Source organism: Bradyrhizobium sp. LA2.1, from assembly GCF_040547725.1.
GTDB classification, from domain to species: domain Bacteria; phylum Pseudomonadota; class Alphaproteobacteria; order Rhizobiales; family Xanthobacteraceae; genus Bradyrhizobium; species Bradyrhizobium barranii.
This window is the reverse complement of record NZ_JBEPQI010000038.1, coordinates 1-55528: the sequence shown is the minus strand read 5'-3', so window position 1 is coordinate 55528 and position 55528 is coordinate 1. Positions and strand designations below refer to the sequence as shown.

Genomic DNA, 55528 nt, shown 5'->3' with positions numbered 1-55528 from the left:
GCGCACTCATAAGCAAACAGCTGATTAGGGCGATCGGCTGTCTCACGCCCGCTCCGCCTTCGCACGTTCAGCTTGCGCCAGGGCTCTTGCTGCCACTCCCGTACTTTGTAATCGCTCCGAGCAGTGTGCCTGCCGTAACTGTTTTCCCGTCCATCAAAAGAATCTCGGACAGCACTCCGGTAGCTGGCGCTGTCACCTCTACAGTCGTGCCGTCGGTTTCAATCTCAACTAGCGGTTCGTCGATGCTGACTGGGTCTCCGACGCGCATTAGTCTATGCGTCCAGCATGATACGCAGCGCGTTACATCGGAAGCTGACAATTAAGAGCTTGGGAAAAGCGACGAGCCGCGATTTACAGCGCCGCGACGACAAGAGTCGTGACCAACGTGCCGAGGAAAAGGAGCTCCACGGCTGTATCCATGATCGGACGAGTTCCCGCCAAAAATCGGGACATACGAGCCCGAACTTCGAAATCTCTCTCCATGTCCGGTGGTCAGCACGCCGACCGCCATTCAAACAATCGCATACGCCGTGAACAGAAGGCAAGTCAGGTATACGCACGCGAGACAAATGCCCGCGGTTCTCGCCGTGCGGTCATCTCGCCGCGAGCTTGTCCCAGCCGCGAGCCCAGCCAGTTTTTCATACTGTGCAAAGAGTTGGCAACCGGCACGTCCTCGGAAAAGTACATTTCTCATATATGTCTCCAAACAAGCTGATCCGTTCCTGGGAGGTGCGGAGTGCAGAAGCCTGGAAGAAGCACGTCCCGGCCGGTGATTCGCTTTCGTTCTCGCATCCGCTTCACGGAAGATAGTTTACGGCGTCCCATTGGGCAGTCGGGAGATGAGCGCGGCTTGTCGGGACAATCCTGACGTCTGAGTGCCGTGCGGCCAGGGCCGCTTCGCCCACTAAATTCTAATTCCAGGTCAAACTTGATCGGGACTCTTTGCCAGATGGTCCAACCAGCCAAGGGTCACGCCGTAGCGCACTATGTCAGCACGCGTAAACAGTCCGAGCTTTTCCACCGCCCTGGCCTTGTAAGTTTCGACGGTCTTGATGCTGATGTTTAGTTGATTGGCAATTTCCTTGTTGCTGAAGCCTTGTGCGATGAGTCTGAGAACCTCACTCTCGCGCGGTGTCAGCTCGCTGGCTGTGGAAGCGCCAGAAGACGAATGTGCGCCATGCGTGGACGGAAGTGCTTTCTCCGCTATTGCGGGATCCAGATACAATCCACCTCCAGCAATCGCGCGAACTGCGCGCTCGAGCTCGTCGGCCGCAGAGCGCTTCAGCAGATAGCCGCGAGCTCCCGCCTGCAGCATGGGCTGAACGTAGGCGTGGTCCTCGTGCACGGTCAGCGCCAGCAGACGAACCTGAGGCAGCTGCGTCGCTAGGGTGCGAGCGACTTCAAGGCCACTGATACCGGGAAGTGAAATGTCCAGGATGGCAATGTCTGGCGTGGCCTGGCGAATGATATCAAGGGCGGTCTGTCCATCCGTTGCTTCCCCGACGATCTCGATGTCCTGTACGTCCTGGAGCAAAGACTTCATTCCGGCCAGAACAAGCGGATGATCGTCAGTCAACGTGATCCGGATCGGGCACATAGCCCATCTCCTCTATTGGCACCGGTATTCTCATGAAGAGAGAGGTGCCGTGGCCGGGTTCAGATTCAATCGCCAAAGATCCGCCCAGCAGCGTGAGGCGCTCCTCGATTACCGACAGGCCCAATTTTGCGTGGCGGCTCTCACCCTGCGAGAATTCCTGAAAGTCGAAACCGTTCCCGTCGTCTTCGACGACTATCCTCAGCTCTGCTGTACGTCGGTCGATTACCACGCTGACGTTTCGCGCTTGCGCGTGTTTGACGACGTTATTCACGGCCTCCTGAACGGCGCGGTAGGCCGCGATTTCGACATCCTGGCCGAGACGATCTCTTCTGCCCAGAGGTTGAAAATCAACGCTGATCCCGAACCGCCGCTGGATCTCCGCGCAGAACGCCTCCAGCGCCTTGTAAAGGCCCAGGTCATCAAGGGCAGTCGGGCGCAGATCAGAGGCGATTTGATGGATATCGCGCCCAATCCCTCTTGCGAGTCCTTGCAGCCAATTGAGCCTCTCCAATCCGAGCTTGCGTTTGGGGCTCGTGCCGAGAAGCGGCTCCAGGTTCTTTAGACCGAGAAGGAGACCTGTAACCGTCTGGCCGATTTGATCGTGAAGCTCCCTTGCGATTCGACGGCGTTCGTTTTCTTCTGCCTCCGAAAGACGTCGAAGCAGTTGCTGTCGTTCCAGCTCGGCTCGCTTGGTCTCATCGATATCCTGAATGACCCCATATACCACGTCCAAGTTTTTGTCATCGAGTCGAGATAGCCTTCCGCTGGCCCGCAGCCACCGGCTGTGAGGGGGAGCGGACCGGAAATCGGCTATCGCGACGATTCCCGAACGGCAACTCAGCAAGGAAGCCTCAAATTTCTGCTGGTCGGCGGGATCAATACTGCTCAGCATCTGATCTATCGGAAGGCTCGTATCTCCTTCGGAGCGCGAACCTTCTATCTGGAGCATCTCCCGTGCGCGGGGCGATACAATCGCTTCTCTGGCGGCAAAGTCACAGCTGAATACGCCGAGATCTGCGGCATCGATCGTCAGCCTGCGTCGCTCTTCACTTGCGTTGAGTGCCAATGCCGCCTGCGCCTCTTGCTCGCGCCGACGCAGCGAAATGTCGCGTATCGTGTACCAGGCCAAAGTCAAAGCCAGGACGAAGCTCAGGACTCCACCCCCGGCAAGAAAAATGGCTGAGCGCTGGACGGGCCCGTTGAGTTCCTGCGTCGGTATTCCGAAATGGACCGACCATCCGCTGGTTCCGGGAATGAGTTTATAGATCGAGTCGACTTGGTCGCCGACAGGCGTGGTTTTGACGTAGCTTCCTTCTGGCGCAGAGGCAATCGCTTCGCGGACTGTGGCGCTGGCAGATTGTCCGAGCTCGGATTGCTCACCGAAGGTGCGGGCGACGATGTTACCCTTGGCATCGACCACAAACCCCACCCAGCCTGCCGGGGCACCTGCGCTCTTCAAAATCTGGCTTATTGCATCGGGCACCAGGGCCACCGTGAGCACAAACTTCAATTGCCCATCGCGCTCAACGGGCGCCCTGACGGCTACCACGCGTTTGCCGGTGACAGGACCGCGTGGCCCTATTCCGCCGATCGCCGGCTTTCTCGTCCTCAGGATTTGTTCGAAATTCTCGCGGTCGACGGTGGCGCGCATCCCATCTCCGAGCGGGCGGCTAACGTCCAGCACCTGATTTCCATCGGGATCGACAAGCTGTATCGTTTGCCAAAGGGGACGTGCTTCGTTGACGCGCGTCGCTTCTCGATAGAATGCGTCAAGGTCCGGCTTATCGAGCGTGGCCGAAGCCGCGACAGTCTCGGCGATCTCGAGCTGGAGGCTGATCTCCGAGGCAAGTCGGTTGACGACGCTATCAAGTGTCTCCACCGCGGCCGCCTGAGAATCCCTGCGCTGTTGCTGCGCATTCAGGAAAACGACCCACCCCGCGAAAAGCGCAAGAGGCATCGCTGCCGCTATGAAGACGAGGATAAGGGGGCGGCGCGCTGCGCGCCGGGAGATCAAGGTGGGCGCCTCCATGCGGGTAGGTATCAAATGAGACAGCAAAACGCCCACGTCTCAGCACTTCCTCGATGTTCTGGTTTTTGTCGGGCTTTTCCCGACAGTACTAATGGTCACCCTGACTCCCAGGATCGCTCGATCCATCCCATCGTACAGGCAATCAGTGTTGCGGTCTAGAATTGGGCTTGACATGGAACATTCATCATCGCTGTCGCTGTTGACGGAAAACGAATTCAACCCAGCGCCCCCACCGCCCAGCATCAGATACTTCACCCCATCTACTTCGTAGATTTCCGTGGTGTGGACGTGCCCGTTCAACACGACCACCTCCATGTCCTTGGCATACGACGCAATCACCTTGTGCGGGTTGTCGGGAGCCGGGATAGGACCTAGGCCGGAGCGCGCAAAAACCGGATAATGGAAGACGATAAAGGCCTTCCGAATGCCATTCGCCTTCGCCTCGTCCATCCACTTCTGCAGTTGCGTCATCTGCTCGGCGTACTTCGGCCGATCAGCGTCCCATTGTGAGGGCGACCGGTAGTCGTACTTGCCGCTCCACAGATATATGAAACGGGTGCCCTTGAAGTCGAATTTGTAGATGAGGTTTTCCGGCGTGACGCCGAATTTCTTTAGATACGGCACCGCCGAAAGAACGCCTTCGATCTTCGGATCGGCCCATACCTCATGATTACCCACGCTCATGAAAAACCGCCCATCCAGACCGGCTGCACGCATCTCGTCATCTGGCGCGGGCAGCTTCTTCAACATGGTGTCGTTCACGCGTTTCCAGTATGGGCTGTCGCTGACGGTTAAGCCCTGATTGCCCCACCATACGGCGTCGCCGCTATTGACAACGAATTTGGCGCGACTGGATTGGACGTCTTTCACGATTTCACGCGTCACCCATTCGCCGCCCTGGAGCCGAAACATCGTCCGATGCACGCCGGGAAGCAGCTTTACGTCCTCAACGGATGCCTCTGTCACCCACCCTTTATCGACCGTCAGCGTCATGACTTCCGTCTTGACGCGAATGGCATGATTACCTTAATCAGGTCTTTTGTGACCGGATCGAAGATCATCTTTACATCCTTCGCCACAACGGCTTCAGCGACCTTCTCCGGCATGACCAACCCGAACATTTCGACGAAGAACTTGTTGAGGTCCGGCTGCCCCTCCTTCAACGGGAGGTACATCATCGGACGGGTATCGCCGACCGCCGCGAACGAAAAACCGGCCCCGGTGGGAAGCGGCCCCGGGGGCGTTGTCTGCGCCTGCGCAATGGCGACGAACGGTATGGGGAGGGTTGGCAGTGCCGCGAGCGCGCCGAGAACAAGGCGACGGCTCGGGTTGCTGGGGTTGTATGATGACTGCATCATCATTGATCCTCTGGAGGAGAATGGGGCGGCGCGCCATCATTTGGTTGCCTGAGTGACGCCTCGTCGCTTTGCGAAATTGACCCAGATCACTGGCAGTGAGCTATGCAGCTTTGGCAACGAAACAATACACCCGTCGAAGACGCGTTAATCCAAATCAAGACAACATCAATGCAGCTTCAACACCGATGGGGGCGTGGCTGCCCCGCGTAAAACTCGCCCCTGCGCAGTCGTTGATATAGATCAATACCCACGACCCGAACTACTGAGATACGGCAGCTGCCGAAGCAGTCCCGGCCTCCTTTCCGTGGCACGGCCGAGAAGCTACCAGGAGTGGACGGCGGCAATAGAGGCAGCCCTGGTCAATCCCACTTATCAGAACTTCAGCCGCTTCTGCATAGTCGCGGCCTGATAGCGGGGGTACCGTAATAGGACTGCTTTGGATTGGGTTCGAACTGCTGACCTTTTTAGTACCGTGTGAGGCCGCCTTTGATCGCTTTCCTGAGCGATGCGAATCCGGTGAACCTTGCGGACAGGGCATCGATGAAGCTCGCGGGCGGCTTGGCACGCTTGCTCGTTGCTGCCGCGCTTTGCATCATGGCGGCGCCGCTGCGCGCGGTCGAACCGGAAACTCGGATTCTAGTCCTCATTGCTACCCACCCGTATGTCCCAGGATTGCTAGCCCTCGACAATGCCATGCGCGAGGAATTGGCCAAAGATACAACGCAGCGATTCCAGTTCTTCTCCGAGTCGCTCGATGCTCAGCGGTTTGCGTTCGGCGATTTTGATCAGGAGTTTCGGGCTCTGCTGGCCAAAAAATACACGGGACTGAAAATCGACTTTATCGTTGCGGTGACGAAGCCCGCTCTCGACTTTGCTAACAGGTACGGCAATGACCTATGGCCTGGCGCCCAGATCCTGTTTCATAGCGTTCCCACCTACTTGCTTGATGGTCTCGCGCTCTCGGCACGAACGAAGGGCGTGAGAGAGGGGCGGGATATCGGCAGGACCGTCGATCTGGCTCGCCGACTGCAGCCTGGTGCGCAACGCATCCTCGTGGTCGCAGGTGTATCCGACTACGACAAAGACTTTGCTGACGAGGTCCGCAGGGTGTTCGCCGCGCGGAATGAGACTGCAGAGACACGCTATTTGATCGGCCTGCCGCAGCCCGAACTCGTGGAGATAGTAGCACGAGAGCCGGCGAGTACCATCGTGCTGTATCTCACCCAATTCCGTGATCGCGAGGGCCGGCCGTATACGCCACGTGAGGTGCTTCGCACGATTAGCGCCGAATCGACCGCGCCGACCTATGGCGTCTTCGAAACCTACTTGGGCTACGGCATCGCGGCCGGAATCGTGCAATCCTACGACGATCTTGGCCGCACGGTCGCCAAACTGCTGATTCAAATGAGGGCGGGTGCCTCGGTCCCGGCCCTTTCCGATGTCCCCGCTGAATGCGTGGCGGATGTATACGCGTTAAACAAATGGTCGTTGGACGAGCACAGCTTGCCCCCCGGATGCGAAATCCGCGTCGCCGAGCGGCATTTGTGGCGCGAATATCCCTTGCAGATCCTCAGTGCTCTGGCTGTTGTGCTGCTTCAGGCTGCTCTGATCGCTTGGTTGCTATTGGAACGCCAACGACGAAAGCGAGCCGCGGAGCAAATGGGACGGGCCCAGGTAGAAACAGGACAGTATCGCGAAAGTCTCGCGCATTTGGTGCGTGTCCATGCGGTCGGCGAAATGTCGGCGGCGATCATACACGAGATCAATCAGCCGCTTGTCGCTATCAAGAACTATGCGCTCGCGGCGCGCAGACGGCTCGCTGGCACCGTGGACGCAGCCAAGGTTGAAGATTTGCTGGACAAAATCGGAGAGCAAGCCTCGCGCGCAGGCGATGTGCTGCGGTCGCTTCGAACCATGGTGAAGAAGCATGAATCGGAGACGACTAGAATCGAAGTCGGGCAACTGGTCGCCGATACCTTGAAGCTGGTGGAGATGGAAAGCCGCAGCGCGAGTATCAGGTTCGAGTCCGTGATCTCGATGGATCTTCCACCGCTCTTCGTCGATGGGGTTCAGATCCAACAGGTGGTCCTGAATCTAATCCGCAATGCCATTGAGGCGGTAGAGGAAGCTGGAATTGCCACCAGCCTCATCAAAATTAGAGTTTCGGGCACCGCAGAAAACGAAATCGCCGTGAGCGTCACCGATTACGGACCGGGAATTGGCCCCGACGATGCCAAGCATATTTTTGAACCGTTCTATTCAACGAAGGGAGGGGGATTGGGCGTCGGGCTTTCGATCTCCCGCGCTATCATCGAAGCGCATGGCGGCCACATATCGCTGGCCCCGAACGTGGATAGTGGATGCGTTTTTCAATTCACACTGCCTATCTCTCGTGAAGGGAAACTGACGGCATGAGTGAGCCCACCGTGTTTATTGTTGACGACGATGCTGCAGTACTGGATTCGATTGCGGAGCTGGTGATGTCGGTCGGACTGCAAGCGGCCACGTTTCGTTCCGCGCGGGAGTTTCTTGACGGGTTCGATCCCGAGCTGCCGGGGTGTCTCGTGCTTGACGTCCGCATGGCACATATCAGCGGGCCCGCGCTCCAGGACGAGTTAAACGCGATTGGTGCACGCATTCCGATCGTGTTCATCAGCGGCCATGGAGACATCGCGGTCGCCATCAAGACCATCAAAGCGGGCGCCGTTGATTTCGTTCAAAAACCATATCGTGAACAGCAACTGCTTGACAGCATCAACGATGCCCTGCGTCGTGATGCGGAGTCTCGACTAGTCACCAATACTGGCGAGGGCTTCGCCGAACGCCTGGCAACACTTACCGAACGTGAGCACCATGTGCTCGAGCAGGTAGCTAAGGGTCTGTCCAGCAAGTCGATCGCCAGGTTGCTCGACATCAGCTACCGGACCGTAGAACTGCACCGCGGTCACATCATGGAAAAGCTGCGGGTCCGTTCGGCCGCGGAACTGATCCGGCTCGTGATCGAGCGACGCAATAGCTGAGCGGTCGGCGGACGATGCCCGGCTACTATAAGGGTCGCAAGTATTTATTCATATTGTTCGGCGGCTGGACAGAGCCCACCCTCAATAAGTGTCCTTTGACGTTCGGCCAGGCCTGACGCGGCGGTCAGCACGTCACTCGACCGCCGTTAGCAGGGCCAGAGGCTCATGGCCGAAACCATCTATGTCGTCGACCCGCTTCCCGATGAGTGCCGCCGCATCGTTAACGCACTCGCGGGCGAGCCTGTCGTCGTAAAGAGTTACGACGACGCCGCACAATTCCTCGACGAAGTTGCCGCAACCGCCTCGGGATGCGTTCTCGCGCCCCTCGACCTTCCGGGCGTTGGACTGCGAGGGCTGATCGACGAGATCAATCGCCGGCAACTTCCACTCGCGGTCGTGGTGATCGGACGTGATTCGGAGTTCGCGATTGCTGTCGAATTGGTGCGGTCCGGCGCTTTCGACTTTCTCGAACACCCGTTTTCGGATGGGCGGCTGCGATCGGTCATACGTCAGGCGATCGGCGTCGCGCATGACTGAACTCGCTGCGATGCGATTCAAATGCGGCGCGCATCTTCGATGCGCCTGCACGTGAAGTTGGTAGCTCTCGTGCACATGGGCAACAGGTATTTCCACCTACTCCGGCACGTATTCCCTGCGATGGTCCAATTCCATTCTCTACTTTAGTGTAGTGTTGCATTGCCACGCTGCCTTGGCGTGTAGCATTTGTCTCTTCATTTCGCGACCGCCCAACGAGGGTTGGCTCATGAGTATTTCGACCGATACTCTCGTAAAGGCCGAAAACCGGCAGTGTTCATCCGCGCCGATGGTATTCATTCCGGGCGGCACGTTTCGGATGGGATCAGACAAGCATTATCCAGAAGAAGCGCCCGTGCATCGCGTTACGGTCGATGGTTTTTGGATGGATCCAACCCCTGTAACGAACCGCCAATTTCGGCAGTTCGTCGAGGCGACTGGGCACATTACCTTTGCTGAGATTGCCCCCGACCCGAAGGATTATCCGGGGGCTCTGCCGCACATGCTGAGGGCGGGCTCTCTGGTCTTCAGTCCACCGGATCATCCGGTCGACCTCCGCAATTTCGCGAATTGGTGGAGCTTCACGTTCGGTGCCAATTGGCGTCGCCCGTACGGCAAGGGCAGTTCGATCCGCGGCCTCGACGATCATCCGGTCGTACATATCGCGTACTCCGATGCGCTGGCGTATGCGACGTGGGCCGGCAAGGAATTGCCGACCGAGGCGGAATGGGAATTTGCCGCGCGCGGCGGGCTCGACGGCGCCCAATATGCTTGGGGTGGCGAGCTCACGCCCGGCGGCAGGCACATGGCCAATACCTGGCAGGGCGAGTTTCCGCGCCAAAACCTGAATCAGGACGGATTCGAGCGCACGTCGCCGGTCACCGCTTTTCCGGCCAATGGCTACGGCGTGCACGATATGATCGGCAATGTCTGGGAATGGACCACTGACTGGTACTCGCCGAGGCACGAAGCGGATGCATTGAAAGCTTGCTGCATTCCCGAAAATCCGCGGGGTGCTCGTGAAGATGCGAGCTACGACCCGCGCCTGTCCAACATCAGGATCCCCCGCAAGGTCATCAAGGGCGGCTCGCACCTTTGCGCGCCGAACTATTGTCGCCGTTATCGCCCGGCCGCCCGTCATGCAGAACCGATCGATACCTCCACCAGTCATGTGGGGTTCCGCTGCATCATCAGACAGGCGGGAGCAGCGCGATGAGCGATGCCACTCCGCAGGAACTGGGCGTCCTGGCCAAGCTGGTCATCGTGCTCGCTATCGTGCTGATCGTCGCCGGCGTGCTGTGGCACGGCGTTACGGTCGATGCCTTCCGACGATTCTGGCATGACCTGGTCGAACGGCCGGACGAGCCGATGAGGTTCCGCTTCATCCTGCAGCCGCTGATGGCTGCGTTCGCCGCTATCCACGATGGACGTGAGGACGCGCGGGCCGGACGCTCTCCGTATTTCATGACGGTGCTGCGCAATCCGCAGGAGCGCGTTGGACGGCTGCGCGAGGGATTAAACGCGACCGCCAGAATCATCCTTCTGGGGCTGGTGATGGACGTGATCTATCAGCTCATCGTGCTCAAGACATTCTATCCGAATGAGGCGCTCGTCATCGCGTTGCTGCTCGCATTTGTCCCGTACCTGATCATCCGGGGGCTCGTCTTGCGCGTCGCGCGGTCGCGCATCCGTAGATCGCGCGGTGAGGGCTCCGAGATGAATCGTCAGCAATAGGGAGCCCGCTATGGCAGACCCACACTCCATCCCAAGCGCGGGCAGGTTCGAGGTGAGAGTAACCTCAGACAGCCACTTTGGCTGGATCCGCACCCGCCTGAGCATCGAGCGCACGATGATGTCGTGGATACGGACGGCAGTCGCGCTGATCGGCTTCGGCTTCGCAATCGTCCAGTTCTTCGTACGCTTCGAACAGATGCCCGGAGCCCGACCTGCTGCTTATCCAAACGCACCGCGGGACCTCGGGCTGGCGCTGATCTCATGCGGCGTCCTTTCGCTACTCATTTCGGTTTGGCAGTACTTGTGGGGCATTCGTTACCTTTGGAGCGAAACGTTCGCCCCAATTGCCGGACTGACAAGGGAGGGAATGCATACGCCGGTTATCGCCATCGCCATCCTCCTCATTTGCATCGGCGTGTTTGCCTTCTTTGCCGTGCTGCTGCGCCTCGTGTAGCTGACCGCGCGAAACCGCGACCGAAAGGGGTTCCGAAATGACCGACACAAGCCCGACCATCGTAAACAGGTTCATCAGCATGAGCATGGAAGCGAAGCCCTTACCTTCGAAGGGCGGTTGCCCTCGACAGTGGAAAACCTGCTTGTAAGCGAACAGGAGAGGCGCAAATGAATCGCAGACTCGAACTCTTCAGCATCGTACTCTTTGCGCTAAGCGCGGGCGTTGTGGGCGGAGGAGTCACCTCCGCGCTTGCGGACGAGGTCGGAATCGAGGTGGACCTCGGCGACTTGCGCGGCGAAATCCTGTCGCTCTTTGCGCGTCGGGGTGCCGTAGCGACGGAAACGAACCCGAATTACAAGGGCGCTGCGGCGCCTGCGCCTGCGGCTCCTCCCTCGCCGGCCGCCGCGGACTGGCCGAGCTACAACAAGACGCTCACTTCCGAGCGCTTCTCCGACCTCAGCCAGATCAACACGAAGAATGTCGGCAAGCTCAAGGTGCTGTGTACCTACGACACCGGGCGATTAACGGCCTTCGAGACCGGTCTTCTGATGGTCGAGGGCGCGCTCATCGGCACAACCGAATTCGATATTTTCTCGATAAACCCGGCGACCTGCGCCGAGAACTGGCGCACGCACGAGGAATATCCGTCCTACATTCTGCCGACCAATCGGGGCGCGGCGTACCTCGACGGCATGTTGTTCCGCGGCACCCAAGACGGGCGCGTGCTGGCCTACGATTTCAAGACCGGCAAGCGGCTGTGGGAGGCGACGATCGGGGACGCGAAAAAGCTTGAAGACGTGCCAGCGGCACCGATCGCCTGGCAGGGCCTCGTCTTCGTCGGCAACGCCGGCGGCGACGTCAAGGGCGCCAAAGGGCACATGTACGCGCTCGACGCCAAGACCGGCAAGATTGTGTGGCAATTCTTCCTCGTGCCCAAGACCGAGGGCGATACTGTTCGCGGGCCTGAGGGCGCCACGCCGCTCGACACTTCGACTTGGAAAATGGTGCCCGGCGCGCCGATCAGCGGCGGGGGAACCTGGACTTCTACGACCTTGGACCCGGCTTCTGGGCTCTTGTATGTGCCCGTTGGCAATCCCGCGCCCGACTACGACAACAGCGTTCGCCAGGGCGACAATCTCTTCACCGGTTCCGTCGTTGTCCTCGACGCCAAGACCGGCGCTTACAAGAACCATTTCCAGCTTGTGCCCAGGGATTGGCACGACTGGGACGTCTCCAACCCGCCGGCTCTGATCAAGACAAGGGGGGGCAAGAGGCTCATGGCGGTGGCGCCGAAGGACGGACACCTTTACGGCTTTGATCTTGCCGACAACAAGCTCTTGTACCGGACGCCGGCGACGAAAATCGAGAATGCGCAAGAGCCCTTCGCTGTCGACAAGGACGTCCATTTTTGTCCCGGCGTGGCGGGCGGGGGGGAATGGAACAGCCCGGCCTACGACCCTATGACCAATTTCATCTTCACCGGCCAGAACGACTGGTGCACGACGGTGAGGCTGCAGACGAGGGAAGAAGTTCTGGCGAGTTCGGTCGGACAAATATGGACGGGAGAGAAGTCTCTCAATCCGGCCGACATCTTTGGAAAGTTCACGCGTGCCGACGGTGTCTGGGCGGGATGGCTCCATGGCGTCGACGCTGATACCGGGGTGTGGAAGTGGAGGCTGAAGTCCAATTACCCGATCATCGGCGCCGTGACGCCGACCGCCGGAGGCCTCGTGTTGTTCGGCGACATGGGCGGCAATTTCTATGCGGTTGACGCGGCGACCGGCCAGAAGCTGTGGGGCAAGAAGATCGGCGGCGCGATCGGTGGCGGAGTGATCACTTATACAGCCAATGGCGCGCAGAAAGTCGCGGTAGCGACCGGCTATGTATCCCCCGCCTTTCCGACTGAAATCCGGAGAGCGAAGATCGCGATCCTGGGCGTCGAAGGCAACTGAATCAGCCGACGGCGGCGCCGGCCGCCGCGCGAGCCAATGAGGAGCCTGGTCATGGAGCTCGATCCCGTTCTGCTGTCGCGCGTGCAGTTCGCCTTCGTCATCAGCTTCCATATCATCTTTCCAGCCTTCACCATTGGGCTCGCCGCGTGGCTTGCAACTCTCGAAGGCGTGCGGCTGTGGAATGGCAACGAGCTCTATCGGCGGATCTTCGACTTCTGGCTCAAGATATTTGCTCTGTCGTTCGGCATGGGCGTGGTTAGCGGCATCGTGATGGCTTTCCAGTTCGGCACAAACTGGAGCGTACTGGCCGAGCGCACCGGATCGATCCAGGGGCCGTTGCTGGGCTATGAGGCCTTCACTGCCTTCATGTTGGAAGCAACATTCTTCGGCGTCGTGCTCCTTGGTCGCGACCGCGTGCCGCCCTGGTTCTACTTTCTCTCCTGTTGCATGGTCTCGCTCGGCACCATGTTCTCGTCGTTCTGGATCCTCGCCAACAACAGTTGGATGCAGGTGCCGCTTGGCCACACGATTGTCGACGGCAGGATCATTCCTGCGGACTGGTGGGCGATCACGACCGGATCGATCATGCGGGTGCGCTGGCCGCACATGCTGCTGGCCGCCTTCCTGACGACCGGAATGTGCGTGGCGGCCACCGGCGCCTGGTACCTGCTGCGTGGCAGGGACGTGCCGGAGTCGCGCGCGATGCTGAACTGGGGCCTTGGACTGGTCGCGGTGCTGATCCCGATCCAGCTCTTCTTCGGCCACTTGACGGGCCTCTACGTGCTCAAGCATCAGCCTGCGAAGTTCGCGGCGATCGAGGCGCGCTGGAAGACCCAGCAGCCGGCAAGCGAGGTGCTGATCGCTTTGCCAGATCGATTCGAGGAGCGGAATCTCTTTGCGATTGAAATCCCCAGGCTCGGCAGCTTCATCGCCTCCGGCAATTGGACCGCGCGCGAGATTGGGTTGGAGACCTTCCCGCCCGAAGACCGCCCACCGGTGATCATTCCCTTTTTCGCGTTCCGCATCATGGTGGGAATGGGCCTGATCATGCTCGCGGTATCCTGGTTTGGAAACCTTCTGCGCTGGCGCGGCCGGCTGGAGAGGACACGCTGGTTTCTGTGGGTGGCGTTCCTGTCCTTCCCGAGCGGCTTCATCGCCATCCTCACCGGTTGGTTCACCGCCGAAGTCGGCCGCCAGCCCTGGGTCGTCTACGGCCTCCTGCGCACGAAGGATGCTGTAACGCCGTCTTTGACGACGGGTGACGTGCTGTTTTCGCTGGCATGCTACGTCATCGCCTACGCCATAATATTCGGCTTTGGTCTGTTTTTCATTCACCGACTTTTGCGGGATGGCCCTGGGCGCGATGCGTCGGACCGGGCGAAAATGACTCCGGCTCGGCCGCTGGCTGTTGCAATGCAATCCTCCACGGAGGAACCCCGATGAGTGCGACGGCCCCCTCAGCGCTAGCCCTGTTCTGGCTCGCCGTGATCGGCTTGGCGATTCTCGCCTACGTCGTCCTGGACGGCTTTGACCTGGGCGTCGGGATCCTTTTTGGCGTTACCAAAGACGAGGCGCTGCGGGATGAAATGATCGCCTCGATTTCTCCATTTTGGGACGGCAACGAGACCTGGCTGATCGTGGTCGGCGCCACGTTGTTCGCAGCCTTCCCCACCGTCTACGCAGTGTTCCTGGGGGCCTTTTACATCCCGGTGCTGCTGCTCCTCTTGGGACTGATATTCCGCGGCGTCGCGTTCGAATTCCGCGCTCGGGGCGCTGCACAAGGATTCTGGGATCGCAGCTTCGCTGCCGGCTCGCTCGTTGCGGCCTTTGTCCAAGGCGCGGCGGTCGGAGCCATGATCCGCGGAATACCGGTCGTGAACGGCCAGTTTTCCGGAGGCTCGTTCGACTGGGTCGCGGCGCTTCCGATTCTGTGCGGCATCGGCCTCGTGCTTGCTTATGCCCTGCTCGGCGCGGGCTGGTTGGTCCTTAAGTCCGAAGATCCGCTACGCAGCTGGGCGCGCAGTCGCATACCGGTGCTTGCCGGTGCGGTTGTTGCGGTCCTGTGCATTGCGGTCGTGATGGCGTTCATCGATCGGGCCCGCATGACTGGAAGCCTCTTCCTCGACCGTCCGTGGGGCTTCATCTTTCCGCTGATCGGCATCATCGCGATCGTCGGCATTTTTGCGGGTGTGCGTCAGCGTCGCGACTCATGGCCGTTCGCCATGACGGTCGTGCTCTTCGTCGCCACCTTTCTCTCGCTCGCGGTGATGTTCTGGCCGTACATGATCCCCTACAGCGTCACGGTGGCCGCGGCGGCAGCGCCTGCGGCTTCCTTGTCTTTCCTGTTTTGGGGCGCCGGACTGTTCGTGCTGCCGGTGATCGCCGCCTACACCGCAGTCGTCTACTGGATGTTTCGCGGCAAGCAGCGCAAAGGCCACACCCCGATGAGCGCGCCGCCCTCTACCGTAAAGCGATCGTAATGCACAGAGTCATGCCCCTCTACTACACCCGCAACTGCAATACCAACAGGAGGAGATTGAAATGGCCAAGACGGAAAAGCCGAACATCCTCGTCATTTGGGGCGACGATATCGGCATCTCTAATCTAAGCTGCTATTCGCACGGCCTCATGGGCTACAGGACGCCCAACATCGACCGCATCGCCAGGGAAGGTACGATGTTCACCGATTGCTACGGCGAACAGTCGTGCACGGCGGGACGCTCCTCCTTCATCACCGGGCAGAGCGTCTATCGCACCGGCCTTTCCAAGGTCGGCATCCCGGGCGCGCCGATCGGCATGTCGGAGAAGCTCGCGACCATCCCCGCCTGCCTCAAGAACCAGGGTTACGCGACCGCCCAGTTCGGCAAGAACCACCTCGGCGATCTCAACCACATGTTGCCGACCAACCATGGCTTCGACGAGTTCTTCGGCAACCTCTATCACCTCAACGCCGAAGAAGAGCCGGAAATGGAGGACTACCCGAGCGAGAAGGATTTCCCGAACTTCCGCAACAGGTTTGGACCGCGCGGCGTGATCCATTCATGGGCGACCGACAAGGACGACCCGACCGATGAGCCGCGTTGGGGCAAGGTCGGAAAACAGAGGGTCACCGACACCGGCCCGCTCACCAAGAAGCGCATGGAAACCTGCGACGACGAATTTGTTGCGGCGGCCAAGGATTTCATGAAACGCCAGAACGACGCCGGCAAGCCGTTCTTCGTCTGGCTGAACATGACCCACATGCATCTCTACACCCATCCCAAGCCCGAGAACAAAGGACAGGCGGGACGCTGGCAGTCCGACTATCACGACACAATGATCGACCATGACAAGAATGTCGGCCAGGTGCTCGATTATCTCGACCAACTCGGCATCGCGGACAACACTTTCGTCATGTATTCGACCGACAACGGTCCCCACATGAACTCGTGGCCGGACGGCGGCATGACGCCGTTCCGCAGCGAGAAGAACACCAACTGGGAGGGCGCCTTCCGCGTCCCGATGGTGGTGCGCTGGCCGGGCAAGATCAAGCCGGGCCAAGTCTCGAACGGGATCGTCCAGCACCACGATTGGTTTCCGACCTTCCTCGCCATGGCCGGCGATCCGGAAGTCGTTGAGAAGCTGAAGAGCGGCTATCAGGCGATCGGCCGCACCTACAAGAACCACATCGACGGCTATAATCTTGTGCCCTACCTCACCGGCGATGCGAAGCAGAGCCCGCGCGAGTTCTTCATGTATTTGAGCGACGACGGCGACGTGCTGGGCTTGCGCTACGACAATTGGAAGATGGCGTTCATGGAGCAGCGCTGCCACGGCACGCTACAGATCTGGGCCGAGCCGTTCACCCGGCTCAGAATACCGAAGATGTTCAATCTTCGCACCGACCCTTACGAGCGGGCGGAACAGACGTCCAACACCTACTGGGAGTGGTACATTCATCACATCTACCTGTTGTACGGCGCGCAGGCGGCCGCCGCCCAATGGGCGGCGACATTCAAGGACTTCCCGCCGGTTCAGAAGCCTAACACCTTCACCCTCGACGACGCGTTGAGGATGATGCACGAAACCGCCTCCGGAATGCACTGAGCCCGCATTCGGCTTCGGGCGGCAGGCTTTTGGCTGCCGCCTGTGGCGCTCGACGTTGAGCGGGCGCTGAGGCCGGAAATCCGAGGAGGTCCGAGATGAGCCGCAGCGAGGAAGTCCGCGACTTCTACGAAAGGATGCCCTATCCGGCCCCACGCACAAGTCTGGACGCACACCGCGACCACTACAAGAACCCGGACCGTCGCCGGGCCGAGTTCCATCTGATGTGGCCGGCCAAGCAACCGCGGGGAGGACAAGAAATCCTGATTGCCGGATGCGGCACTTCGCAGGCCGCGCGGTACGCGCTTCGCGAGCCCGATGCGCGAATCACCGCAATCGACATCAGCGATACGAGCCTGCGTCACACGCGCGATCTTCAGCGCAAGTACAATCTCGAGAATCTCGAACTCCATCAGCTCCCGATCGAGCGCGTCCGGAAGATTGGACGCTCGTTCGACCTGGTGGTCTGCACAGGAGTGCTGCATCACCTGCCCGACCCGGATCACGGCCTTCGCGCCCTTCGCGACGTGCTGCGTCCGAGCGGCGCGATGCGCCTGATGGTCTACGCACGCTACGGCCGGGCCGGAATCTATATGATGCAGGAGTACTGCCGCCTGCTCGGAATCAGCGCGTCGGCAGAGGATCTACGAGATCTCGGCGCCGCAATCGAAGCATTGTCGGCAGACCACCCGATTTCAGGCGTGCTGCGCCGGGCGGCGGATTTCCGGCGGCCGGAAGCGATGGCGGACGCACTTCTTCATCCCCAGGATCGCGCCTACACCGTCCCGGAGCTGTATGCATGGCTCGATCGGTGCGGCATGTTCTTTGGTCGCTGGATCGAGCAGGCGCCCTACCTGGCCCAATGCGGGGTGGTGGCGCTAAGCCCGCACGCCGCGCGCTTGGCTTCATTGCCCTCGCGACTGCAGCACGCCGCCGTCGAGCTCTTCCGAGGAACGATGTTCTCGCATAGCTTCATCGCATACCGAGACGACCGCTCCGATGCGAGCCAGCCGATCAACTTTGCCGGCGATCGCTGGCGCGACTATGTTCCCGTTGCGCGGCCACGGACGGTGTGCGTTCGGGAACGTCTGCCTCCTGGTAGCGTCGCGGTGCTGATAAACCGGTCGCATACATTCACCGATCTCATTCTCACCATTGATGCTTTCGAGGACCAACTGCTCGGCGCCATCGACGGGAACCGAACGCTGGCCGAAATTCTGCAATTTGCAGCGCAGGACGGCGAGGGCGATCGCCGAGCCTTGAGATTCTTCGAGCGCCTTTGGCAATACGACCAGGTCGTCTTTGACGCATCGTGTGCCGCCGCGAACCATCGGGACCGTGAGAAGGAGAGACAATGAATACTTCAGGCTACGGGGCCGCGCCATATCCGGCTGACGTCGTCGACGGAAAGATATTGATGGCCCTCTCCGAGTTCTCGCCTGTCCCCAATTCGGAATGCAAATGACCCCCGGGCAGAACCTTGCGAGTGACCGAGATGGCGACCATGGCAGCCTCGTGGTGCTTGCTGTTTTGGCGCTCATCGTTGGCGCAGTTTCAGGCTTAGTGGGAGCGCTCTTCCTGCTCTTGCTTGAACGGGCGGACAGGTTTCGCGAGGTCTTCATCGTCTGGGCGCATTCGAAAGCCTTCGCCGGCTTTATGGTCGTTAGCATTGCTTGCGCCGCGGCGGCGGCGGTAGCGGCTTGGCTGGTTCGCCGCTACTCACCCAACGCATCAGGGAGCGGCATCCCACACGTCGAGGCGGTCCTGAACGAGGACCTGCCGCAGGCGCCGTTTCGCATCATACCGGTGAAGTTCGTTGCCGGGGTGCTGGCAATCGGTTCGGGGCTGGCGCTCGGCCGTGAAGGCCCGAGCGTCCAGATGGCCGCGACCATCGGGCATCTAGTCGGCAAGGTATTTCGACGCGGCTGGCCCGACTGCAGAGTGTTGCTTGCCGCCGGCGCGGGGGCAGGGCTGGCCACTGCGTTCAACGCGCCGATTGCCGGCGCCATTTTTGTCCTGGAGGAATTGGTACGGCGATTCGAGTTGCGCGTTGCGATTGCGGCGCTTGGCGCGTCGGCGACCGCCATCTCCGTGTCCCGCGTGCTCCTCGGCGACGCACCAGACTTCCATGTTGGAGCGTTGACCTATGCTGGTGCGGCAACGAGGCCCCTCTATTTCGTCCTCGGGGCGGTCGCCGGACTTGTGGCGATTGTCTATAATCGCTTGCTGCTCGGAACTATTGCGACGATCGATCGACTCGACCGATGGCCTTTCGAGCTGCGTGCGGGTCTTATCGGCGCAGCAGTTGGAATGCTGGCTTGGTTCGCGCCCAACCTTGTTGGCGGCGGCGATCCGATTACGCAGCGCACTCTGGTCGGGGCGGAGACGCTTGGCCTGCTTCCGCTCCTTTTCCTGCTCAGGCTTGGGCTCGGCGCCATATCGTATGCGGCCGGGACACCGGGGGGCCTGTTTGCCCCCATGCTAGTACTGGGAGCCCAACTGGGATTGTTCTTCGGTCAGCTCTGCCAGCTTGTATTTCCAGATCTGAACATTCAACCTGAAGGATTCGCCTTGGTCGGGATGGCCGGCTTTTTCACCGGTGTTGTCCGCGCCCCGCTGACTGGCATCGTACTCGTCGTCGAGATGACGGCAAACGTCACAATGCTTTTGCCGATGTTGGGAGCCTGTTTCATGGCCATGCTGGTGCCAACTGTGATGCACGATGCGCCAATCTACGATTCGTTGCGGGAGCGCACTCTCGAGCGCGAAAGAACACGCATCAAGCAGGCGGAAACTTAGAGATGCGTCGAAACCAAATGATGCCGATAGCTCAGCAATTTGGCCGCCGAACGGCCCTCTACTGCCGAACCTGTTCCGCAATACCCTCACGATTCACCGATGGCCGATGACATGCCTCGACTCCTTTTTTCGTCCATGCCGGATTTGCATAGCCCGGGCGGATTGGAGGACTTAATCTTAGAGCGCGGTGCACGACGCGATACTCGTTACGTCGGGCGAGCCAACAAGAGGTTGTTGAGAGTTCTTGCGGTTGCAACAATGATCGGGAAGGCCAGTTCAGAACCGGAGTAGCCGGGATGACGCCGTTGGATGTTATGTGGGTCGGTTTAGGCGGTGGTCTGGGATCACTGTTGCGCTGGATGACCGGGCGTGTGATCGGCGAGCACTATCGTGGCGATTTTCCCGTCGGCACGTTCCTGTTCAACGTGTCGGGTGCCTTCGCCATCGGCTACCTTTCCGTCCTGTTCAAGGTCGACTGGCGCGATCGCTATGGCACGGCTCTCAATGCCGGTGTTCTGACGGGGGGGCTCGGCGGCTACACGACGTTCAGCAGCATGCAACTCGACGCCGTCAAGCTAGCCGGAAGGAGAGGCGGCGCTCCTGCCGCGTCCTATCTTCTGCTTTCAGTCGTAGTCGGTCAGCTCGGCGCCGCGCTCGGCGGCACACTTGCCCGTGCGCAGGGCTGAGGAGGACTTGCCGTGGTCAATGTTGTCATACTGGTGTTCGTCGGCGGGGCCCTGGGTGCCATGTTGCGCGAGTTCAGCATGCTGATGGTGCCGAACCTGGCGGACAATTTCCCATTGGATATCCTCGTTGCCAATCTCTTGGCCGCATTCCTGCTCGGTCTCGTCACAGGGCTGCATCGCAGGCAAATCGTGTCCGAAGGTGCCGAGATGCTGGTCGGCACCGGCATTGCGGGCGGACTGTCAACATTTTCGAGCTTTGTCTATGGCGCAGTCGTGCTGATGTCGACCTCGACGGCAAGCGCCGTCGTCGCGTCAGTCTATGTCGTGATCAGTCTGGTGCTGGGCTACATCGCAGTCACTGTCGGACTGAAGCTCGGCGGACAAGGCTCAGCATGAACCGCTCTCCTGCGGGGGGAAGAGACGCTCGTGGAAGCAGCCGTTTGCATTCGACATGTAGTTCGGACCGGCTTTCGCCGATGTGACGCGAGGGGTGCAATATGACGGGCATGATCGACGCGATGAGATCGCACGTCCTGGCGCTGCCGGATCTGGCAAAGTTCGCGATCGTTGTCGCGGCCATCGTCGGCGTTCCGGGGCTGGCGGCCCGCATCAGACTTCCGCCGATGGTCGGCCTGCTGCTTTTCGGGGTCGCTTTGGGGCCGCACGTGCTCGGCTTCTTCGGTGAGCACCGGCCGATAGCGAACTTCTTTGCCGAGTTGGGCAAGCTGTTGCTGATGTTTTCCGCCGGGCTCGAGATCGACATTGCCCTCTTCCGCAAGGCTCAGGCCCGGTCGATCACCTTCGGGCTTCTTACCACCAGCGTGCCACTGCTTTTCGGCACTTTGCTGGGCCTCGGTTTTGGCTATGCGCTCATTCCGGCGATCGTGGTCGGATCGCTGCTCGCATCCCACACGTTGCTGAGTGTACCAATAGTTCAGAGACTGGGTGTCATTCGGCTCGAACCGATCGTCGTGACAATCGGCGCCACAGTGCTGTCGGACACACTTTCATTGGTCGTGTTCGCGGTCTGCGTCTCGATGTATACAACCGGCTTCTCAGCGGAAGGGCTTGCCATCCAGCTCATCGAGATTGCCATCTTTGTGCCGCTGATCCTGATTGGGCTCAGTCGCGCCGGCGCCTGGGCATTGAGCAGCATGGGAAGTAACGAGGAAGCCCATTTTCTGGTGATGCTAGCCGTCATGGCGGTGGCAGGCGCGATCGCCGACTTCATAAACCTGCCGGGGATCGTCGGCGCGTTCCTGGCGGGACTGGCGGTCAACAGCGCGGTGCAGGTGGATCCGGCAAGGGTCAAACTGGAATTCTTTGGCAAAGCCTTGTTCATCCCGAGCTTCTTTGTCGTCACCGGTCTGGTGATCGATCCGGTCGTGTTCGCCACAGACATCGTCGACCATTTCCCTCTGGCCTTAGGACTCGTCGTCACTTTGCTCGCGGGAAAGTGGATCGCCGCGGCGGTTGGGGCTCGCCTATTCGGTTACACGCCGGCCGCAAGATCGACGATGTGGGCGCTAACTTTGCCGCAGGTGGCCGCAACCCTGGCCGCCGCGGTGGTCGCCTTCGACACGCGCAATGGGGCAGGGCAACGAATGCTGGACGACACAATGCTCAACGCGGTACTCGTGTTGATGCTGGCCACGTCCATTCTCGGGCCGGTGCTGACGGAACGCTTCGCGCCCGGCATGCTGGAGGACGGGGGGCGCGATAATCGACAGGCCGGCGCATGAGGAGCGCGCGCGGTTGTGAGTCTGATGATCTGAGGGCGGCTAAAAAGTCGCAATAAAATGAAAGACGACCGCACGGCCCGAACGCTGACGAAGGATATCGGCCTACGGTCGGAGCCGACGACTTGCTTGCGGCCATCCGGTGCTGGCCTGCTGGTCGAGAGGACGTTGAAGATGTTCCGAGGTGTTCGCGATGCATGAATGGCTCTCGGCAATCACCAATGGCACGGTGCTGGTAATCGATGCGGTGGTATTGGTCATCATCGCGATCGGGACGATCCAAGCCTTTGTCCAGGGTTTGCGGGTCATGCTCTTGCCATCTGCGACCGGACATGAAAGGCGAGACGTGTGGCTGCACTACGCGCGCTGGCTGGTCGCCGGCCTCACCTTCCAGCTCGCCGCCGATATCCTTGCGACCTCAATCGCTCCGAGCTGGGATGAGCTGGTGCGCCTCGCGATCGTCGCAGTGATTCGAACTTTGCTCAACTTCTTCCTCGAGAGAGATCTCTCCGAGGTTCGCAGACGGCAATTCGAGCCTGTAGACAGCAAGTCTACTTCCGAATGATGCAACGCTATAGCGGACCTCAGCGCTGTGGACCCAAGCCGATTCAGGACGACAAGCTTCAAGAGATTTCGTCGGTATGCTCGCCAACGCTAAATTTTGCTCCTTGGAGCCAGCAACTACGCTGAGGTGCACCCTAATTATTCTGACGAAAACCGGCCGGAGGCGCATAGCGCGCGCACAATGTTGACGGCAATTCTGAAACTGCCAAAAAACCTGACCCCACCCGTGAGCGGGAGGCCTGTACTGGGCCAGCAACTTCACCAGCGGGATTACAGTATGTCACTCTTCAAGGCTCTTCTTGAGCGACCGTTCGATCAGGCGATCACATCAAAATACACGGCAATGAACGGCTTTATCTATTTGGGGCTCGGAGCCCTTGTACTTATTTGGCCCGGAATGGTGCAGACCATCTTCAGGGATGCGGCTTTCGTCGGAAGCGAGGCTTCGCTTATCCGCGTAGTGGGTATGACCGTGATGGTCATTGGCTGGCTCTATCTGTTCGGTGGCCTCTCCGGCGGCAGACGGATCGTCGCCGCTGGCGTATTGGACAGAGTGGTGCTCGTTCCCTTGGTGCTCGTACCCTTGGCCATCGCAGGAGTTTTTCCTCACTTTCTGCTCGCGTTTGCAGTTCTCGACCCGACGCTCGGCATTGGCGCTTGGCTGCTTCTCAGTCGATCGGACCGCCCTTGATTTCACTCGACCGCTTTGATGGTGCCGCCGTGAGAGTGCCCGACTGCTTGGACAGCCCTGTTTACAAACCTGATGAAGAGCATGCGACAGCCCAAGTGCTGAACGCGAAGGAACGCATGGACCCCGCCTGGTGAATGCAAGTCGTGTTTTCGCGGCTCCAGAGTGGTGGTTGCAATCTCACCCTGCCAGATTGCCAGTCGCTACCTTCGTCGGTTTCTTTGTTGCTGTGGGGAAGCGGCGCTACCCTTCCATCTTGATATTGGCTGCGTTGGTACCTCAGTCCATCGCGGCGATGCCGGCTGACTGAATGCGTGTAAACTCCTCGGGAGAGTTGACGAAGTATTGATGCCGAGCGGTTTCAGACGGTTGATCACGTCCATTGAAATATAGCGTCTCTTGACGTCTGAGCGTGGAAGTCAGCAACCCTTGCACGTCGGCAACAGGTGTTTCCACGTACTCCAACACGTGTTCCCTGCGATGGTCCAACGCAATTCCGTTCCTTAGTGTCGGGCTGCGATCCAAACGCGGCCTTGGCGGGTTGCACGTTATTTTCAGTTGATCGCGACCGCACGATAGGGGTTCAGCTGAACGAATATTCAGTCCGGCGAGCGCCGATATTGCGGCCAGGAGATCAGATATGAGCGACCCGGCTCTGCCATCGTTCCGCTACCGCCTGGAACGGCAACCGCCGCATACTAGCTCTGGCGGTCTCGTACGGGGCGCATCTGTCCGGCAGTTCCCAGTTAGCCAGGGTATTGCCGGCGCCTCTATGCGCTTGCAACCCGGTTGCCTGCGCGAACTGCATTGGCACACGACTGCTGCCGAGTTGGGTTACGTCGTATCTGGCAACTGCCGTACCACTGTATTGAGCCCCGAAGGAGCGGCGACCGATACGTTCGGGCCGGGCGATGTTTGGTATTTCCCTCGCGGCTGGGGCCATTCCATCCAGGGGACTGGGCCAAGCGAGTGCCATTTCATTCTGATGTTCGACAACGGCGCCTTCTCTGAGGATCATACACTTAGCATCACTGATTGGTTAGCCCATACGTCGCCTGCCGTCGTCTCACAGAATCTCGGCCTCGGCATGGAGTGGGCGACCAAGCTTCCGAAGGGAGAGACTTAACTTTGCAGAGGGGGCCGTTCCCGATGACTCCTTCGCACGTGCTACGCCCCGGGCGAAGCCGACACTTTTAACGACGCACCGCTATCCGTTAGGCGCCCAGCAGCCGCGGCGCGTGCCCGGCGGCGGCGCGCAGTGGACGGCTACCGCGGATGAGTTTCCGATCTCGACAACATTGTCCGTCTCCGTGCTGGAGATCGAGCCGGGCGCCATGCGTGAGCTTCACTGGCATCCCCTCGCCGACGAGTGGCAATACTATCTTGAGGGTGCGGCTGAGATGGCTGTTTATTTAGGGATGGGTAACGCAGTAACCGAACAATTCGTGAGGGGTGACATCGGTTACGTGCCGATGGGCGCCGGACACTACATCCGCAATACCGGTAGCGGCATCTTGCGCTTGCTGCTCGGATTCAACAGCGGGCACTATCATTCCCACGACCTCAGCGCATGGGTAGCCTCGAATCCGCCGGATGTGCTGGCTGTCAATTTAGGCCTGCCACGAACGGTCGCCGAAGCGCTTCCTAAGGAGAGGCTCTTTATCGCACGACCCCCAGATGCACGATGACAAGCCGCTTATCCACGAGTCATGTGGGCTTTCGATGCATCAGGCGAAGAGCCTCCGACGCATCATAAACAGGAGAGTAACGCCATGCTTGACTGCATATTCACGGAAAAACCGTCTGGTACCCGAAACGCGCCGCGCAAGATGGCGGCCAAGAATCGCATCGGCTGGATGATCATCGCCATTGCGCTCTGCGCGCCGGGATCGGTGCTGGCCCAGACCGCGCCTTCGACGCCGGAGCACGTGCCGCTGCAGAAGACGATCGGCCAGGCCGGCCCGGACATCGTGCCGTCGTTGATCGTGATGAACGCCCGCGGCGCGAGCCTGCAGGGCGGGAAACTGACGCTGACCGGCGTCGCACCCAACTCGATCGTCTTCGCAGACCGCCCGGTGCGGGCGGCAGGGCACACACTTACGACGCACCTGCTGGCGGAGTGGGCGCCGAACAATGAAAGCGACGAAAGCTTCACCAAGAATCCGCCGAACGGCACTGTCTCGGTGTTCAGCATGGACGGGTCGAAAATCCACGATGCCGTCGTCACGCTGAAGACGGCGAAGCTTGAAGGCGACAAGCTGACCTTCGACGTGGATGTGCTGGAAGGTGAGCTGACAGGCGCCGATGGCGCGGCCGCACTCTTCATCGACCGATTCGGCTTCGGCGGCTTCCACGGCGGCGGCTTCCATGCCGGTGGCTTCCGAGGCGGCTACGCCCGTGTAGGAGACGTCAGAGTCGCGCGCGTCGGCGCTGTCGGCGTCGGGTACCATCCCTACGTCGCACGCGGTGCCTGGTATCGGGGAGCTCCCTATGCAGCTGCTGCGGTCGGCGGCGCTGCGCTCGGTGCGGCGGCGGTCGGTGCGGCGGCGGCGAACGTATATCCGTACTGCGGCTATTACCCCTACCCGCCTTGCTACTGAGGGGTGCTCGAACGATGTACACGGGCAGGAACATCGGGCGACAAAGCGAAGTGACTGCATTGGGAAAAGCTTTCCCGCTGGGTCAACGAAGAGCAATGGAGCACCCAAATGACATACATGACGCGAGAGTGTTCAATGCTAATTGCGGCCGCGCTGGGATTGATAGCTGCAGCGGCGCCCGCACTTTCCCAAAACGCTCCTCAGTGCGTAGTGTCAGGATCACCACCAGCGGGCTGGGGCTTTAACTCGATAGGCTATATCGAGATCGCTTCCGGCGGGAGTTGCCTATTTACCGTCAATATTACCGGCGAAATATTGAGTTCGAGCGTTTCGCAGAATCCGGCACACGGCACGCTGCGACAGCTCAATGTATCTTCTTTCGTATACACATCGCAGGCTGGATATAGAGGTACCGATACTTTCTCCGTTCAGGCGAGCGGCAAGAGTCCAACGAGTTCTGGCACGTCAGTAATCGCCGTCAACGCAACCCTGCAATAGCGTCTTGTTCTAACGCCCCATTAGGTAACGATCCGCTTCGTCCGGAGGCAAGTGTATTTGTCATATCCTGCCCCTGACTTCGGGGGAGGGTTGCGCTGGCTACGAATTTGAGGATGCATCTTATGAACAAGAGCACACTTCTCTGCGGCCTGACATGTTTTGGTCTGATGCTCACCGCGATGCCGCCAGTCGGCGTGGCAGCGGAAAAGTTTGAGTGCCCCCTCCCTGTCAAACCGACCACGCCTGCAAAGCTGCAGGAGATTCAGCGATTGCTTCCGGACGGCAATGCAATGGCCAATAGCGAGCGGCTCAGCGCGACTATCGGCACGCTGCGGCAGGGCGGCATGTCGAAAAGTCTGATCATTGACCATCTTGTTGGTGCCTACTGCCCCATGGTCGCGCAAGAAAGCTCGCTCACAGAAGCGGAAAAGAACGCGCATCTTCGGCGTTTCACCGGTCAGGTCACACAGCTGGTCTACAGCCTCGAAAGCGGCCTGGACATTATCATCAGTGTACCGCTCACACCTGACGTTGTCGCAGTACTCAACGAAACGGCCCGCAAACAAGGCCTTTCAGGCGCCGCCTGGATCGCCATGACCGTGGAGAATGCGCTCCAGCGGTAATTGCGGGCACGATTAGCATCAATATCAGGCCAGGGGCCTTCGGGTCACAGCAGGTGCTGCCAACATCGCGTACAAGGCTTTTTCACCTACCGCCGGCTCCTGTGGGAATCATGGGCCCATAGTAGGCGCCCCAGTGGCCCCACACATCGCGGCCCCCGTACCCGCTGAAATTGCCGTTCGGATTGCCATATTTCGGATGCGAGACGACGGGCGGCGCAACAACCCTATACTTGGGATGGGTCCTGACGTTCGACTCGTGACGAACTGTGTGGGCAAATGCGCAGGTGCTGGAGAGCACGAACGCAGAGGCTAGTGCCATTGCCGTAAGTTTCATGGTTGCCTCCTTTGTTGTTTAGATAAGAGGCAACCGCACCATCACCAGTAAAACCTTTGTGCTTTTTGGCTACTTGCCCTCGTATCAACCAAACTCCCATTTGTTCAAACCGAAGTGGGTTTGACTGAGTTTCCTCATTTGCTTTGCTTGAGCATCGCTTCGAGTTCTTCTTCGAGCGATCGCGGCGAAATGCCGAGCACGCGAAACCCCGGCAAGTTGTCCGACGCTGTGGTGTCGATCTGCATAAGTTCGACCTGATTGCGGGTGAGGGGTGGGTGTGGCAAGATTTCAGCGACGCCGGCAAGTACATCCCACAAGGCAAACGGCATCCGCATCAGCGCCGGCCGCAAACCTGCGGTACGGGCAATGGTCCGCAACAACTCCTCGTATGAATAGACACGCGGGCCGGCCAGTTCGTAGATAGGATACGGCTTTTTGCTCTGCCGCAGAACTTGTGTAATCGCCGCAGCAACGTCATCCGCGTACGCCGGCTGGAGCCTCGTCCTGCCGTCGCCGAATATCGGATAAGCCGGCAGGCCCCGAAGCAGCCTGAGAATTGTCGTGAGAAAGCGGTCGTCCGACGCAAACATCACCGCTGGGCGGATGATGACCGCGCCAGGGAATGCGGCCTGCACAGCTGCCTCGCCTTCGCCGCGACTGCGAATATAGGGCGAAGGCGAGGCCGCGTCGGCGCCGATTCCTGATAGGTGAACTAGCCGTTTGGCCCCGACCCGCCGCGCTACGCTCGCGATCCTAGCGGCCGTTTCGACGTGCACCGAATGGAATGTATCGCTTCCGTGCTCGACGTACAGGCTAATCGCGTTGACCACGCCATCGGCGCCCGCAACGGCGGCCTCTCCCGAGCGCTCGTCATGTGCGTCGGCGGCGATCTGTTTGACGTCGTCGCCCTCAGCCGGTCTAGGATGCAGTGAGGCGACGCGCACCGTGGCGCCGGACTCGCCCAAATAGCGCACGACGCGACGGCCAACAAAGCCAGTTCCCCCAAACACGGTTACGCAGCTCATTCGCCGATCGATCCAATGATCCTGGGCGACGCTCTTGATTGAGCCGTTAAGCGCCGTGCGGACTGCCTCAGCGGCCTCTGCCGGCGAACTACCTTTGTTGACATGATGCCCGATAACATCGATCAAAATTTGCGCCGCGGGGCCGACAGTCTGCCACTCTTTCATTGCTTCGTCGATCAGCGGCTCAGCTTCTGCGTGCAGCTTTTGCGCCTGTTCGATGATTGGCTGCGCTCTAATGAGAAGATCGATCAGCGCCTTGCTCGCCGGCAACGATTCCTCAAATTGCCTAAGTTGCGCATCGCTGAGTCCGGAAACGTGACCAATGAGGTCAATGAGCCAGTGCTTCAACATAGTCTACCTCGCCTGTGGCTTTACGCACGCGCTGAACGATGTGTTGCATGGTGCTGAACGCGAACGGCTTGGCATTCCCGTGTTTAAGCTCGCGCAGGACCATTGGTATCCCGCGTCTCGGAAGCTTCGCCAGGACTTCCTCGGCGTCGGCGTAAAACTTTACGCCATCTGCGTCCAAACGATGAGCAGTAATTGCGCCTGTCTTGTGTTCGATTCGGATAGTTGGTTTTGGTCCGCTTCGATACCTGTTCACTTGATATGGCCGGCAATTGTGTTTCGGCATTCATCCACGCCAAAACACAATGAGAGCGCCGGACTGCCTGAACAGCCCTGTGACCGATGCGCTTGGTGAACAGGCACAACCCGTGCCATCCCAAAACAGGATCTTCAGAAGCGAGGCATTCGTGCCGCGGAAGACGAACAGATGGCCCGAGAAGGGGTCCTTCTTCGAGTGTCCCTGGATCAGCGTGGCAAGTCCGTCGAGACCTTGCGCATGTCGGTATGGCCGAGCGCCAGGTGCACCTTCACGCCTGCCGGAACGACGATCATAATGCCTTCTCCTTCTCGGCGAGTTGCCGCTTCACCTCGGCCGGACTGCTGCCCGCTGGCGCAAAGACGCGCCGTCCATCCTCCAGTTCGATCGCATCGTCCCGTCCGGCGGCCGCACGAGATCGCGCAAGGCCGCGAACGCCGGCGCCTCATTCGTCGCGGCGTCGGCGAGCGCCACCGTTGCCAGTTGCGGCGCCTTTCGAGCGGTCAGCCCGAACTGGACCCGCCAGCGGAAGAGCAGGCTGGTGGCGATGCCATAGCGGCGGCGGCGTGCCTAACCGTCCGAACCTTGCACGACTTTTCGAAGATGTGTTCTCGTTCCATTTCGGGTTCTCTGCTGCTGTGGAGGATCTCCGATGGCGCCTCGTCGTTCCTGGGCGAAGGCTAACAACCCGTACTGGTCGAACCACGTTGTGACCTGGTAAGCGGCGCTGGTTCGATCGCCCGTCATCTCGTCGATATCGAGCCGCACATCCTCACGCGGCAAATGGTCGGGCAGCGGTTTGCCGTGGGAAGACTATTCGGCTTGTTGCTTCTCGACCTGCGGACGGCTCTCGTGTTCGCAGGCGAGATCGCCGTCGAGATCTTCAAGTTAGAGCGACATCTCGTCGGATCAATGCGCTCGGAACGGCGTCCTTCAAATCGGGCTTCGAGAAACCGGTGCACAGGGATAACACGGCCGTGGCCGAATCCGGAGCCTGGTGCAACGACTTGGGTGGTCGTTGGTACGGAAGAGAGCTCCGATGAATCTTTGCGTTGGCTTGGGCGTCACAAACCAATCTTTGCATTGTCGACAGCGAGGGCCTCACCGTTCGCGAGGTCAAGCTAGACACGGAGCCGGCGGCGATCCGCTCCGCTCTTGAGGGCTGCGCGGATCGCCTGGAGAAGGTGGGTGTCGAAGCGTCATCGCTTGGCATCTGGCTGTATCGCGAACTGCAACCAGCCGGGCTTCCTATCATTGTCGTCGAAGCTCGCCCTGTGCGCGTTTCACTTTCGGCGATGCGCAACAAAACCGACCGGAACGATGCCCGCGGCATTGCGCGCAGATCATGCGATCTGAGCTGGTAGCGCGCGGTCCACGTCAAGAATATCGAGATGCAGGAAGATGGGCACGCTGCTGGCCAACAGAAAGCTGCTCAAGCGCAAACTGATCGACATCGAAAACCACGTTCGTGGTGCGCTGCGGGCCTATGGATTGCCGATTGGCGCCGTCGGCCGGGGGCAATACGAAGGCCGGGTCATAGAGCTGCTCGAGCATTGCGATCCGATCTTGGTCGCCACAATCGAAGCCACGCTGCATGTGCGGCGGGCAATCTTCGTGGGCTACGAGAGATTGCACAGAGTGCTCCTGCAGGTGGTTCAGCACGATGCAGTTTGCCGTCGTTTGATGACGGTGCCTGGCGTCGGTCCCGTTGCTGCGCTTTTGTTCAAGTAGGTGTCGACGACCCCCGACGCATCACGCGATCTCGACCGGTTCGAGCGCTTTTTGGCCTGACGCCGAGGCGACACCAATCTGGAACGTCCATCGACTATGAAGGACGCATCAGTAAGCAGGGCGACGTTGCCGTGCGGGAGGCGCTGTGCGTGGCGGCTGCAAGCCTTCTGCTGCGGGGCAGGAAATGGTCGGTCTTGCGCGCGAGGGGGCCTGCGGATCGCCAAACGGTCGAGCATGTTGTGCGCGATCGTTGCGGTGGCGCGCAAGCTCGCAAGCATCCTGCATCGGATGTGGGCAAGCGAGACCGACTTCCACGTCGGCTTCGGTGCCAAGGTGACGCAGCGGCCGCGATTGAAGCCTGTGCAGTAATTGCTGCATCGGATCGCGAGGGATTAGCGCTGGCGTTGATGAAGCGAGAACAAAATATCCGAAAGATGTGCAGGACTCGGACGGTTACATGACGGCGTGACGGCGAGGATGACGGCTCTTCAAATCGGGCTCCGAGAAACCGGTGCACGGGGATAGCCCCCTGGTGGCCGAATCCGGAGCCTGGTGCAACGACTTAGGCTGTCGTTGTCACAAAGGAGAGCTCCGATGAAACTGTATGTTGGATTGGACGTCGGCCTTGAGGAAACCAGCCTTTGCATCGTCGATAGTGAGGGTCTCACGGTGCGCGAGGTGAAGATTAACACGGAGCCGGAGGCGATCCGCTTCGCTCTTGAAAGCTACGCGGATCGCCTCGATAGGGTCGGCGTCGAAGCGTCGTCGCTCGGCATCTGGTTGTACCGTGAACTTCAGCCGGCCGGGGTCCCGATCATTGTTGTCGAAGCGCGCCATATGCGTGTCTCGCTGTCGACGATGCGCAATAAGACGGACCGTAACGACGCCCGAGGCATTGCACAGATGATGCGCCTGGGCTGGTACCGCGCGGTCCATGTCAAGAATATCGAGATGCAGAAGATGCGCTCGTTACCGGGTGGTCCGACAATCACGAAGTCGCGGCGCGCTTCGCCATGACGCCTTCCAAACCCTTCCGCTCCGCCTCGGAGAAGAATTTGGTACCATCCCCTTTGCGGTGAGCGCTGAAGGCGACCAGCTTGTCGCGCGGTAGAATCGCCTTCAGCCGCTTCTTGCGTTCGAGGAGAGGCTGCCTGCGCAAGTCCACTGCGTTCTCAAATATGAGATCGAAAGCGCAATACAGGAGCTTCGCTTCATGGCGCAGCGCATTTTGGAGCAGCTGGAAATGCGAGACGCCGTCCTTTCCGATCGCGACGAGTTCACCATCGATCACGGCGTCGCCCTTCACGCCCTCCAGCGCTTTGGCGACCTCCATATAACTGCGGCTGATGATTTTGCCGTTGCGGCTGTAGAGCGCAACCTTGCCCCGCCGGATTTCTGCGATCATCCGGAAGCCGTCGTACTTGTCCCCGAAAACCCAGCCGGGGTCGTCGAACGGCGCGTCGGTGAGCGTAGCGAGCATCGGCTGCAGGCGCTTGGGCAGGGTCGACGTCCGGCTCATTCGCGGGCCAATCCTTCAGAACTCGTTGCGTAATGCATGGACGTCCTTCAAGGATTAAGGAACGCTCCACGGCCGCGCCATGTTCCGTCATGCGCCGGGACAATCCAATAGCGCGGGCGTTGATGATCGGGGAGGGCGGCGAAACAGATGGCGAGAAAACTCAAGACCTACCAGACTTCGCTGGGCTTCTTCGATCTGGCGATGGCCGCTCCCTCCATGAAAGCGGCTCTGGAAGCCTGGGGCGCAGACAGCAATCTCTTCCATCAGGGTGCGGCGAAGGAGAGCCACGATCCGGACGTCATCGCCGCCACCATGGCAAAGCCCGGCGTCGTTCTCAGGCGCCCGGTTGGCACCGACCGGCCTTTCAACGAACATGCCGAGCTGCCCACCGATCTTGGCGTCGGTGGACCAAGGAAAGCCGCCCGCAAGTCGAAAGGCCCAAAGGCGAAGAAGCGTTCGTCTCGCCCCGTCGACAAGGCTGCGGAGCGGAAGGCCGCTCTCGGCTACGAACGAGAGCAGTCGCGCGGCGAGCTTGAACGGGCGAAGGAAGAGGCCGCCAAGCAGAAGGAGCGTAAACGCCGTCAGCAGGCGATCGACAAGGCGCAGGCTGCGCTGGACAAGGCCGGGCAGGGGCGCGCCAAGCGGGCCATCACCATCCAATCCGAGATCGAGGCTCTTGAGAAGAGATTGCAAGCCGAAGAAGCCCGCTGGGATAAGGAGAAGGAGCGATTGGAAGCCGCGTTGCGGCGCGCACGGGGTTAGTTAACGGTTCTTAGTCGGCGGCACCCGCGAGCAGCGCCATCAACCCGCATTGGCCTATGGCGGAGCGGCTTACGCTCTGCTTCCGCTTCGGCGGTATAGCTGACGTGGCCGGACTTGCCGCTCCGTCGCTCGTGTAGCGATTGACCCAATGCAGAAGTCATCTACTCGACCCGACAAACGCCGTCCCCTGCTTCGGTATGACGTAGGCCAGCAATCGCGCCGCGGGTTGAAAGCGCGAATAGAGGGTGTGTGCAGGCCCTGCGTCACTGATGGTCATTCGTCGAACGGTTGATTGCTCCCCTCGATCAACGGTGTCATCGGCGCCTCACGAACATGTGTCCGGCAACACAGCATGGACGCGAAAATCACCATTGAAGTACGATCGTAATTTAATATTATGATCGTAATGGCATTAGGCGGAATTAGCCATGACATCGCCACGCCTCGAATGGGCATGGTGAACGAGGAGTTCGACCGCACTTTCCTCGGCCTGATGGAAGACGGCGATATCGACGGCACGATCTCGTACGCGACCGACTTCGTCCATACGGCGGGCAATGGCTGCGAAGAGATCCGCATGTGGATGGCGGCTATGGGCGCGGCCGGCGGCGCACCTTACCGGCGCACCTATTACAGGGCCGTCCACGATTGGTATACCGGCATCGGCACTGCTCGCCTCCGGTCAGATCAACATGCGCAAGGTTGATGGTTGGCAGACGCTCGCCACAAAACCCATCGATCAGCCGATTGACCTCGCCGCCTGAAACGATACCTTCATGTTCCCGGAGAATGCGCCACACTGAATTCCAACCGCATTCCGGACGGCACCTCGACGGTGGAGCAACCCCGGCACATGCGGCTGCAGTTCAGTCCGTCTTTGGTCTGTCGGTGCTGATCGGTCGGTTTCTGACCGGAGTGCTGCTGGACTATGTCGCGGCAAAGAAGCTGATGAGCATCGTCTGCGTCGGTGCGGCGGTTGCCTGCAGCCTTTATGCAATCGGATCCGCTTGGGGCGTTGGATTCATCTGCGCCATCCTGATTGGTGCGATCTATGGCGCCGAATTCGATGTGCTGAGCTATGTTGTAAAGCGCTTCTTTGGGCTCGCCATCTTTGGTCGCGTCTACGGGCTGATCTTCGCCGTGTTCCAGTTCGGAGCAGCACTCGGTGCAACTGTACTGCCGCTCAGTCGAACTTACCTCGGTGGCTACGCGCCCGGGCTCCTTGCCTACGCACTTGCGTTGGTTGCCAGCGCTGTTCTCTTCCTGCTGCTGTCGCCTCAGATGAACGCCAAGGAGAATCTGTGATGGAATGAGCCATCATGGAGTGATCCCAGCCGTCGACCCGGTCAGTCGACCTCGAAGATCTGTTTCTTCGTTTGATGAAGGCATTCGCCGACGCCGTTTTCCTCGATCACATAATTATCGCAAATCACCGCGAACAGAGAGGGGGTCTCATAGCCGGGGTGGACGGCGAGGCACATGCCCTGCCGCAGCTCCATATCGTCGTCCTGCCGGATGAGCGGCCGCTCCACCATGTCGTAGCCCTGGCCATGCGCATAAAGCCGCGTTTCCTGGGGCATGCCGTTTTGCTTCATATAGACGTTGTGCGCGGCGAAGATGTCCCTGACGGATACGCCGGGCTTCATGAGGCTGAGCGAGTAGGCCTGGGCGGCTTTGACGGCGGCGAACGCGTCGGTCAGCTCCGAGGTGGCCTTGCCCAGGACGATCGTTCGCGCAATTTCCGTATAGAAGCCACCAGGTCCGTTAATTTCGATCAACAGAGAGAGGTGGTCGCCTCTCTGAAGCGTCCGGCCCTGCATGTAGCGCGGGACGAAGGGCGACCGGGTTCCGAGCGGGGAGGAGCCGCCGAGGAAGATACCCTGCTCGCTGCCGAGGATCTGGCCCTTGCGCTGGGCGATAGAGGTGACGTCGATGTCCCGCAATCCCGGACGAATCTCCTTGAGAACTTCTGCGAAGACCTCGTCCTGCAGCCGGGCGGTACGCCGGATAAGCGCGATCTCCTCGTCGCTCTTGATGGCTTTGATGGCGTCGATATCAGCGGTGATGTCGACGAATGAGGTCGAGCCAAGCTGGTCCTTTAGCGCCGCGACGAATCCGTAAGGCAGCGCCCCGGGTGTGACGAGGCCGATGGTATGATGGCGGTGACGGCGGAGCGCATCGATCGTCAGCCGGGCATCATCAAGATCGGTATAACCGATCGACGTAAATGATGGCGTATGCAGCATCTCGCCGACGCCGCGGTGCAGTGTTTCGTCAGCCGCGAAGGCTCGCCGGGCATTCGACGGTCCCATCTCGACCAGGCTCATCGGGGCCTCCGCGTGGAAAACCACGGTGCGAGGATAGCCGTTGTTGGCGGGAAGGTCGGTGAACCATTTTACGTAGCCGCCCAGCCAGTCGTTGGTGTTTTGCATCACGATAGCGTCGATGTCGCGATCCTTCATGACGCGACGAACCTCGTTCCAGCGCCGCGTCAGTTCAGCTTGCGAAATGCGGGTCAGAATACGGCTGGCGGGATCTATCACGATGGTCATGTCAATGCACCTTTGCTGCGAGAGGTGAGCGATCGATCACGTTCGTCATCTGGTCGGTCCGGCCGGAGAGAAACGCGCGCATATTGCCGATAATCAGGGGCATCGCCATCTCTTGGTACTCGTGAAACAGGCCGCCAGTGTGCGGCGTGATGAAGACGTTGGGCAGAGCCCACAGCGGACTTTCGGCCGGCAACGGCTCGGTGGCGAAGACATCGAGGCCGGCGCCGGCGATCTTGCGATCGTGCAGAGCCTCGATGAGGGCGGCCTCGTCGACGGTTTCCCCGCGCCCGACATTGATGAAATGGGCGCGCGGATTCATCGACGCAAAGACGTCGCGACCGACCAGGTTTCGATTTGCTGGGTCGCCGGGCAGGACGTTGATGAGGTAGTGCGCCATTGCGGCGGCCTCCTTCAATTCGCCTTGGGATAGCACGCTATCGAATCCCTCTGCGTCGCGAGGCGTACGGCTGACGCCGACCACGCGCATGCCCAGTGCCTGCAGCAGCAAGCCGATCGCCGAACCGGCGACGCCGGTGCCGACGACGACCGCGGTCTTGCCGGCAAGCAGTGACCAGGGACGACGATCCCAGCGGCGGGCGGCCTTGTCGCTGGCCAATCCGAGGCTGTCACGGCCGACCGACAGCATCAGATGCAGGACGGTTTCCCGCATCGCCGGCCCGTGAATGCCGCGACCGCTCGTCAGGATCACCTCGGCAGACAGGGTTTTGCTGCGCAGGAAATGATCGACGCCGGTCGCCAACGATTGCACCCATTTCAATGCAGGCATCCGGGCAAACAGTGGATCCGTCACGTCCATGCCGAACGCAACCAGGATCTCCACCTTGCCATAGTCGACATGGGTATCGGCCGCCGATCGCGCCACCTGAACCTTCAGGTCTCGGAATTCACCGCGCAGACCGCCGGCATAGGCTTCGGCATGGGCTTCGAGAACAAGGACATTGGTCATGGGCTTAGCCGTACAGGAGTTTGGGAAGCCACAGCGCCAGGCCGGGAAACAGGAACAGAATGACAATGAGGACGAGCGGCGCGATCAGGAACGGAACGATGCCGCGGTAGATGCTCGTGATCCGGACATCGGGCGCCTGCGCCTGGATCACAAACAGGTTCATGCCGACCGGCGGATGAATCAGTCCGACTTCGACGACGATGACCACGAGGATGGAGAACCAGATCGGATCATAGCCGAATTTGACGACCAGCGGCAGGAATACCGGCACGGTGATCAGCACCATGCCGATTCCTTCCAGAAAGCATCCCATCACGATATAGGCGAGCACGATCATGGTCATCACGACCGGCGCCGAGAGGTTCAGGGCACTGGCGCCGTCTGCGAGCATGGTCGGAAACTGGGTTTGCACCATGAAGGATGAAAAAAGGTTGGCCCCGATGATGATCACGAACAGCATGCAGCTTGTCCGGATCGATGCCTCGATCGACTGCCACAGCGTCCTCCATGTCAGGCGGTGGGCGATGGCGCCGAGCACGATGCTGCCAAAGGCGCCGACCGCGGCGGCCTCGGTCGGACTGAAGATTCCGGCATAGATGCCGCCGATCGTGACGATGAACAGCAGGATGAACTGCCAAGGTCCGGCGAGCGCCTTGAGCCGTTCGCGCGTCGAGGCCCGCTTCTGGCGGGGTGCATAGTCCGGATAGACGAAAGCGATGCCGACCGCGACAGCCATATAGAGCGCCGTCAGCAACAGTCCCGGCAACAGAGCCGCCGCGAACAGCTTCGGGACCGATTGTTCGGCGATCGAGGCGTAAATCACGAGGATAATCGACGGCGGGATGAGTATCCCGATGCTGCCGCCCGCGGCCAGCGATCCCGTCGCCAGCCTGTCGTCATAGCCCGCCTTGCGCATTTCCGGCAGGGCAATCCGTGTCATGGTCGCGGCCGTGACGATCGACGAGCCGCACACGGCGCCAAAGCAGGCCGAGGCGGCGATGGTGGCAATCGCAAGGCCGCCGCGCACGCCGGAAAGCAGCAGGCGCGCCGCATTGAAGAGGTCGGCCGACAGCCGCGTGTTCGAGGCGACCTCGCCCAGCAGCACGAACAGCGGAATGACCGATAGCGTGTAGGCGGACGACACATCGAACGCCGACGTACCGGTCAGGGTCAACGCGCTTGGCAGCCCCGACAGGATGAAATTGCCGGCAAAGCCGACCAGCGCCAATGCCGCCCACACCGGAATGCGGATGAATAACAGCAGCAGCAGCGATGCAATGCCGATGGCGCCGATAATGCCTGGGCTCACTGTGGGCTCCGTAGCTGGCGCAGGGAAATGTGGACAAAGGCAGCCATGGCGCAGACGACGGTGCCGAAGAGTCCCGCCAGCGCGAAACCCCACAACACATAAAGCGGCATCCCCAGTTCAAGCTTGCGATCGCCGTACTGGAAAGCCTGCATCGCGGGCTGGCACATCCCCCAGACAAACAGCAACAGGCACATCACCGAGACGATATCGGCGATGACGGCCAGCACGCGCAGAATGCGCGGACTGACCAGCGAATCGATCACGTCGATCACGATGTTGCGCCGCGCCAGGAACACGCTCGATATGCCGTGAAAGACGTAGATCACGAGCATGCTCTCGACGAGATCGTAGGAGATTCGCAACGGCTTGTTGAAAGCGTAACGGAAAAATACATCGAGCACCGTCCCTGTCATCATGGTCAGAAGCGCGACCGCAGCGAGTCGAAGCTGCGCGGCCTGCAGCCGGTGAACGTTGGCCGGCGGTGCCGAAGGTGGGGATACCTGGTCCTTCATGATGGGGCGTCTATTTCAAATAGGCGGCGAAGAATTTGCGGCCAGGCTTGCCCTGGTTTTCCACCTCGGCGAGCGCTGCTTCGACCTGAGATTTGAAAATGCCCTTCATCTGCGCGAGTTGGTCCTCGGCAAGCGTTGACACCTGCGTACCCTTCGCCAGCATCGAGACCTTTCCCTCGCGTTCGGCCTCGTCCCACATCGCGCCGAACCTGGCCGCGGCTTCCGGTCCGGTGGTCTTGTCGATCAAGGTCCTGAGGTCGTCGGGAAGCGAGCCGTATTTCGCCGGGTTCATGACCACGGCGAAAGTCGCCGAGCTGACGCCGGGCTCCAGCGTGTATTTGGCGATCGTCGCGATATCGAAACTGGCGGCGCCTTCGTAGGGGAAGGTCGCGGCGTCGATAATGCCCTTGGCAAGGCCATCCTGCGTTTCCTGCGGCGGAACCAGCAGTGGCACCGCGCCGAGGCTGTCGATGATGTTCTTGAATTGCACCCCGGCGTAGCGGATGCGCTTGCCCTTGAAATCGGCGATGGTCCGGAGCGGCGCCTTGCTGTGGAACATCAAGGGCGGCGTGACGGCCATCCAAAGAACCCGAAGCCCCTCGTGCTCCTTTGACAGGTAGTCCGGTGCCACCTCGCTGAGCCGGCGGGACGCTACCGTGCTGGTGTTGCCTGCCGAAGGCGAGGCGAACGGAAGGCTGGCGAGTTCGGTCATGGCATAGCGACCCGGAGTCGCGCCGTGCAGGCTGATGGCGATGTCGACGACTCCGTTTCGTGCTGCATCGAATTGCCGGTTGGGGCCGCCGCCCAACTGGCCCGCCGGATAGATCCGCAGCTTCATCCGGCCTGCCGATTGCTTCTCCAGGTCATCGCTCCACGCCACCATCGCCTTCTGGAACGTGTGGTTCGGCGGCAGGAAGTGCGACACCTTCAACTCGGCGGTCTGGGCGGACGCCGAATGTGAGGTGATCAGTGCACAAGCGCCGGTAAGCGCGAATGTTCTTCGGGAAATAGCCTTCATCATGGTTTCCTCCAGGGCGTGAAGTCCTGCCGATCTGGTGCCGGCTGCGGACGGAATATCGATCAGTTCACAGGTTCAGAATTCGCTTGGCGTTGTTGAAGGCGATGGCGGCGCGGACGTCCTCCGGCAGCGCGACCTGATCCATGAAGCGGCCGGCTTCCTCGGGCGCTTCGAATGGATAGTCGCTCGAGAACATCACGCGTTCGTGCCCGATTGCCGCAATCGCGCAATTCAAGGGCTCTGCCGAAAACATGCCCGATGTCGTCACCGCGATATTGGACCTGATGTACGCCGAGGGCGGACGAGGGAGCTCTACGCCGTACAGCTTGGCGCGGCTATCGAAGCGCCACAGCAGATAGGGCAGGGTTTCTCCGAGATGGCCCAGAATGACCGTCGCATCCGGATAGCGCGCGAACACCCCGCCGAATACCAGACGCAACGCATGCGACCCCGTCTCGAATCCCCATTCCCACGTTGCCCGTCGCAACGCGGGATGTCCGTCGAGCACCGGGCTAAGTGCCACCGGATCGCCTGGATGGATGTAGACCGGTGCGCGAAGTGCCGCGGCCCTTTCCCAGAACGGTGCCAGCGACGGATGGTCCAGATATTGGCCGTTGGTGTGGCCGTTGATCATCACGCCACGGAAACCGAGATCGCGCATGCAGCGCTCCAGTTCGTCGGCCGCGGCAGATGCATCCTGCATCGCCAGGTGGCCAAATCCGGCATAGCGATCCGGACGCTTTTGAAGTTCCTTGGCGAGAAAATCATTGGCCTGAATGGCCAGCTTGATTGCGGTCGCGCGGTCGGGTTCGATCTGCACGCCCGGGCCAGCGAGGGAAAGAACCGCCTTGGCGATTTCTGCCCCATCCATGGCTTCGATCCGGCTGTCGTCAAAATCGGACAACCGCCCCTTGATCTTCTGCAAAGCTTCGGGTGCCACGCCACCGACGGTCGTCGCCCAATACCCCTCGAAACCCGGACAGAGAAAATGCTCTTCGAGCGCGATCTTGCTAACCAATGGAGGTCTCCTTGTTCGGCCTTTGCCGCGCGTCTCGCGCTTGTGGTTTTGCTCTCGTGATCGTCGACATCATCATTCCACGCCGGGGTTGTTCAGCCGAAACAGCATCGGAAGAAAGCCTGCGAGAATGCTCATTTCTTCCGAGCAATGCTGGTGCAAGCCTTGCACGCGTTCGTCGGGGACCAGCACCCGCATGTCCTGTGGCGAGATACCGGTCGGCGCCGGTTCGATTTCGCCCAGCCAGAAGCGGGAGCGCATGACGCATCCGTCCGGCGTGTCGTAAACAAGGTGCAGCGTGTGACCGATCCAGAGATCGCGATCGAGCGGTCCGGTCCTGGCATAGATCGCCGCACCAATGCCGGCCTGTTTGAATCGCGACAGATCGAGGATGTCGCCGGGATCGCGAAAATTGATCTTGAGCTTGAACCGGGTCGGCCCGCCGCCGAAATATTCGTGCGCAATGTGGGTGCCGCCGATGTAGCGGCCGGTGCCGCGTTCGCCGATCCAGTCGCTGAACACATGGTCGCGCGGATGCCACCATTTGTACTGCTCAGTGGTGTGGACATAGCCGAACCACCATCTCACCATGGCGGTCTTGCATCCGATCATGTGCGTGCGTGCCGCGACATGGGCGCGACCGTCCGGATGCCGGATCCAGCCGCTCTCGAACGGCGAGATCGGGCTGTCCAACAACTGGTTTGCATCAGCCAGCCGCATGTTCAAGCGCTCCTTCGGCGGCCCCGATATAGATGTGACGCAGCCGCGGGTCGTCGGCGATTTGCCGCGGCGTTCCCGACAGCGCGATCGTGCCGTGCTCCAGCACGTAAGCGTGGTCGGCGAGCGCCAGTGCCCGGTCGACATCCTGCTCGATCACGATCAGGGTCATCCGTGCCTTTTTCAGCAGCGCCAGCGCTTCGTAGAGTTTGTCCAACACGATAGGTGCGAGGCCGAGGCTGATCTCGTCGAAGATCACCAGCCGCGGACGGGCCATCAGGGCACGCCCGATCGCCAGCATCTGCTGCTGGCCGCCGGACATCGAGGTGCCGCCCTGGTTCCTGCGCTCGGCGAGAATCGGGAAGAGATCGTAGACGGCCTCCAGCCTGGCGCGCGCGGTCGGTGCATCGGCGCCGCGTGCCGCAATCAGGAGGTTCTCCCGCACCGAAAGCGTGGAGAAGATGCGTCGTCCTTCCATGCAGTGGGCGACACCTATTGCGGCGATCTGGTGCGGTGGGCGGCCCGAGACGTTCTGGCCATCGATCAGAAGCGCGCCGGCCGTCGGGGCGATGACGCCGCTGATGGTTCGCGCCAGCGTGGTCTTGCCGGCGCCGTTGGCGCCGAGAATGGCGATCGCCTGGCCGCTCTGCGCGGTCAGATCGACGCCCTGCAGAACGCGCGCCTGGCCGTAGCCCGCGCAGATCCCGGTAAGCTGCAGCGCGGGTGCTTTGGTCGTCTCCGCCGGCGCCGGTGCCGTGAGAGGCGCGAGAACCCTGGTCTCGGTCTCGGGGGCGCCGACATGGATGGCGCCATCGGTCGCCGGTACGGCCGCGTCAGCCACGCGTGTGCCGCCGGTGCCGAGATAGACGGCGGCGACCCGGTCGTTGCCGAGGATGTCGGCGGTCGGTCCCTCGATCAGCGGCTTGCCGAAATTGAGTACCATCGTGCGCGAGCAGCATTCGCGGACGACGCGGATCACATGCTCGACGATCAGGATCGCGGTACGCGCGTCGAGGATCGAGTGAATGAGCCGGATCAATTCGGTGATCTCGCTGTCGACCAGGCCGGCTCCGACTTCGTCGAGCAGAACCACGCGCGGCTTGAGTGCGAGCGCGCGCGCGACTTCCAGCCGCTTGCGCCGAAGCAGCGGCAGCGCACGCGCCGTCAGCTGCGCGACGTCGGCAAGTCCGGTGCGGGCCAGCAAGGCCTCGCGCTCGTCGCGGGCGGCCGCTGCCCGTATGAACGGCGCAATCGAGTATTGTGCGACTTCCAGGTTTTCTTCGACCGACATATCGAGGAAGGGTCGCGGGATCTGGTAAGTGCGCCCGATGCCGGCGCGGGCGCGCTCGGATGCCGGCAGGCGGGACACGTCACGGCCATCGAGCCTGACCGAGCCCGCGCTGGGCATGACGGCGCCACCGATCAGCCCGATCAGCGTTGATTTCCCGGCGCCGTTGGGGCCGATCACCCCGGTGATGGTGCCGGCGCGGAGCGCAAGATCGACGTGATCGATGGCGACAAGCCCGCCGTAACGTTTGACGAGGCCGTCGACCTGGAGCAGCGGCTGCGGGTCCATCGCGTTCATGCCGGCATCCGCCGGGTTAAGGGAAGCTTTGCGGCAAGGCCGACGACGCCATGGGGCGCGAACCGGATCAGCACGATCAGGATTGCGCCGGCGATCGCGATATGCGCCTCGGGATAATCGGCGAGCGCTTCGCCAAGCACCACCACGAACAGCGCGCCGACCAGCGGCCCGAGCCGCATCCCGACGCCGCCGATGATCACCATCGACAGCACGTCGATCGACCATTGCAGCCCGAACATGCCGTAAGGTTCGATGGCGCCAAGCTTTACCGCCTGAATGCCGCCGGCCATGGCTGCGAGCGCGCTGGCGAGCACAAAGGCGCCGAGTTTGACGCGATAGGGACGAACGCCCATCTGCGCGGCGGCGTCCTCGTCGTCGCGAACCGCGCGGAGGATCACCGAGATCCGGGTTCGCGCGCACAGCGTCATCGCAAGCGATGCGAGCAGCGCCAGCACAAGCGCGTAGCGAAACAATACGGCGAGCGCCGGTGGATCTTCCCGCAGGAAGATACCGCTTGCGCCGCCAAAGGTGCTGACATTGGCCATCAACAACCGCAGCAGTTCCGCGAGCGCAAGCGTGCCCACCGTAAAATAGAGGCCACGCAGCCGGAACAGCGCCGGAGACACCAGGGCAGCCAATGCTCCGCCGGCAATTGCGCAGATCGGCAGTGCGAGCGGCAGTGGCATGCCGAGATGATTGAGCTGGCCGAACGCCACATAGGCGCCGAGCCCGACGAAACAGGAGGTGCCCAGCGAGACCAGCCCGGCCGATCCCGCCATCAGGTTCCACCCCTGGGCAAGGACAACAAAGATGCAAGTCCGAAAGCCGAGCTGCAGCCAGTAGTCGCCGGCAAAATCCGGGGCGAACCAAAATACTGCGAGCGCGCCGCCGAGAACGGCGACTTCGACGAGTCCGGGGCCGCGCGCGTAGCCGTGGCGCGGGCAGGATGCGACCGCTTCGCTCATGTCCGTCCCCGCGCCAGAAAGCCGTCGGGCCGGAACGCGAGCACCAGCAGGAACACCGCCATGCCGACCAGGTCGCGGTAACCGTCGCCCAGTGTCAGGCCGCCGATGCTCTGCAGGGCGCCGAGCGCGATGCCGCCGACCAGGGTGCCGATCACGCTGCCGAGCCCTCCGAGCACCACGACCGCGAGGCTGTTGAGCAGATAGGCCCCCCCGCTGGATGGCGAGAATTGGAAGGCGGCGCCGATCAGCGTGCCGCCGACGCCGGCGCAGGCCGCGCCCAGCGCGAAAGTCAGCATCTGAACCCGTTTGACATCGACGCCGAGCGTCGACGCGGCTTCGGCGTCGACGGCACTGGCGCGCAGGTCGCGGCCGAACGCGGTGACGGACACCAGCCAGTGTACGGCCAGGATCAGGCTGACGGAGATGACAAAGCCAATCAGGTAGATCAAGGGAAACGTGACCGGACCGAGCGTCAGCGGAACAGTGGCATAGTTGCGCGCGATCGAACGCGTGTCGGCACTGAACGCGAGGACGAAGGCGTTTTCGAGAATGATCGACACCGCGAACATCGTCATCATCTGCGCTTCCGCGCCGCGGTCGGCGAGCGGGGCGAGCAGCAGGCGATAGACGGGCAGCGCCAGCAGGCCGACAAGCACGGCGACCGCCGGCACGCCGAGCAGGGGATCGATACCGGTGAATTGCAGAAAGAACAGGCCGGCATAGGCGCCGACCACCAGGAAGTCGCCGTGGGCGAGATTGACGAGACGCATCACGCCCAGCACGATCGACAGTCCAAGCGCGGTGAGCGCGAGGATCCCGCCGAGCAACACGCCCGAAACGATCGTGCTGGAGATGATGCTGACGTCGAACATGCCGGCTGGGCCTTCCGCGGTCAGGGCAGCGGGAACAGGAAGTCGCCGGTCTTGGCGGCTTTCGGCCAGACGATCACGGCTTTGCCGCCCTGCCATTGCAGCGAGACGATCGGAAGCTTGGCGGTGTGGTTCTCGTCGAACTTCACGGGGCCGACCACATAGGACTTGTCGGTCCTGGCAATGGCGGCGTTGATCTTCTCGGGATCGGTCGAGCCCGCCGCGGCGATGGCATCGAGCAGGACCTGCGCGGCGGCATAGGAATCCGCGATATGCTGGCTGCTGCTCAGTTTGGTCTCGCTCTCGAAGGCCTTGGCAAGGTCCGCGGCTCCGGGATAGGGGAATGTCGGGTCCCAATAGCCGCCGACCATGATGCCGTCCGACAGCTTGCCCAGCGCTTCGGCGAATTGCACCGGCTCGGCGCCCTTCTCGATATTGAGAACCTTGGGTGTGTAGCCGGCGGACGCCATCTGCTTGCGGATCGCGATAGCCTGCGGCGTGATCGCATCGACGAGCACGACCTCGGCGCCCTTGCTCTTGGCCTCGCCGATGATGGAGATGAACTGGGAATTGTCGATCGGGAATTCGGCGTTCTGAACCACCTCGTAGCCGAATTCCTTGGCGAGCGCCGGCCATATCTTGCCGCCGATCACCTGTCCGTCGGGACCGTTGTCATGCCAGATCGCGAGCTTCTTGTTGGTCTTAGCGCCGAGCTCGTCCATCGCCTTGAATTGCGCTGCCGCGAGTTCGGGCTCGTGGAAGAAGATGTCCCATACATAATTCCACTTGCGCACCGATTTGAAAGCCTCGAGCGGGTCGCAGCCGGTAACCATCGGCTTTTTCGCGCGTTCGGAGACGAGCGCGCCGGCATTGACGAGCGCCGGCGTGCAGGACCCTAGCATTGCGACCACCCGATCGCGTGAGATCAGCGTCTCGGTATTGGAGGCGGTGGCGTTGGGATCGGTCTTGTCGTCACGGATGATGAGCTTGACCTGCTGCTTGGTGCCGTTGATGGCGATGCCGCCGGCCTTGTTGACCTGGTCGATGGCGCGCTTGTAGCCCCACTGCTGGAAGCTGCCGAAGCCCGCGAGCGGGCCGGAAAGCGGCAATGAAGCGCCGATGACGATGTCATCGGCTGCCGCGGCGCCGATACCGAGCGCCAACATCGCCGAAGCGAACATGGTGGTGGCGAGAGACGTTCCAATATGACGCTTCATCTGTTTCCTCCTCCAAATGTCTTTGTGCTTTTCTTGTGTTGTTCAGTGCAGTCAGGATGTCCTCAAAATGTGTCGTCGAGCGTGACGCGGCGATAGAGCGCCGGCAGAACCTCGGCGAGATATCCCATCTCTTCGACGCAATGCTGGTGGAGCCGGCGGGAAAATTCCGCATTGAGATTTTCGGCGCGCATCTGCCTGATCTGGGCCTCCGGCAGCGTGATCGTGGGATCGCGATGTGCGATCATGCCGAGCCAGAAGCGCGACCGCATTTCGCAGCCGTAATCGGTGTCGCGGACCAGATGCGTCATGCGGCCGACGTAAAACGGCGCCTCCAGCAAACCCGGACGGGCGCAGACGGCAAGCATTCCCGAGGCCTTGTAGCGCGAGGCGTCGAAAGTCTCGGCCGGATCGTGGAAGTCGACGCGCAGCTTGTAGAGCGGGCCGTCCTTCCCGGCCAGGTACTCGTGCACGAGATGCGAGGCGCCGATATATTTGCCGTTCACGCGGTTTTCCCAGCCGCTATAGACGTGGTCGCGTGGATGCCAGAGCCGGTACCATTCGATGTCGCCGAGCCAGGAGAACCACCAGTCCACCATCTTGGCGCGGCATCCCGGCATGCGGGTGAGGCCGGCCACCACCCATTTGCCGTCCTCGATTTCCTGATATCCGGATTCGAACGGCAGGTAGCCCGGCTTCAGCAGGTAATTAGCGTCTTCAAATTTCATGGCCGTCCCCTTGTGCAGTCCGGTTCGCTGCTAGAAACCAACCTGATCGCCGCCCTTTAGCTTGAGCATCTCCCGGGCCTCCGCCGGCGTCGCGATCGAATGGCCGAGCTCTTCGAGGATGCGCCGCATCTTGGCGACCTGTTCGGCGTTGGAGGATGCGAGCTTGCCGCGGCCGATGAACAGCGAGTCTTCGAGGCCGACGCGAACGTTGCCGCCCATCATCGCGGCCTGTGTCGCAAAGGGAATTTGCGATCGCCCGGCCGCGAGCACCGACCAGTGATAATCGTCGCCGAACAGGTGGTCGGCGGTTTCCTTCATGAACATCAGGTTGCGCATCTCGGCGCCGATGCCGCCGAGAATGCCGAAGATGGTCTGCACGAAGAACGGTGGCTTGACGAGCTTGCGGTCGACGAAATGTGCAAGGTTATAGAGGTGACCGACGTCGTAGCATTCATGCTCGAAACGCGTGCCGTGATCCTCGCCGAGCAGCTTCAGGATCCGCTCGATGTCGCGGAACGTGTTGCGGAAGATGAAATCGTCGGTGTTGCGCAGATAGGGCTCTTCCCAGTCGTACTTCCAGGTCTTGTAGCGATCGGCGAGCGGAAAGATGCCGAAATTCATCGAGCCCATGTTGAGCGAGCACATCTCGGGCTTGGCGACGAGGGGAGCTGCGAGCCGCTGCTCCACCGTCATGCTGAGGCTGCCGCCGGTCGTCACATTGATGACCGCGTCGGTCGACTGCTTGATGCGGGGCAGGAATTGCATGAACACCGCGGGATCCGGCGACGGCCGGCCGTCCTTCGGATCGCGTGCATGCAGATGAAGGATCGAGGCGCCGGCCTCGGCGGCTGCGATCGACTGCGCGGCGATATCGTCGGGCGTGAAGGGCAGGGCATCCGACATCGTCGGGGTGTGGATGCCGCCGGTGACGGCGCAGGTGATGATGACCTTGTCGGATCGAGGCTTCGCCATGGTCTACTCCCTGCGCGCGGCCGATGGGCCGAAGCTGGCCTTGAGGTGTTGCGTCAGCCGAGCCCGCAAGGCGGCCTGCTGCTCCGCGGTCCAGTCGGAAAAGCCGCGGCCGCTTTTGAATCCGAGCCGGCCTTCGGCAATCAGCCGGTCGAGATAGGGGGAGGGCGTGGTGGCCCGATCGAGCGCGGGGAAGACGTAGCCGTGAATGGATCGGGTCAGATCAAGGCCGACGAGGTCGGCGTTTTCGAGCGGGCCCAGCACCGCAAGCCGGGCGCCGAAGCTCGATTTGACGACGTCGTCGACCGTCCGGGCGTCGCAGACGCCTTCCGCGACCAGCGCGATGGCCTCGCGCCACAGCGCGTGCTGCAGCCGGTTGCCGACAAAGCCGGGCACGTCCTTCTTCACCTCGACGGGAGCCTTGCCGACGCTTTTGAGCAGGGCCATCGTCGATGCGATTGCCGCGTCCGACGTCTCGGCGGTGCGGACGACCTCGACCAGCGGCACCAGATAGGGTGGATTCCACCAATGCGTTCCCAGCGCGCGCTGTTTGCGCCCGATCCTGGCCATGATCTGGCCGATCGGAATGACCGATGTATTGGAAGCAAGGATCGCGTCGGCCGGCGTTGCGTTCTCGATGTCGGCGAAGATGCGCTGCTTCAGCGCCAGATCTTCCGGCGCCGCCTCGATCACCCATTGCGCGTCGGCGACGCAGGCTTCGAGGGTCTCGGCGATCGCGATGCGGTCGAGTGCCGCGCGATCGTTGCCGAGTTCGTCGAGCGTCGTGCCGATCCGGTCATGAATGCGCGCGCGTATCTCTGCGACCGGATCGGTGATCCTGACATGGTGTCCCGCCGCGGCAAACACCAGCGCGATGCCGTGTCCCATCAGGCCGCCGCCGACGATGCTGATGCACTGGGGGGCCATCGTCATCCCGCCGTGTAGCCGCCATCGGCATAAAGAATGTGTCCGGTGTAGAAATCCGACGCTTTCGAGGCGAGGAACAGCAACGGCCCCGCGAGATCGTCGGGCTCGCCGAGCCGTCCCTTGGGCACGCGCGCGAGAAAGCCCGCGCGCGTCGTTCGCGCGCGCTCGTCGTCGCCGAACATCCAGGCCGTGAGCGGCGAACGGAAAACCGTCGGTGCGATGGCGTTGACGGTGATGCCGACGGGTCCCCATTCGCAACCGAGGGCGCGTGTGATGCCGTCGACCGCGGATTTGGAGGCGCAATAGGCGGTATATCCGGCGGGGTGGCCGAGCAGACCGCGCGCCGAAGACATCAGAATGACCTTTCCGCCGTCGCCTTGTGCCAGCATCTGCTTGCCTGCGGCGCGGGCGATCAGCCAGCTCTGGGTGACATTGGCATCCATCACGTCGAGGAACCGGGCGGGCGCCATCTCGGTGATTTTCGACACGTCGTTCTTGCCGGATGCAACGACCAGGATGTCGAGCCGGCCGAAGCGCGCAACGGCGGCTGCGACGATGCGATCGCAGGCGGCCTCGTCGGAGGGACGGGTGGCAATCTCTTCGGTCTCGGCGCCGCGCTTGCGGCAATCTTCCGCCACCTCGTGCAATTCCGGCGCCCGACCGGCGGTCAGCACCAGTTTGGCGCCGGCGGAGGCCAGTGTCTGTGCGGCGACGGTGCCGAAGGCGCCTGACGCACCGGTGATGATGGCGACCTTGCCCTTCACCGAGAAGAGCGCGAGTGGATCGGTAGGGGCGGTCATCGCGGCGCACCTCCTTGTGGATAGGGGATCACAACCAGCATGTTGCAGACATGGTTGGTGCGGTTGACGATCTCGCGCACCTCGTTGGGCGCGATGGTGCAGGAATCCATGGCTTCCAGCACGGTCTCCTTGCCGTCGATCAGCACGGTCATCTGGCCGCTCAGCACCACATAGACCTTCTCGAACGGGGTCGAATCGGGCCCGGCGCCGCCGCCGGGCAGGAACTGCGAGTAGCCGATCCACTGGTTGGTCGGGCCGCCCGGCTCAAAACCCTGCAGCCGCAGGCCCATCACGCCGCGGTGGTTGGGCGCCTCATAGGGCTTGGCGTCGGCAAACCGTTTGACATGCATGGACGTCTCCTCCAGCCGTGGCCGTGATCTGTTGGGTGGTCGGCGTTTGCTATTTGCCGAACGCGTCGCCCTTCTCGATGCGGTAGTTCTGCGATTTGTCGAGCATCGCGACGAGGCGAATGATGCAGCCGTCGCCGCGGTCCCAGTTCCATGGAAAGAAGGCGAAGGTGACGCGCTTGCCGGTCACCGCATCGAGGTCACCACCGACGTTCTCGATGCCGAGAATGCCGTTGGTGAAGAGCTTGCGATGCACGGGCTCCCATTCGGGATGGGCTTCCTTCCAGTCGATTCCGCCCGACCATTTCTTGAATTCTTCGGCGAGATGCGGATGCAACGGCCCGTTGCGGTGTGGTCCGATCGCAGTGGCGAGCGGATGGTCATTGGCCTGAGTGTCGTGGCCGACGACCTTGACCTTCTTCTCGACAAACCAGTCGCCGGCTGACGGCACGAAACCCGGGCACTTGCAAAAATACTCTTCGCTGTCGCGATATTTGTGATGCCAGCCGGTGTTGACGATCACCACATCGTGGGGCCGCACCGCATGGCCGGCAGCCTTTTCGAGATCGTCATAGGTAATCGGCTCCCACAGCTTTTTGGGAATCGAGACCACAATTCCCGATCCGAAGAAATGCGGAAGCGGCACTTCGTCGATGAACGGCGTGTCCTCGACCACATGCGCGGGGGCGTCGATATGGGTGGTGTTGTGCATGCTGGTCGTGATGCGCTGCGACAGCACCCCCGACTTCGCCATGTAATGAATGCGCTCGATTTTGACGTCTTCGAAATACGGCCAGTTCGGCGACTGGAATCCGAAGCGATGCGAGAGATTGTAGAACTCCAGCCCCATCGCGTTGTCGAGGTTGCCCTCGAATTCGATGCCGCGAATTTTCATCGGCACGTGCCTCCTGATCTTGCGTTTCCACCGGCGCGGCCGCGCGGCCCCGCTCATTTTTTACTGTACTGGTAGTCAGTACATGTGTATCACAATGCAGTCAAGACGGTCGACGTGATTTGTTTGCGTGCGGTTGGCGCGCTATGGCTTGGTGCGGCAACGAGTCGCCAGGGGGATTCGCGGTGAACGTGCGGATGACGGATGAGGATGAGAAAGGCGTCGGCCTCGGCGTGCAGGTCATCGCGCGGGCGGCAAGCGTACTGCGCGCTCTCGAGGGCAAACCCGACGGGCTCAGTCTCGGTGAGATCGCGCGCGAGATCGGTCTCGCCCGTTCGACGGTCCAGCGCATCGTGGCGGCGCTCGTCACCGAGGATTTCGTCACCGAAGCGCAGCCCGGCCGCGGCGTGCGCATCGGCCCGGGTCTCGCCAGGATTGCGGCGTCGCTGAATTCGAACTTCACCGAGATCCTGCATCCGCATCTGGTCGCGCTGCGCGACGAGGTCGGCGAAACCGTCGACCTGTCGATCTTGTCGGGGGGCTCCGCGGTCTTCATTGATCAGATACCGGGCAAGCAACGGCTGGTCGCGCTGTCCGGCATCGGTGAACGCTTTCCGCTCCACTGCACCGCCAACGGCAAGGCGATCCTGTCGTGCTTTTCCAAGGAAGACGCCGCCACGCTGATCGAAAAGAGCGCCACGGAGCATCCCGAGCATCCGCTCAGGGATCGCGCAAAGCTGGTGCGCGAGCTCGATACGGCTCGGCGCAAGCACCTGGCATTCGATCCGGCGGAGCACGGCATCGGCATCAGCGCGGTCGGGATCGCCGTGCTTGATCCCTTTGGCAGGCCGGTCGCGGTCTCGATTCCCGCGCCGAACCATCGTTTCAACGAGCAACGTGAGGCGCTCTCCCAGGCTCTGCTCATCTTTCGCGAGAAGCTTCGGACGTTTGTTGGAAGGCGGTAGCCGCGCCTCTCATCAAGAGGTGTGCAACGCAACCGAGGCATCTCAAACGGTCGTGTGTCGCACCGCCGTTTCCGATTGACCAGAACACGGGGCTGCTGAATACTCTTCAACAATACAGTTGTACTGCATAACGGTACAGCGTGAGGAGGGAGCATATCCATGGTCTCGGGGACAGCGCGACCGCAAACCGAAACGAGGGTCACCATCCGGACCCATCGAATTCCTTCTCCGAACAGCGAGCCTTATATCTGTGTAGCGGGCCCCGACGGCCATCTCTGGTTCTGTGAAAGCGGTGCGTCCACGATCGGCCGCCTGAACGTCACCGACTACACCTTCGCTGAATTCAAGCTGCCGGTCGAGAACGCGATGCCGATCGGCATAGCCGCGGACAACGCGGGTAACCTTTGGTTCTGCGCCAAGAAGGCCAACAAGGTCGGCCGGATCACCGTGCGCGGCGAAATCACGCTGTTCGATCTGCCGACGCCGCATGCCGGGCCCGACGGCATTCTTGCCGGCCCGGACGGCAACGTCTGGTTTTCCGAGAGCGACGCCGGTCAGATTGGGCGCATAACGCCGGACGGCACTGTCACCGAGTTCCGCGATGGCATCACGCCCGGAAGCAGACCGCTTTCGATCGCGATGCGCGACGGCGCGCTCTGGTTCAGCGAGGCCGCAGGCAACCGCGTGGGCCGTATCACCATCGATGGCTGCGTTACGGAGTATCCGATCCCGAGCCACGACAGCCAGCCCCGCGCCATGGCGGAGCACCCGGACGGCAGCATCTGGTTCGTCGAGACCAGCACGAACGCACTCGCTCGAATCGATGGCGACGGGACCATCACTGAACATCCGGTGGCGACTCCCAATTCCTCGCTGCGCGGGGTCTGCGTCGCGCCGGATGGCGACCTGTGGTTCACCGCGAACCAAGCCAACAAGATCGGCCGCATGACGCCGAAAGGCACAGTTTTCGGCGAATACGACATTCCGGCACCGAATGCCGGCGCGCGCTGCATCTGCGCATGGGCGGATGGGCGGTTGTTCTTTACGGCTTTCGACGGCGGCTTCATCGGCGAAGTCATACCAGGTTGAGGAACGGACATGGCAGTCGAACGCTTCATTTATCAGGCCGGCGGCAACAGCTTCATCGGAGCGTTCGTCTACGACGAACGCACAAGCGGCAAGCGACCGCTGATGTTGATGGCGCCGAACTGGCTCGGCGTGACCGACGACGCCATCGCGCGCACGCAGATGATGGCCGGCTCTCGCTACATCGGCTTCGTCGCCGACATGTACGGCGACGGCAAGACATCGAGCGGCCCGCCGGAGGCGGCCCACCTCGCGGAAGCGCTCCGCAACGCCCCGGACGAGCGGCGGCTGCGAATCAACGCCGCGCTGGTGACGCTCATCGTCGAGGCCGAGAAGCGTGGCATCGGGGACGCAAGCCGCAAGGCCGCCGTCGGCTTCTGCTTCGGCGGCGGCAACGTGCTGGAACTCGCGCGCACCGGCGCGGACGTCCAGGCGGTCGTCTGCCTGCACGGCGACCTGACGACGTCGAAGCCTGCGACGAAGCCGGGCGAGATCAAATCCCCGCTGTTCGTGTTGCACGGGTCGCGCGATCCGGTCTCGGACAAGGCGCAGCGTGATGCTTTCGAAACGGAGATGGATGCGGCCAAGGCGAAGTGGCAGATGCTCACATTCGGCGGCCTCGTGCACTCATTCTGCGAGCCGGAGGCGGGCGTACCAGGGATCGCCGAATACAACGAGCCCGCAGCGCGGCAGAGCTATCGCTGGCTCGATCAGTTCATCACGGATGCATTTGAACAGGCGCTTTAGAACGCTGCCGGCGCAAGGTGTGGGTTGAGGGAATAATCGGGAGGAGCGACATGAAGTGGATCAGCATGGTTTTGATCGGTCTTCTCGGTGTTGGCGCTGCCACCAGCGCGCAGGCGCAAACCTATCCGGAACGGCCCATCCGGCTGATTGTCTCGATTGCAGCCGGTAGCGTTACCGATGTGATCATGCGCAAAGCGGCAAGTGAGATCGGGCCAAAGCTCGGGCAGCCCCTCATCATCGAAAACAAGGGCGGGGCTTCGGGCATTCTCGGCGGCCAGGCCTGCACTGCCGCAGCGCCGGATGGTTACAATTTGTGCGTCATCTATCATTCGACGCTGTCCTACAATCCCTTGCTGTTTGAACACCTTCCGTACAATCCGGACGACATCGTTCCGATTACCCGACTGTTCTTTCTCACCGAAGGCACGTTCGTGCCTGCGGCGCTGGGGGTAAACACCGTCTCAGAACTCAAAAGCCTCGCGCAATCCAAGCCTGACGGACTCAATTTCGCGACGCTGGGCGATGGGTCCTCTCAGGATTTGTTTCTGAAGTGGCTGAATAACCAATGGGGAACCAGGATTGTAGGCATCCCCTATAAAGGCGGCGGACCGGCCGCCCAGGCCACGGCCGCGAACGAAGTACAGTTGACGCGTTTCGGCCTCGGAAATTTCATCGGCCTGCTGCAGACCGGTTCGGTCAAGGCCTTGACGGTTACGTCAAGGCAGCGGTCGCCTCTGCTCCCCGATGTGCCAACGGACCCCGAGGCGGGCTTCGGTGATTATCCGGGCGTAGGGTGGTGGGGCCTGGCGGCGCCCAAGGGCACGCCTGCTGCATTCATCGACAAATTGAATGCCGCTTTTGTCGAAACGTTCAAGGAACCAAAATTCGTTGAATTTCTGGAGCAGCAAGCAGTCGTTGCGGCCCCGACTTCGCCAGAAGAGTTTGCAAATTTTATCGCTCTTGATCGAAAGGCAGCCGAAACACTGATCAAAGCCGCCAACGCGCCGCGTGCGGTGTACAAACGGGAATAGAGGCGGAAACGGATCTTGTGGGGCACCGAACCAGGCTGAGCTGCGCAGGAGTGTCCAATGACGTCCAATATGAGAATTGTCGAAACGCGTAAGTAATTGGGATTGCTAATAAAAACAAACCCGCTCCAGCGTTTGGCCGATGCCGGCTCAGGGTTGCCCGGTACCACTACGGGGCGCCGGTCATCCGGCCTTCTTCCCCCTTGTAAGACCGCCACACTTCCGCAATGCTAAGACGCAGCACGGGGGTGTGATTCATGGACGTAGAGGGTGAGAAGCGTTTTTACGGCGTCGCGTCGAAGCCGGACACTGCAAAGCAGAGCGCGAGCGACAGGTTTCACCCCGCGCGTTATCCGGTCCAGCACCAGATCGAGGTCCTGCATCAGGACCTCGCTGTATTCAACGAGCGCATCAAGGAACTGGAAACGGAAGGCCATCGCGGCCTCGCGGTGGAAGTGCTCAAGCGGCAGGCCCTGAGCATGGTCGGCCAGATCGATGAGCTTCGCTGTTTACTCGTCGTTCCGAAAATACAGCCGTCGAACAAGGTCGGGGCCTTCGCGCGCCGTTAGTGGGAACGGCGGCGGCGCCTCCGCGACTTCAATCCAGGGACCGAAGCAGATCGGAGAGGGCCGAGACCCGGTGGTCCACCTGCAGCTTGGGTTCGTCCATCCACATCCGGATCGCCCTGAACATCGTCAGTGGCGACACGAGATCGTTGTTCACGCGTGCCTTGGGATTGCCTCGGTGGTGATCCGCTCGGCGGTCCGTCCGATTTAACAGGGTATCGATATTTCAATCCGGCGGGGCGAATTGATTGGTCTCATCGGACCGAACGGGTCGGGTAAATCCACATTTCTCAATGTCCTTTCGGGATTCCTTACGCCTAACGCAGGCGCGATCAGCTTCCGTGGCCAGGATGTTACCGCCTGGCGGGTGGACGAGCTCGCGCGGGCGGGAATCGGCCGAACCTTTCAGGTGCCGCAACTGATCGATCAACTGACGACGATCGAGAACATCGAGATCGGTCTAGTCGGCCGCGAAAAGGGTGGCCTGGCTGCGGCGCTTCTTCGGCTTCCGGTGGATCTGAGGCGCAATCGGCTCCGTCGTGAGGCCGCGCTTGCCACTTTCCGCGCGATGCGATTCGTGCCCGAGAGTCTGGGCCGGCCTGTTGCCGAGTTGTCGCTCGGATTCAAACGGATCGTCGAAATTGGGCGGGCAGCGGTCTCGGCGCCGACGATCCTGCTGCTCGACGAGCCCGCGCCGGATTGAACGATTCGGAACGGCAGGATCTAGCCCGGATATCTCACAGCCGGGCGTGTAGCGATCCGATTGTGAGCGGGGAGCGAGTTTGCGGGGACGGGAGGTTGGTTTGGACGCCTGGGT

Annotated in this window: 58 protein-coding genes and 2 pseudogenes; 35 read left to right on the top strand and 25 right to left on the bottom strand. The window is 61.1% G+C overall.

The annotated features are described in order from the left end of the window. Positions 1-67: 67 nt before the first annotated feature. The 5 genes from ABIB95_RS43220 to ABIB95_RS43200 form a co-directional block, all read right to left on the bottom strand. Positions 68-268 carry a biotin/lipoyl-containing protein gene (locus ABIB95_RS43220; RefSeq protein WP_354116304.1) on the bottom strand — a complete coding sequence of 67 codons (201 nt, stop codon included), beginning with the start codon at positions 266-268 and terminating at the stop codon, positions 68-70. Between the two features lie 654 nt (positions 269-922). Further along, the gene (locus tag ABIB95_RS43215; protein ID WP_354116303.1) at positions 923-1597 is read right to left on the bottom strand and encodes a response regulator; all 675 of its coding nucleotides are present in this window, start codon (positions 1595-1597) and stop codon (positions 923-925) included. Then, positions 1569-3662, bottom strand: coding sequence for a sensor histidine kinase (locus tag ABIB95_RS43210; RefSeq protein WP_354116302.1), 2094 nt, complete (start codon positions 3660-3662; stop codon positions 1569-1571). Before ABIB95_RS43210 ends, ABIB95_RS43215 begins: the two co-directional genes overlap by 29 nt. Positions 3663-3665: 3 nt before the next feature. Continuing rightward, complete coding sequence (locus tag ABIB95_RS43205; protein ID WP_354248718.1) at positions 3666-4619, bottom strand: metallophosphoesterase family protein; 954 nt, start codon at positions 4617-4619, stop codon at positions 3666-3668. After that, a complete protein-coding gene (locus ABIB95_RS43200) occupies positions 4616-4987 on the bottom strand; it encodes a hypothetical protein (RefSeq protein WP_354116300.1) in 372 nt (123 codons plus the stop codon). The genes ABIB95_RS43205 and ABIB95_RS43200 overlap by 4 nt, the downstream gene beginning before the upstream one ends. A gap of 483 nt (positions 4988-5470) precedes the next feature. Here ABIB95_RS43200 and ABIB95_RS43195 point away from each other — a divergent pair, with 483 nt between their 5' ends. The 21 genes from ABIB95_RS43195 (at position 5471) to ABIB95_RS43090 (ending at position 26958) form a co-directional block, all read left to right on the top strand. Further along, entirely contained in the window at positions 5471-7399 is a 1929-nt protein-coding gene (locus ABIB95_RS43195; RefSeq protein WP_354116299.1) for an ATP-binding protein, read from the top strand. After that, complete coding sequence (locus ABIB95_RS43190; protein ID WP_354116298.1) at positions 7396-8004, top strand: response regulator transcription factor; 609 nt, start codon at positions 7396-7398, stop codon at positions 8002-8004. The genes ABIB95_RS43195 and ABIB95_RS43190 overlap by 4 nt, the downstream gene beginning before the upstream one ends. Positions 8005-8169: 165 nt before the next feature. Further along, positions 8170-8541: a response regulator gene (locus tag ABIB95_RS43185; RefSeq protein ID WP_354116297.1), complete on the top strand. Its 372-nt coding sequence runs from the start codon at positions 8170-8172 to the stop codon at positions 8539-8541. A gap of 286 nt (positions 8542-8827) precedes the next feature. Continuing rightward, positions 8828-9754, top strand: a complete 927-nt coding sequence (locus tag ABIB95_RS43180) for a formylglycine-generating enzyme family protein (protein WP_502916693.1) — start codon at positions 8828-8830, stop codon at positions 9752-9754. After that, on the top strand, positions 9751-10272 hold the full coding sequence (locus ABIB95_RS43175) for a hypothetical protein (protein WP_354122169.1): 522 nt from the start codon (positions 9751-9753) through the stop codon (positions 10270-10272). The genes ABIB95_RS43180 and ABIB95_RS43175 overlap by 4 nt, the downstream gene beginning before the upstream one ends. Positions 10273-10282: 10 nt before the next feature. Further along, positions 10283-10726: a YidH family protein gene (locus tag ABIB95_RS43170; protein ID WP_354116294.1), complete on the top strand. Its 444-nt coding sequence runs from the start codon at positions 10283-10285 to the stop codon at positions 10724-10726. 167 nt (positions 10727-10893) lie between these two features. Continuing rightward, on the top strand, positions 10894-12678 hold the full coding sequence (locus tag ABIB95_RS43165; RefSeq protein ID WP_354116293.1) for a pyrroloquinoline quinone-dependent dehydrogenase: 1785 nt from the start codon (positions 10894-10896) through the stop codon (positions 12676-12678). Positions 12679-12729: 51 nt separating this feature from the next. Continuing rightward, entirely contained in the window at positions 12730-14121 is a 1392-nt protein-coding gene (locus ABIB95_RS43160; RefSeq protein ID WP_354122170.1) for a cytochrome ubiquinol oxidase subunit I, read from the top strand. Continuing rightward, a complete protein-coding gene (gene cydB / locus ABIB95_RS43155; RefSeq protein ID WP_354116291.1) occupies positions 14118-15158 on the top strand; it encodes a cytochrome d ubiquinol oxidase subunit II in 1041 nt (346 codons plus the stop codon). The genes ABIB95_RS43160 and cydB overlap by 4 nt, the downstream gene beginning before the upstream one ends. Positions 15159-15219: 61 nt before the next feature. Beyond that, positions 15220-16764 (top strand): arylsulfatase, encoded by a 1545-nt coding sequence (locus ABIB95_RS43150; RefSeq protein ID WP_354116290.1) that lies wholly within the window; start codon positions 15220-15222, stop codon positions 16762-16764. A 95-nt stretch (positions 16765-16859) separates the two neighbouring features. Next, a complete protein-coding gene (locus tag ABIB95_RS43145) occupies positions 16860-18119 on the top strand; it encodes a class I SAM-dependent methyltransferase (protein WP_354116289.1) in 1260 nt (419 codons plus the stop codon). 103 nt (positions 18120-18222) lie between these two features. After that, positions 18223-19560: a H(+)/Cl(-) exchange transporter ClcA gene (gene clcA / locus ABIB95_RS43140; protein ID WP_354122171.1), complete on the top strand. Its 1338-nt coding sequence runs from the start codon at positions 18223-18225 to the stop codon at positions 19558-19560. Positions 19561-19856: 296 nt separating this feature from the next. Continuing rightward, positions 19857-20246, top strand: coding sequence for a fluoride efflux transporter FluC (locus ABIB95_RS43135; RefSeq protein WP_354116287.1), 390 nt, complete (start codon positions 19857-19859; stop codon positions 20244-20246). A 12-nt stretch (positions 20247-20258) separates the two neighbouring features. Beyond that, the gene (locus ABIB95_RS43130; RefSeq protein WP_354116286.1) at positions 20259-20642 is read left to right on the top strand and encodes a CrcB family protein; all 384 of its coding nucleotides are present in this window, start codon (positions 20259-20261) and stop codon (positions 20640-20642) included. Between the two features lie 101 nt (positions 20643-20743). Then, positions 20744-21988, top strand: a complete 1245-nt coding sequence (locus ABIB95_RS43125; RefSeq protein WP_354116285.1) for a cation:proton antiporter — start codon at positions 20744-20746, stop codon at positions 21986-21988. 190 nt (positions 21989-22178) lie between these two features. Next, positions 22179-22550 carry a DUF1622 domain-containing protein gene (locus ABIB95_RS43120; protein WP_354122172.1) on the top strand — a complete coding sequence of 124 codons (372 nt, stop codon included), beginning with the start codon at positions 22179-22181 and terminating at the stop codon, positions 22548-22550. Positions 22551-22826: 276 nt separating this feature from the next. Continuing rightward, positions 22827-23240 (top strand): hypothetical protein, encoded by a 414-nt coding sequence (locus ABIB95_RS43115; RefSeq protein WP_354116283.1) that lies wholly within the window; start codon positions 22827-22829, stop codon positions 23238-23240. A 637-nt stretch (positions 23241-23877) separates the two neighbouring features. Beyond that, positions 23878-24363: a cupin domain-containing protein gene (locus ABIB95_RS43110; protein ID WP_354116282.1), complete on the top strand. Its 486-nt coding sequence runs from the start codon at positions 23878-23880 to the stop codon at positions 24361-24363. A 112-nt stretch (positions 24364-24475) separates the two neighbouring features. Continuing rightward, entirely contained in the window at positions 24476-24925 is a 450-nt protein-coding gene (locus tag ABIB95_RS43105; protein ID WP_354122173.1) for a cupin domain-containing protein, read from the top strand. Between the two features lie 84 nt (positions 24926-25009). Further along, positions 25010-25837, top strand: coding sequence for a hypothetical protein (locus tag ABIB95_RS43100; protein WP_354116280.1), 828 nt, complete (start codon positions 25010-25012; stop codon positions 25835-25837). Positions 25838-26457: 620 nt separating this feature from the next. Further along, positions 26458-26958 (top strand): hypothetical protein, encoded by a 501-nt coding sequence (locus ABIB95_RS43090; RefSeq protein WP_354116278.1) that lies wholly within the window; start codon positions 26458-26460, stop codon positions 26956-26958. Positions 26959-27426: 468 nt separating this feature from the next. Here ABIB95_RS43090 and ABIB95_RS43085 read toward each other — a convergent pair whose 3' ends face one another. Together ABIB95_RS43085 and tnpB are read right to left on the bottom strand one after the other, a co-directional pair. Continuing rightward, positions 27427-28668, bottom strand: coding sequence for a complex I NDUFA9 subunit family protein (locus ABIB95_RS43085; protein ID WP_354116277.1), 1242 nt, complete (start codon positions 28666-28668; stop codon positions 27427-27429). A 283-nt stretch (positions 28669-28951) separates the two neighbouring features. After that, positions 28952-29131, bottom strand: coding sequence for an IS66 family insertion sequence element accessory protein TnpB (tnpB, locus tag ABIB95_RS43080; RefSeq protein ID WP_354116330.1), 180 nt, complete (start codon positions 29129-29131; stop codon positions 28952-28954). An 842-nt stretch (positions 29132-29973) separates the two neighbouring features. Between tnpB and ABIB95_RS43075 the strand changes: the two genes are divergently transcribed. The 5 genes and pseudogenes from ABIB95_RS43075 (at position 29974) to ABIB95_RS43055 (ending at position 31669) form a co-directional block, all read left to right on the top strand. Continuing rightward, the gene (locus ABIB95_RS43075; protein WP_354116276.1) at positions 29974-30285 is read left to right on the top strand and encodes a hypothetical protein; all 312 of its coding nucleotides are present in this window, start codon (positions 29974-29976) and stop codon (positions 30283-30285) included. A gap of 37 nt (positions 30286-30322) precedes the next feature. Further along, positions 30323-30652, top strand: a complete 330-nt coding sequence (locus tag ABIB95_RS43070; protein ID WP_354116275.1) for a hypothetical protein — start codon at positions 30323-30325, stop codon at positions 30650-30652. Continuing rightward, positions 30592-30816 (top strand): annotated as a pseudogene (locus tag ABIB95_RS43065) (transposase); the annotation flags it as partial. The gene ABIB95_RS43070 and the pseudogene ABIB95_RS43065, both read left to right, overlap by 61 nt. A gap of 70 nt (positions 30817-30886) precedes the next feature. Continuing rightward, positions 30887-31021: a hypothetical protein gene (locus tag ABIB95_RS43060; RefSeq protein WP_354116332.1), complete on the top strand. Its 135-nt coding sequence runs from the start codon at positions 30887-30889 to the stop codon at positions 31019-31021. A 225-nt stretch (positions 31022-31246) separates the two neighbouring features. Next, positions 31247-31669 carry an IS110 family transposase gene (locus tag ABIB95_RS43055; protein WP_354116274.1) on the top strand — a complete coding sequence of 141 codons (423 nt, stop codon included), beginning with the start codon at positions 31247-31249 and terminating at the stop codon, positions 31667-31669. On the opposite strand, the pseudogene ABIB95_RS43050 reads toward ABIB95_RS43055, so the two are convergent. After that, positions 31653-32171, bottom strand: a pseudogene (locus ABIB95_RS43050) (ATP-dependent DNA ligase); the annotation flags it as partial. The gene ABIB95_RS43055 and the pseudogene ABIB95_RS43050 overlap by 17 nt on opposite strands. 147 nt (positions 32172-32318) lie before the next feature. On the opposite strand from ABIB95_RS43050, the gene ABIB95_RS43045 reads away from it, so the two are divergent. The 3 genes from ABIB95_RS43045 (at position 32319) to ABIB95_RS43035 (ending at position 34238) form a co-directional block, all read left to right on the top strand. Continuing rightward, positions 32319-32933: a cell envelope biogenesis protein TolA gene (locus ABIB95_RS43045; protein WP_354116273.1), complete on the top strand. Its 615-nt coding sequence runs from the start codon at positions 32319-32321 to the stop codon at positions 32931-32933. Between the two features lie 397 nt (positions 32934-33330). Then, complete coding sequence (locus ABIB95_RS43040) at positions 33331-33639, top strand: DODA-type extradiol aromatic ring-opening family dioxygenase (RefSeq protein WP_354122826.1); 309 nt, start codon at positions 33331-33333, stop codon at positions 33637-33639. An 83-nt stretch (positions 33640-33722) separates the two neighbouring features. After that, entirely contained in the window at positions 33723-34238 is a 516-nt protein-coding gene (locus ABIB95_RS43035) for an MFS transporter (protein WP_354116748.1), read from the top strand. Between the two features lie 41 nt (positions 34239-34279). Here the strand turns inward: ABIB95_RS43035 and ABIB95_RS43030 are convergent, their stop codons facing one another. The 17 genes from ABIB95_RS43030 to ABIB95_RS42950 form a co-directional block, all read right to left on the bottom strand. After that, a complete protein-coding gene (locus ABIB95_RS43030; RefSeq protein ID WP_247342200.1) occupies positions 34280-35485 on the bottom strand; it encodes a M24 family metallopeptidase in 1206 nt (401 codons plus the stop codon). Position 35486: 1 nt separating this feature from the next. Further along, positions 35487-36452 carry a D-2-hydroxyacid dehydrogenase gene (locus ABIB95_RS43025; RefSeq protein WP_354116749.1) on the bottom strand — a complete coding sequence of 322 codons (966 nt, stop codon included), beginning with the start codon at positions 36450-36452 and terminating at the stop codon, positions 35487-35489. A 4-nt stretch (positions 36453-36456) separates the two neighbouring features. Further along, positions 36457-37761: a TRAP transporter large permease gene (locus ABIB95_RS43020; protein WP_354122175.1), complete on the bottom strand. Its 1305-nt coding sequence runs from the start codon at positions 37759-37761 to the stop codon at positions 36457-36459. Then, on the bottom strand, positions 37758-38273 hold the full coding sequence (locus ABIB95_RS43015) for a TRAP transporter small permease (protein WP_354116751.1): 516 nt from the start codon (positions 38271-38273) through the stop codon (positions 37758-37760). The genes ABIB95_RS43020 and ABIB95_RS43015 overlap by 4 nt, the downstream gene beginning before the upstream one ends. Positions 38274-38283: 10 nt before the next feature. Continuing rightward, positions 38284-39294, bottom strand: a complete 1011-nt coding sequence (locus ABIB95_RS43010) for a TRAP transporter substrate-binding protein (RefSeq protein WP_354116752.1) — start codon at positions 39292-39294, stop codon at positions 38284-38286. A 64-nt stretch (positions 39295-39358) separates the two neighbouring features. Next, positions 39359-40309 carry an amidohydrolase family protein gene (locus tag ABIB95_RS43005; RefSeq protein ID WP_354116753.1) on the bottom strand — a complete coding sequence of 317 codons (951 nt, stop codon included), beginning with the start codon at positions 40307-40309 and terminating at the stop codon, positions 39359-39361. 72 nt (positions 40310-40381) lie between these two features. Beyond that, a complete protein-coding gene (locus ABIB95_RS43000) occupies positions 40382-41026 on the bottom strand; it encodes a DAPG hydrolase family protein (RefSeq protein WP_354116754.1) in 645 nt (214 codons plus the stop codon). Then, a complete protein-coding gene (locus ABIB95_RS42995; RefSeq protein WP_354116755.1) occupies positions 41013-42608 on the bottom strand; it encodes an ATP-binding cassette domain-containing protein in 1596 nt (531 codons plus the stop codon). Before ABIB95_RS42995 ends, ABIB95_RS43000 begins: the two co-directional genes overlap by 14 nt. After that, positions 42605-43573: a branched-chain amino acid ABC transporter permease gene (locus ABIB95_RS42990; RefSeq protein WP_354116756.1), complete on the bottom strand. Its 969-nt coding sequence runs from the start codon at positions 43571-43573 to the stop codon at positions 42605-42607. The genes ABIB95_RS42995 and ABIB95_RS42990 overlap by 4 nt, the downstream gene beginning before the upstream one ends. Next, positions 43570-44445 (bottom strand): branched-chain amino acid ABC transporter permease, encoded by an 876-nt coding sequence (locus ABIB95_RS42985; RefSeq protein ID WP_247302723.1) that lies wholly within the window; start codon positions 44443-44445, stop codon positions 43570-43572. The genes ABIB95_RS42990 and ABIB95_RS42985 overlap by 4 nt, the downstream gene beginning before the upstream one ends. A gap of 20 nt (positions 44446-44465) precedes the next feature. Next, the gene (locus ABIB95_RS42980) at positions 44466-45659 is read right to left on the bottom strand and encodes an amino acid ABC transporter substrate-binding protein (protein ID WP_247302721.1); all 1194 of its coding nucleotides are present in this window, start codon (positions 45657-45659) and stop codon (positions 44466-44468) included. A gap of 62 nt (positions 45660-45721) precedes the next feature. Then, on the bottom strand, positions 45722-46384 hold the full coding sequence (locus tag ABIB95_RS42975; protein WP_354116758.1) for a DAPG hydrolase family protein: 663 nt from the start codon (positions 46382-46384) through the stop codon (positions 45722-45724). A 30-nt stretch (positions 46385-46414) separates the two neighbouring features. After that, a complete protein-coding gene (gene kce / locus ABIB95_RS42970; RefSeq protein WP_247302716.1) occupies positions 46415-47356 on the bottom strand; it encodes a 3,5-dioxohexanoate:acetyl-CoA acetone transferase in 942 nt (313 codons plus the stop codon). Positions 47357-47359: 3 nt separating this feature from the next. Continuing rightward, the gene (locus tag ABIB95_RS42965) at positions 47360-48286 is read right to left on the bottom strand and encodes a 3-hydroxyacyl-CoA dehydrogenase family protein (protein WP_247302714.1); all 927 of its coding nucleotides are present in this window, start codon (positions 48284-48286) and stop codon (positions 47360-47362) included. Further along, positions 48283-49080, bottom strand: coding sequence for an SDR family NAD(P)-dependent oxidoreductase (locus ABIB95_RS42960; protein ID WP_247302712.1), 798 nt, complete (start codon positions 49078-49080; stop codon positions 48283-48285). The genes ABIB95_RS42965 and ABIB95_RS42960 overlap by 4 nt, the downstream gene beginning before the upstream one ends. Beyond that, positions 49077-49430, bottom strand: a complete 354-nt coding sequence (locus tag ABIB95_RS42955; protein WP_247302710.1) for a cupin domain-containing protein — start codon at positions 49428-49430, stop codon at positions 49077-49079. The genes ABIB95_RS42960 and ABIB95_RS42955 overlap by 4 nt, the downstream gene beginning before the upstream one ends. A 49-nt stretch (positions 49431-49479) precedes the next feature. Beyond that, on the bottom strand, positions 49480-50322 hold the full coding sequence (locus tag ABIB95_RS42950; protein WP_247302708.1) for a cyclase family protein: 843 nt from the start codon (positions 50320-50322) through the stop codon (positions 49480-49482). A gap of 194 nt (positions 50323-50516) precedes the next feature. Here ABIB95_RS42950 and ABIB95_RS42945 point away from each other — a divergent pair, with 194 nt between their 5' ends. From ABIB95_RS42945 to ABIB95_RS42920, 6 genes are all read left to right on the top strand, one after another. Then, entirely contained in the window at positions 50517-51284 is a 768-nt protein-coding gene (locus ABIB95_RS42945) for an IclR family transcriptional regulator (RefSeq protein WP_247302707.1), read from the top strand. Positions 51285-51443: 159 nt separating this feature from the next. After that, positions 51444-52373: a Vgb family protein gene (locus ABIB95_RS42940; protein WP_247302704.1), complete on the top strand. Its 930-nt coding sequence runs from the start codon at positions 51444-51446 to the stop codon at positions 52371-52373. A gap of 9 nt (positions 52374-52382) precedes the next feature. After that, a complete protein-coding gene (locus ABIB95_RS42935) occupies positions 52383-53117 on the top strand; it encodes a dienelactone hydrolase family protein (RefSeq protein WP_247302701.1) in 735 nt (244 codons plus the stop codon). Between the two features lie 50 nt (positions 53118-53167). Next, positions 53168-54148, top strand: coding sequence for a Bug family tripartite tricarboxylate transporter substrate binding protein (locus ABIB95_RS42930; protein WP_354116759.1), 981 nt, complete (start codon positions 53168-53170; stop codon positions 54146-54148). A 254-nt stretch (positions 54149-54402) separates the two neighbouring features. After that, complete coding sequence (locus ABIB95_RS42925) at positions 54403-54714, top strand: hypothetical protein (RefSeq protein WP_354116760.1); 312 nt, start codon at positions 54403-54405, stop codon at positions 54712-54714. Between the two features lie 214 nt (positions 54715-54928). After that, positions 54929-55414, top strand: a complete 486-nt coding sequence (locus ABIB95_RS42920) for an ATP-binding cassette domain-containing protein (protein WP_354122832.1) — start codon at positions 54929-54931, stop codon at positions 55412-55414. The last annotated feature ends 114 nt before the right edge of the window (positions 55415-55528 follow it).

Bases quoted from the DNA above. Each gene is read 5' to 3' on its own strand.
- ABIB95_RS43175 (WP_354122169.1), top strand. From the start codon at position 9,751: ATGAGCGATGCCACTCCGCAGGAACTGGGCGTCCTGGCCAAGCTGGTC.
- ABIB95_RS43190 (WP_354116298.1), top strand. From the start codon at position 7,396: ATGAGTGAGCCCACCGTGTTTATTGTTGACGACGATGCTGCAGTACTG.
- ABIB95_RS43025 (WP_354116749.1), bottom strand. From the start codon at position 36,452: ATGACCAATGTCCTTGTTCTCGAAGCCCATGCCGAAGCCTATGCCGGC.
- ABIB95_RS42995 (WP_354116755.1), bottom strand. From the start codon at position 42,608: ATGAACGCGATGGACCCGCAGCCGCTGCTCCAGGTCGACGGCCTCGTC.
- ABIB95_RS43135 (WP_354116287.1), top strand. From the start codon at position 19,857: ATGACGCCGTTGGATGTTATGTGGGTCGGTTTAGGCGGTGGTCTGGGA.
- ABIB95_RS43180 (WP_502916693.1), top strand. From the start codon at position 8,828: ATGGTATTCATTCCGGGCGGCACGTTTCGGATGGGATCAGACAAGCAT.
- ABIB95_RS43150 (WP_354116290.1), top strand. From the start codon at position 15,220: ATGGCCAAGACGGAAAAGCCGAACATCCTCGTCATTTGGGGCGACGAT.
- clcA (WP_354122171.1), top strand. From the start codon at position 18,223: ATGACCCCCGGGCAGAACCTTGCGAGTGACCGAGATGGCGACCATGGC.
- ABIB95_RS42990 (WP_354116756.1), bottom strand. From the start codon at position 43,573: ATGAGCGAAGCGGTCGCATCCTGCCCGCGCCACGGCTACGCGCGCGGC.
- ABIB95_RS43085 (WP_354116277.1), bottom strand. From the start codon at position 28,668: ATGTTGAAGCACTGGCTCATTGACCTCATTGGTCACGTTTCCGGACTC.
- ABIB95_RS43100 (WP_354116280.1), top strand. From the start codon at position 25,010: ATGCTTGACTGCATATTCACGGAAAAACCGTCTGGTACCCGAAACGCG.
- ABIB95_RS43060 (WP_354116332.1), top strand. From the start codon at position 30,887: ATGTTGTGCGCGATCGTTGCGGTGGCGCGCAAGCTCGCAAGCATCCTG.
- ABIB95_RS42925 (WP_354116760.1), top strand. From the start codon at position 54,403: ATGGACGTAGAGGGTGAGAAGCGTTTTTACGGCGTCGCGTCGAAGCCG.
- ABIB95_RS43215 (WP_354116303.1), bottom strand. From the start codon at position 1,597: ATGTGCCCGATCCGGATCACGTTGACTGACGATCATCCGCTTGTTCTG.
- ABIB95_RS43055 (WP_354116274.1), top strand. From the start codon at position 31,247: ATGAAACTGTATGTTGGATTGGACGTCGGCCTTGAGGAAACCAGCCTT.
- ABIB95_RS43030 (WP_247342200.1), bottom strand. From the start codon at position 35,485: ATGACCATCGTGATAGATCCCGCCAGCCGTATTCTGACCCGCATTTCG.
- ABIB95_RS43070 (WP_354116275.1), top strand. From the start codon at position 30,323: ATGGGCACGCTGCTGGCCAACAGAAAGCTGCTCAAGCGCAAACTGATC.
- ABIB95_RS43035 (WP_354116748.1), top strand. From the start codon at position 33,723: ATGCGCCACACTGAATTCCAACCGCATTCCGGACGGCACCTCGACGGT.
- ABIB95_RS43090 (WP_354116278.1), top strand. From the start codon at position 26,458: ATGAACAAGAGCACACTTCTCTGCGGCCTGACATGTTTTGGTCTGATG.
- ABIB95_RS42980 (WP_247302721.1), bottom strand. From the start codon at position 45,659: ATGAAGCGTCATATTGGAACGTCTCTCGCCACCACCATGTTCGCTTCG.
- ABIB95_RS43200 (WP_354116300.1), bottom strand. From the start codon at position 4,987: ATGATGATGCAGTCATCATACAACCCCAGCAACCCGAGCCGTCGCCTT.
- ABIB95_RS43125 (WP_354116285.1), top strand. From the start codon at position 20,744: ATGACGGGCATGATCGACGCGATGAGATCGCACGTCCTGGCGCTGCCG.
- ABIB95_RS43010 (WP_354116752.1), bottom strand. From the start codon at position 39,294: ATGATGAAGGCTATTTCCCGAAGAACATTCGCGCTTACCGGCGCTTGT.
- ABIB95_RS43205 (WP_354248718.1), bottom strand. From the start codon at position 4,619: ATGACGCTGACGGTCGATAAAGGGTGGGTGACAGAGGCATCCGTTGAG.
- ABIB95_RS43115 (WP_354116283.1), top strand. From the start codon at position 22,827: ATGTCACTCTTCAAGGCTCTTCTTGAGCGACCGTTCGATCAGGCGATC.
- ABIB95_RS43120 (WP_354122172.1), top strand. From the start codon at position 22,179: ATGCATGAATGGCTCTCGGCAATCACCAATGGCACGGTGCTGGTAATC.
- kce (WP_247302716.1), bottom strand. From the start codon at position 47,356: ATGGCGAAGCCTCGATCCGACAAGGTCATCATCACCTGCGCCGTCACC.
- ABIB95_RS43145 (WP_354116289.1), top strand. From the start codon at position 16,860: ATGAGCCGCAGCGAGGAAGTCCGCGACTTCTACGAAAGGATGCCCTAT.
- ABIB95_RS42960 (WP_247302712.1), bottom strand. From the start codon at position 49,080: ATGACCGCCCCTACCGATCCACTCGCGCTCTTCTCGGTGAAGGGCAAG.
- cydB (WP_354116291.1), top strand. From the start codon at position 14,118: ATGAGTGCGACGGCCCCCTCAGCGCTAGCCCTGTTCTGGCTCGCCGTG.
- ABIB95_RS43220 (WP_354116304.1), bottom strand. From the start codon at position 268: ATGCGCGTCGGAGACCCAGTCAGCATCGACGAACCGCTAGTTGAGATT.
- ABIB95_RS42955 (WP_247302710.1), bottom strand. From the start codon at position 49,430: ATGCATGTCAAACGGTTTGCCGACGCCAAGCCCTATGAGGCGCCCAAC.
- ABIB95_RS42930 (WP_354116759.1), top strand. From the start codon at position 53,168: ATGAAGTGGATCAGCATGGTTTTGATCGGTCTTCTCGGTGTTGGCGCT.
- ABIB95_RS43045 (WP_354116273.1), top strand. From the start codon at position 32,319: ATGGCGAGAAAACTCAAGACCTACCAGACTTCGCTGGGCTTCTTCGAT.
- ABIB95_RS43000 (WP_354116754.1), bottom strand. From the start codon at position 41,026: ATGCGGCTGGCTGATGCAAACCAGTTGTTGGACAGCCCGATCTCGCCG.
- ABIB95_RS42940 (WP_247302704.1), top strand. From the start codon at position 51,444: ATGGTCTCGGGGACAGCGCGACCGCAAACCGAAACGAGGGTCACCATC.
- ABIB95_RS42975 (WP_354116758.1), bottom strand. From the start codon at position 46,384: ATGAAATTTGAAGACGCTAATTACCTGCTGAAGCCGGGCTACCTGCCG.
- ABIB95_RS43185 (WP_354116297.1), top strand. From the start codon at position 8,170: ATGGCCGAAACCATCTATGTCGTCGACCCGCTTCCCGATGAGTGCCGC.
- ABIB95_RS43170 (WP_354116294.1), top strand. From the start codon at position 10,283: ATGGCAGACCCACACTCCATCCCAAGCGCGGGCAGGTTCGAGGTGAGA.
- ABIB95_RS42935 (WP_247302701.1), top strand. From the start codon at position 52,383: ATGGCAGTCGAACGCTTCATTTATCAGGCCGGCGGCAACAGCTTCATC.
- ABIB95_RS43160 (WP_354122170.1), top strand. From the start codon at position 12,730: ATGGAGCTCGATCCCGTTCTGCTGTCGCGCGTGCAGTTCGCCTTCGTC.
- ABIB95_RS42950 (WP_247302708.1), bottom strand. From the start codon at position 50,322: ATGAAAATTCGCGGCATCGAATTCGAGGGCAACCTCGACAACGCGATG.
- ABIB95_RS42945 (WP_247302707.1), top strand. From the start codon at position 50,517: ATGACGGATGAGGATGAGAAAGGCGTCGGCCTCGGCGTGCAGGTCATC.
- ABIB95_RS42985 (WP_247302723.1), bottom strand. From the start codon at position 44,445: ATGTTCGACGTCAGCATCATCTCCAGCACGATCGTTTCGGGCGTGTTG.
- ABIB95_RS43015 (WP_354116751.1), bottom strand. From the start codon at position 38,273: ATGAAGGACCAGGTATCCCCACCTTCGGCACCGCCGGCCAACGTTCAC.
- ABIB95_RS43165 (WP_354116293.1), top strand. From the start codon at position 10,894: ATGAATCGCAGACTCGAACTCTTCAGCATCGTACTCTTTGCGCTAAGC.
- ABIB95_RS42965 (WP_247302714.1), bottom strand. From the start codon at position 48,286: ATGACGATGGCCCCCCAGTGCATCAGCATCGTCGGCGGCGGCCTGATG.
- ABIB95_RS43040 (WP_354122826.1), top strand. From the start codon at position 33,331: ATGATCGTAATGGCATTAGGCGGAATTAGCCATGACATCGCCACGCCT.
- ABIB95_RS43110 (WP_354116282.1), top strand. From the start codon at position 23,878: ATGAGCGACCCGGCTCTGCCATCGTTCCGCTACCGCCTGGAACGGCAA.